Below are 54,005 nucleotides of genomic sequence, written 5' to 3'. Positions count from 1 at the left end.
GGGGAGACCCACTCGACGCCGGACAGGGCGGTCAGCGCGAACCGCTGGTCGCCCGCCCGCCACTTGGTGCTGGAGGCGCCGGTGCGCGACCACTGGAAGGTGACGGCCGAACCGTCGAAGCCCACCCGGGCGTCGTACGCCTTCAGGTGCAGCGGTGGCGGCGGGACGTGCACCAGGAAGTGCTCGCAGGGTTCGGCGGCCCCGGAGCCGATCCGCTCGCGCAGCGCCCCGGCGAATTCCTCCGCCTGCGCCGCCCGGTCCGCGGGCAGCGTCAGCCGGTACGGGTCGCAGACCTCCTTCAGCTGCCCGGCGGCAGCCTCCACCAGCGGATCCGCGCCCGCACGCGGCACGGCGCGCAGCACCACCGCGTCGCGCCTGCCCCCGGTCGCCTCCACGCTCACCCCGGACAACGCTTCCAGGGGGATCCGCCGCTCGCCCAGCGCGTGCCAGAGCCGTGGCGTCCGTATCCCCCGTACGAAGCGGATGAGCACCGAGTCCGAGTCGAACTCCCAGACGGCATGATTTCCGGCCAGTACGTCACCCATGCGGCACATCGTAGAGGGACGCACCCCCGCGCGTCCCCCTCGTCGGGCATGCCGTTTTTCCCGTGTGCGACGCCCACGGGCCCGGGGCGACGGCCCTCAGTGGCCGCCGGTGCCGGAAATTCCGCGTCGGCAGTCGTCGGCGCCGCTCGCACACGCGACGGAACCGAAGGCGCCGGTTCCGATCTTGGCGAAGTTGTCCAAGGAGGCCGTCCCTGGCTCGAAATAACCCGTATGGGTCCTGGCCCCGGCCGAGGACAGCACCCGGGCCCCGAACGCCGCGGAGACCGGGTCCGCGCCGTGGCCCAGCCCGCCGACCTCCAGGTGCGGTACGTCGGCGATCCAGTCGCCCTCGTCGCGCATGGCCCAGACCCGCGCGGAGGTGTGCAGCTCGGCGGCGTTCCCGGCGCGCATGCCCGGGCTGCCGGCCACCACCACGTCGGTCACCCGGCCCGGCAGCTTGTGCGCGGCCACCCCGCACACCACCGAGCCGTAGCTGTGGCAGAACAGGGCCACGCTCGCGTCCCCGGGCAGGGCCGCGGCCAGGGATTCCAGCCGCGCGGCGCCCAGGACGGCGAGCCGGCCGGTCGCGGCGTCCACGCCGAGCCCGGTGGGCGCGGTGTAGCCCGCCCAGGCGATGACGGCGCTGCGGGCGTCGGGCGCGGCCGCGCGCTCGGCCTCGTACAGGGACTGCGCCATGCCGACGGGGGCGGTGAGGCGGCGCTGGCTGCGCTCGAAGGTGACGGCGTCGGTGTCGACGCCGGGCACGATCACCGAGACCCGGCGGGCGGCGGCGAGGTTGCCGAACACCTCGGCGGCGAGGCCCGAGCCGGTGGGGTCGAAGACGAGGATCTGCCGGCCGGGCTCGGCCAGCGACTCGAAGCGGTGGGCGCGGCGTATCGCGCCCGAGCGGTCGGAGGGGGTCAGCGCGACGTCCTTGCCGCGGGCCTCCTCCACCCGGGCGGCCTGGGTCAGGGCGGCCCGGTTGGCCCGGTAGCGGGTCTCGGCCGGGGCCCCGTCGAGGTTGCCGACCACGAGCGGGTAACCGTCGGCGAGCCGGGCCCGCTGGGCGCCGTCGAGCCCGGCGAAGAAGCGGGAGACCGTCCGGACGGGGGCGTCGGCGGCCGGTACGGGCCGTCCGTCGATCCGGGCCACGGCCCACGCCGCGAGCGCGAGGGCGCGGGGGGCGGCCGGCGTCTCGGGGCGGTGCACGGCGGTCCAGCCGGTCGTCGCCAGCATCAGGAAGACCACGGCGAGCGCGAGCATCATGCGCAGGGCGGCCGGACGTACGGACACGTCGTCGTCGGCGGAGTGGGCGGGGTGGCCGGGCAGGTTCACTGGAGCCAGCGTAGGAGACCGCTCGAGCCCGTGGCGCTCCGGGTGACCGGTCTCACGGCCGGGCGGGCCGGCACCGCCCCCTCGGTCACGGTCAGTTGCGGCCCGACCCCCGTCGGAGTGGTTTCCGCCCCGCCCCGGCCGCGTCGGACGTGTCGTTCAGCTCGCGGCGGCGGCCGCGCCCGCGCCCGCGGGCCGGGGCCCGCGCCAGTCGGCCGCGAGGGCCGGGCCGATCTGGTCGAGGTAGGTCTGCGTCATCCGGCGGATCGCGGCGACGCTCGCGTCCTCGCCCTGCCCCCACAGCCGCCCGGTGACGCGCATCACCCCGCAGAACGCGGCCACGGCGACCCGGGGGCGCGGGTCCGCGTCGAGGTCCAGGCCCTCGCGGGCGGCGATCAGCCGGGCGATCCGCTCCTCCAGCTCCGTGGAGCGCCGCAGGTGCACGGCGAGCAGGGCCGGGGTGGACTCGATCAGCTGGTATCCCCGCATGTACAGGTCCACGGGGACCACCTCGGAGATGGCCTCCTCGACGGTGTCCCAGGCGGCGAGCACCGCGGCGCGCATGGCGGCGAAGGGCCCCTCGGCGGCGGGCCGGGCCCGCAGGGCGGCGACGAAGTGCGACTCGACGAGGTCCTGGACGGCGAAGGCGACTTCCTCCTTGTTCGCGAAGTAGCGGAAGAAGGTGCGCTGGGAGACGTCCACGGCATCGGTGATCTCGTCGACGGTGGTCCGTTCGTACCCCTGCGAGATGAACAGGAGCAGGGCGGAGCGCAGCAGGGCGTCCCGGGTGCGCCGCTTCTTGCGCTCGCGCAGTCCGGCTGCCGGGGCGGCCGGTGCCGGCCGCAGGTCGGTCATCACCGTGGGTCCTTTCTGACGCTGAGTGAGCGGTCAGGGTACCTGTGACGGACCTGACAGCGACTGTCTCGTTGGGCCGTCTGTGAAGTGTCAGTCACTGTCACTAACCTGGCGGCATGACGAGTCAGATCGCCTTCACCAAGGAATCGGACCTCGCGCACGGCCGCACAGGACGGCGCGGCCATCCATGGCTCACGCTCTTCGCCGTGGCGATCGGGGTCATGATGGTCACCCTCGACGGCACCATCGTCGCCGTCGCCAACCCCGCGATCCAGAAGGACCTCGGAGCCAGCCTCGCCGAGGTGCAGTGGATCACCAACGGCTACCTGCTGGCCCTCGCGGTCTCCCTGATCACGGCCGGGAAGCTCGGCGACCGCTTCGGGCACCGCCAGACCTTCCTCATCGGCATCGCCGGCTTCGCGCTCTCCTCCGCCGCGATCGGCCTGTCCTCCGGCGTCGGCCTGGTCATCGGCTTCCGCGTCGCCCAGGGCGTCTTCGGCGCCCTGCTGATGCCCGCGGCCCTCGGCCTGCTGCGCGCCACCTTCCCCGCCGAGAAGCTCAACATGGCGATCGGCATCTGGGGCATGGTCATCGGCGCCTCGACCGCCGCCGGGCCGATCGTCGGCGGTCTGCTCGTCGAGCACGCCAACTGGCAGTCCGTCTTCTTCATCAACGTGCCCGTCGGCGTCGTCGCCCTGCTCTTCGGGCTGTTCGTCCTGCTCGACCACCGCGCCGAGAACGCTCCGCGCTCCTTCGACCTCATCGGCGTCGTGCTGTTGTCGGGCGGGATGTTCTCGCTGATCTGGGCCCTGATCAAGGCCGCCGAATGGGGCTGGGCGGACACCAGGACCCTGCTCTTCCTGGGCGCCTCGGCCGTCTGCTTCGTGGTGTTCGCCGTCTGGGAGACCAAGGTCTCCGAGCCGCTGATCCCGCTGTGGATGTTCCGCTCGGTCCCGCTGTCCGCGGGCACCGTCCTGATGGTCCTGATGGCCTTCGCCTTCATGGGCGGGCTCTTCTTCGTCACCTTCTACCTGCAGAACGTGCACGGGATGCGCCCGGTCGACAGCGGCCTGCACCTGCTCCCGCTCACCGGCATGATGATCGTCGCGTCGCCGCTGGCCGGCGCCGCCATCACCAAGGCGGGCCCGCGTCTGCCGCTCGTCGCCGGCATGGCCGCCACCGCCGTCGCCTGCTTCGGGATGGCCCGGCTCACCCCGGACACCGGCACCCTCACCATGTCGCTCTGGTTCGCCCTCCTCGGCCTCGGGCTGGCGCCCGTCATGGTCGGCGCCACCGAGGTGATCGTCGGGAACGCCCCGCTGGAGCTCTCGGGCGTGGCCGGCGGCCTCCAGCAGGCGGCCATGCAGGTCGGCGGGAGCCTGGGCACCGCCGTCCTCGGCGCGGTCATGGCGGCCAAGGTCGGTAACACGTTCGGGGACAACTGGGAGCGGGCGCAGCTGCCGCCGCTCACCCCGGAGCAGCTCGACCTGGCGCAGAAGGGGGTCCAGGTCGGCATCGCCCCGGTGCCGCCCGGCGCGCCCGAGCCGGTGGCCCGGGCCGTCGCCGCCGTGGCCCACGACACCTTCGTCTCCGGGATGAGCACGGCGTTCACCGTCGCGGGCGCGGTCGCCGTGCTCGCCGCGGTCGTGGCCTGCTTCACCAAGCGCGGGGAGAACGCCGCCGCCGGTGCGGGCGCGGCCCACATCTGAGGCGCCCGCCCGGCCGTTACCGCCGGGTCAACCGCATGCCCCGCGCAGCCCCGCCGGACGGTTCCGGCGGGGCTGTCGCCTATCAGGGTGGACCCGCCCCCAGCCCCTTCCGCTCGGCCGTCGCCGCAGGTCAGCGTGGTGCCACGGAGCCTTCGGAAACCGTCCGGGGCCCGTCTCGTCAACGAGGAGCCGAACCGTCATGCGTACGTGGACCACCGCTCGTGCCACCACCCTCGCCGCCGCCCTGCTGGCGGCCACCGCCCTGATCCCGGCCACCGCAACGGGGGCCCACGCCTCCGGAGCCCGTGCCGCAGCCGCGCCGGCCTGCGCCACGGGCGAGCTGTGCCTGTGGACGAAACCGGACTTCAAGGGGACCAAGCAGATCTTCGACCTCAGCACGCTCACCATCAACAGCTGCACCGCGCTCCCCGCCGGCACCTACCAGTCGCTCATCAACCGGACCGGGCGCCCCGTGACCACCTACCAGTCGGACGTGTGCGCGGAGACCGGGGAGTTCCAGACCTACCCCGGTGACGGCGTCCTGCTGCCCCAGTCCCCCTACCAGGTCAGGGCGTTCAAGGTGTGGGAGACGTAAGGCCGGACCGGTCGGCGGGGGCGGCGGCCGGGGCGGGCACTGCCTCCGGCTCCCGTTCCGGGCCGCTGTCGGCGCCCCCGCCGCCGAGGCCCCCGCCGCCGCCGAGGTCCCCGCCGCCGAGCCGGGCCACCTCGATCCGCAGCGCCCGTACCTCCTGCTGGAGCTCCCGGACGGCCGCCAGCTGGAGCCGCTCCACCTGGTCGTCCCGCTCGAAGCGCGCGATGAACCAGGCGGCGATGTTGGCCGTCACCACACCCAGCAGGGCGATCCCCGACAGCATCAGCCCGACCGCCACGAGACGCCCGAGTCCCGTGGTGGGGGAGTGGTCCCCGTACCCGACCGTCGTCATGGTGGTGAAGGACCACCACACCGCGTCGCCCAGGTTCTTGATGTTGCCGCGGGGGGCGTCGCGCTCCACGCTCAGCACCGCCAGCGAACCGAACATCAGCAGCCCCACCACGGCCCCGGCCACGTACGTGGTCAGCCGCACCTGCGGAGCCATCCGGGCCCGCCGGCCCACCAGCATCAGCGTGGCCACCAGCCGCAGCAGCCGCAGCGGCTGGACCAGCGGCAGCACCACCGCCGCCAGGTCCAGCCAGTGCGTCCGCACGAACACCCGGCGGTCCGCCGCAAGCGCGAGGCGGACCAGGTAGTCGACGGCGAACGCCGCCCACACCACCCACTCGGCGTGGGTGCACGCGCGGTGCACGCTCCCGTCCGCGTCGGGCGCGACGATGGGCACCGCGTAGGCGACGGCGAAGGCCACGGCGAGCACCAGCAGCGGGACCTGCGTACGGCGCTCCCACCGCGCCTGACGGGAGGGTTGCTTCATGCCCCGCATCGTAAAGAACGAGTAAGGGGCGCCGGGACAGGTGTCCCGGCGCCCCCCCTCACGGATGACCGTTACGCGTCGCCGCCCGCGGCGCCCGGGTCGGCCGCCGCCACGTCCAGCAGCTGGTAGCGGTCGATCGCCTGCTTCAGCAGCGAGCGGTCGATCTTGCCCTCACGGGCCAGCTCGGTCAGCGTCGCCAGGACCACCGACTGCGCGTCGATGTGGAAGAAGCGCCGGGCCGCGCCGCGCGTGTCGGCGAAGCCGAAGCCGTCCGCGCCCAGCGAGGTGTACGTCCCCGGGATCCAGCGCGCGATCTGGTCCGGCACCGAGCGCATCCAGTCCGAGACCGCCACGAACGGCCCCTCCGCGCCCGACAGCTTGCGGGTCACGTACGGAACGCGCTGCTCCTCCTCCGGGTGGAGCAGGTTGTGCCGGTCCGCCTCGACGGCCTCGCGGCGCAGCTCGTTCCAGGAGGTCGCCGACCAGACGTCCGCCCGGACGTTCCAGTCGGCCGCCAGGATCCGCTGCGCCTCCAGCGCCCAGGGCACCGCCACGCCCGAGGCCAGGATCTGCGCCCCGATGGCCCCCTCGGTGCCCTGTGCGACGCGGTGGATGCCCCGGAGGATGCCGTCCACGTCCACGTCGGCCGGCTCGGCCGGGTGCTGGATCGGCTCGTTGTAGACCGTCAGGTAGTAGAAGACGTCCTCGGCGTCGGGGCCGTACATCCGCCGCAGACCGTCCTTGACGATGTGCGCGATCTCGTAGCCGTAGGCCGGGTCGTACGCCACGCAGCCCGGGTTGGTCGACGCCAGCAGCTGGGAGTGACCGTCGGCGTGCTGGAGGCCCTCACCCGTCAGGGTGGTCCGGCCCGCGGTCGCGCCGAGGACGAAACCGCGCGCGAGCTGGTCGGCCATCTGCCAGAACTGGTCACCGGTGCGCTGGAAACCGAACATCGAGTAGAAGACGTAGACCGGGATCAGCGGCTCGCCGTGCGTCGCGTACGCCGAACCCGCGGCGATCAGCGAGGCCGTGCAGCCCGCCTCCGAGATGCCGTCGTGCAGCATCTGCCCGGTCGGGGACTCCTTGTACGCGAGCAGCAGTTCGCGGTCGACCGCCTCGTACTGCTGGCCGAGCGGGTTGTAGATCTTGGCGCTCGGGAAGAAGGCGTCCATGCCGAAGGTGCGGTACTCGTCGGGCGCGATCAGCACGAACCGCTTGCCGATCTCCTTGTCCCGCATCAGGTCCTTCAGGATGCGGACGAAGGCCATCGTCGTGGCGATCGACTGCTGGCCCGAGCCCTTCTTGGCGGCCGCGTACGTCTTGTCGTCCGGCAGCTGGAGCGGCTTCGCGCGCACCACGCGCGTCGGCACGTAGCCGCCCAGCGCGCTGCGGCGGTCGTGCATGTACTGGATCTCGGGCGAGTTGCGGCCCGGGTGGTAGTACGGCGGGGCGCCGCCCTCCAGCTGCGCGTCGGTGACCGGGATGTGCAGCCGGTCGCGGAAGCGCTTGAGGTCGTCGACCGTCAGCTTCTTCATCTGGTGCGTGGCGTTGCGGCCCTCGAAGTTCGGACCGAGCGTCCAGCCCTTGACCGTCTGCGCCAGGATCACCGTCGGCTGGCCCTTGTGCGCCTTGGCCGCCGCGTAGGCCGCGTAGACCTTCTTGTGGTCGTGACCGCCGCGGCCCAGGTGCTGGATCTGCTGGTCGCTCATGTTCTCGACCATCGCGCGCAGCCGCTGGTCGCCGCCGAAGAAGTGGTCGCGGACGTAGGCGCCGGACTCGGTGGCGTACGTCTGGAACTGGCCGTCCGGGGTCGAGTTCATCTTGTTGACCAGGATGCCGTCGCGGTCCTGCGCCAGCAGCGGGTCCCAGGAGCGGTCCCAGATCAGCTTGATGACGTTCCAGCCGGCGCCGCGGAACTGCGACTCCAGTTCCTGGATGATCTTGCCGTTGCCGCGCACCGGGCCGTCGAGGCGCTGGAGGTTGCAGTTGACGACGAAGGTCAGGTTGTCCAGGCCCTCGCGGGCGGCGATGGACAGCTGGCCGAGCGACTCCGGCTCGTCCATCTCGCCGTCGCCGAGGTACGCCCACACGTGTGACTTCGAGGTGTCGGCGATCCCGCGCGCCTCCATGTACCGGTTCATCCGGGCCTGGTAGATCGCGCCGAGCGGGCCGAGGCCCATCGAGACGGTCGGGAACTCCCAGAAGTCCGGCATCAGCCGCGGGTGCGGGTAGCTGGAAAGGCCGTACGGCGCCTTCGACTTCTCCTGCCGGAACGCGTCGAGCTGCTGCTCGGAGAGCCGGTCCAGGAGGTAGGCGCGGGCGTAGATGCCGGGGGAGGCGTGCCCCTGGAAGAAGATCTGGTCGCCGCCGTCGCCCTCGTCCTTGCCCCGGAAGAAGTGGTTGAAGCCCACGTCGTAGAGGGAGGCCGAGGACGCGAAGGTGGCGATGTGGCCGCCGACGCCGATGCCGGGACGCTGCGCGCGCGAGACCATGACGGCCGCGTTCCACCGGGTGGCGTTCAGGACCTTGCGCTCGATCTCCTCGTTGCCGGGGAAGAACGGCTCGTCCTTGGTGGCGATCGTGTTGACGTAGTCCGAGCTGCGCATCTCGGGCACGGCCACGCGCTTCTCGCGGGCCCGCTCGATCAGGCGCAGCATCAGGTAGCGGGCCCGTTCGCGGCCCCGCTCGTCGATCGCGGCGTCCAGGGAGTCGAGCCACTCCTGCGTCTCCTCCGGATCGAAGTCCGGGACCTGGCTGGGGAGGCCGCCAATGATGATCGGATTGCGATCGGATGCGGAAGCCACGCTGTTCCTTCGCTGTCGGGGGAGTCGTGCCTTGGGTCGCCGCCTCCCATGGTCTTACGCTCGGCCGAAATCTTCACCTCTACCACTGGGTAACACCTGGAGCGGAGAAGGAGCGGCCGCCCGGCACTGCCGGGGACCGGGCCAAATCGCAACCTTACGCCCAAGACGATCAGGGGGTTCGTAAGGCCGTTCGTCCCTCAAACAGGTAGGAAAGTCCTCATGCGATGCCGAATCAGCTGGAATGGTGTGGGATGAATCACGAGTGGTACACCGGGGAAGCCTGAAAGTTGCGGCGAGACGGCCGCAATCGTCACCGTTTCGACGGTCTCGGCGGCCGGGTACTTGCGCGATCCGCCGCGCCCGTGTGGACTACGCCCAATGCTGCGCGTACGCGCGCCGCCGAAAGACATTCACCGAACATGAGCAGGAGGCACCCCGTGAGCGCGACCGCGGACCACGCGGAGAGCCTGGCCGCCCGGCTGGGTTTCCAGTCCGAACAGGTGGTCCAGGAGATCGGCTACGACGACGACGTCGATCAGGAATTCCGTGACGCCGTCGAGAAGCTCGTCAGCGAGCTCGCCGACGAGGACTACGACGACGTCGCCGACGCGGTGCTGTTGTGGTTCCGCGACGAGGACGGCGATCTGACGGACGCCCTGGTCGATGCGACCGAGCTGGTCGAGGACGGCGCACTGATCCTGCTGCTGACCCCCAAGACGGGCCGTGACGGCTACGTCGAGGCCAGCGACATCAGCGAGGCGGCCGAGACGGCCGGCCTCTCCCTCGCCAAGGGCCTGCCCGTCGGCAAGGAGTGGACCTCCACCAAGCTGGTGACGCCGAAGGCCGCCAAGGCCAAGCGACCGTAGACCCGCACCGAAGCGGACGCACGCCCCGTCGACCCGGATCTTCCGCGGTCGGCGGGGTGTGCGCGTTCGGCGGCCCGGCCGCGCCTAGGCTGGGGATCACCCGAACAGCCCCGTGCGGCGACGCAGGAACGAAGGGATGCGAAAAATGGCGATCGAGGTCGGAACCAAGGCCCCGGACTTCCAGCTCAAGGACAACCACGGCGCGACCGTGCGGCTCTCCGACTTCCGGGGGGAGAAGGCCGTGGTGCTCCTCTTCTACCCGTTCGCCTTCACCGGGGTGTGCACCGGCGAGCTGTGCGAGCTGCGCGACCAGCTGCCCCGCTTCCAGAACGACGACGTGCAGCTGCTGGCCGTCTCCAACGACTCGGTGCCGACCCTGCGGGTCTTCGCCGAGCAGGAGGGCCTGGAGTACCCGCTGCTGTCCGACTTCTGGCCGCACGGCGAGACCTCCCGCGCCTACGGCGTCTTCGACGAGGACAAGGGCTGCGCGGTCCGCGGCACCTTCGTCATCGACAAGGAGGGCGTCGTGCGCTGGAGCGTCGTCAACGGGCTGCCCGACGCGCGTGACCTGAACGAGTACATCAAGGCCCTCGACGGCATCTGAGGGCCCGGGGCGGATCCGTCGCGGGAAAAGCGCCTGCGGCCGGGAACCCGTCACTAGGATCGGAACGTTGATCCGGGTAGCAACGCACGACGGGGCACCGCCCCACACACATACCAAATGGAGGACCTGTGGGAGTCAGCCTCAGCAAGGGCGGCAACGTCTCGCTGACCAAGGCCGCGCCTAACCTGACGGCGGTCATCGTCGGTCTGGGCTGGGACGCTCGCACCACCACCGGCGTCGACTTCGACCTCGACGCCAGCGCGATCCTGACCAACGACCAGGGCAAGGTCGCCAGCGACTCGAACTTCGTGTTCTTCAACAACCTGAAGAGCCCGGACGGCTCGGTCGAGCACACCGGTGACAACACCACCGGTGAGGGCGAGGGCGACGACGAGGCCATCAAGGTCAACCTGGCCGGCGTCCCCGCCGATGTCGCCAAGATCGTCTTCCCCGTCTCGATCTACGAGGCCGAGAGCCGCCAGCAGAGCTTCGGCCAGGTCCGCAACGCCTACATCCGCGTCGTGAACCAGGCCGACAACAGCGAGCTCGCCCGCTACGACCTCTCCGAGGACGCCTCGACCGAGACCGCCATGGTCTTCGGCGAGCTGTACCGCAACGGCGCGGAGTGGAAGTTCCGTGCCATCGGCCAGGGCTACGCCTCCGGCCTGCGCGGCATCGCGCAGGACTTCGGCGTCAACGTCTGAGTCCGAGAGCAGTCCGTCCGACCGGCGCCGTGCACCTGTGTGTACGGCGCCGGTCCGGCTTTGCCACCATGACCGTTGGTGGCCGTGTCACCATCACCACGTCGTCCGGGGAGGACCAACATCATGGGCGTCACACTCGCCAAGGGGGGCAACGTCTCCCTGTCCAAGGCCGCACCCAACCTCACCCGGGTCCTGGTCGGCCTCGGATGGGACGCGCGCTCGACCACGGGGGCGGACTTCGACCTCGATGCCAGCGCGCTGCTGTGCAACAGTGGCCGTGTACTGGGGGACGAGTACTTCGTCTTCTACAACAACCTGAAGAGCCCCGAGGGCTCCGTCGAACACACCGGGGACAACCTCACCGGCGAGGGTGAAGGCGACGACGAGTCGATCATCATCGACCTCACCAAGGTGCCGGCCCAGGTCGACAAGATCGTCTTTCCGGTCTCGATCCACGACGCCGACAGCCGGCGCCAGAGCTTCGGCCAGGTGAGCAATGCCTTCATCCGCGTGGTGAACATGGCGGACGACCAGGAACTCGCCCGCTACGACCTGACCGAGGACGCCTCCAGCGAGACGGCGATGATCTTCGGTGAGGTCTACCGGTACGGCGGGGAATGGAAGTTCCGTGCGGTAGGGCAGGGGTACGCGTCGGGGCTGCGGGGCATCGCTCTAGACTTCGGGGTCAACGTTTCGTAAAGCCGTACAAGACGATGGGGTGCCAGTGGTTCTCAAAACCTTCGGCTGGTCGTTCGCAATCACTGCGCTCGGTCTGGCCGCTGCGGTGTTGTACGGGGGATGGCCCGCTTTCGGGATCGTGGCGATCCTGTCGATCCTGGAGATCTCGCTCTCCTTCGACAATGCGGTGGTCAACGCCGGAATCCTGAAGAAGATGAACGCCTTCTGGCAGAAGATCTTCCTCACCGTCGGCGTCCTCATCGCCGTGTTCGGCATGCGCCTGGTCTTCCCCGTGGTCATCGTGGCGATCAGCGCGAAGATCGGGCCGATCGACGCGGTCGATCTCGCCATGAACGACAAGGACATGTACAAGCAGCTGGTCACGGACGCTCATCCGTCCATCGCCGCCTTCGGCGGCATGTTCCTGCTGATGATCTTCCTCGACTTCATTTTCGAGGACCGTGACATCAAGTGGCTCGCCTGGCTCGAGCGTCCGCTCGCGAAGCTCGGCAAGATCGACATGCTCTCGGCGTGCATCGCCCTGATCGTCCTCGTCATCACCTCGATGACCTTCGCGGCCAACGCCCACCAGCACGGCGGCGCCCATGTGGACAAGGCGCAGACCGTCCTGGTCTCCGGCATCCTCGGCCTGATCACGTACATGATCGTCGGCGGTCTCTCGGGCTTCTTCGAGAACAAGCTGGAGGAAGAGGAGGAAGCCGAGCACGAGGCGGAGGAAGAGGCCAAGCGGAGCGGCAAGCCCGTCTCGGCCGTGGCCATGGCCGGCAAGGCCGCGTTCTTCATGTTCCTCTACCTCGAAGTCCTCGACGCCTCCTTCTCCTTCGACGGGGTCATCGGCGCCTTCGCCATCACCAACGACATCGTGCTCATGGCGCTCGGCCTCGGCATCGGTGCCATGTACGTCCGGTCGCTCACGGTCTACCTGGTCCGCCAGGGCACCCTCGACGACTACGTCTACCTGGAGCACGGCGCCCACTACGCCATCGGCGCCCTCGCCGTGATCCTGCTCGTCACCATCCAGTACGAGATCAACGAGATCATCACCGGTCTCGTCGGCGTCGTGCTGATCGCCTGGTCCTTCTGGTCCTCGGTGCGCCGCAACAACCGCCTCGCGGCGGAGGGCGGAGACGGCGACGGAGCACAGGCGGAGGTCGGGGCGGGGGTGTGACCCGGCCCTGAATGCGGAACCCTTTCCACAGAACCGTTTCGGTTTTGACGGGGCGGCCGCGCGGATCCATCGGACCGCGCGGCCGCCCCGCCGCACATCCGGTGCACGTCCGCCGCACGTCCGGTGCGCGGACGGGCCGACCTGGGGGGTTGGGACATGGGGTTCTTCGACGGGATCAGGGGCGCGCGCGCCATGGGGTTCGACTCGGGGCAGGCGTCCTCGAACGCGATCGAGCTGACCAGGCGGCAGTCGACGGTGTCGCTCACCCGCCAGCAAGCGGTGCACGGCAATCTGCGCGTGAACCTCTCGTGGCGCATGCGCACCTCGGACATCGGCGGCCGGCCGGCCGGCCAGAGCGGACAGCTGCTGCGGCATCCGTTCAAACTCTTCAAACCCGACATGGTGCAGGCGCACACCCAGGGCATGGTCAACGTCGACCTGGACATGGGCTGCCTGTACGAGCTGACCGACGGCACCCGGGGCGCCGTACAGCCGCTGGGCAACCTGCTGGGCGACCTCAACGACCCGCCGTACGTCAAGCTCAGCGGTGACGACCGCTTCGGTTCGGGCTCCGGGGAGACGCTTTACATCAATCTGGACCACGCCGACGAGATCAAGCGGATGCTCGTCTTCGTCTACATCTACGACCAGACCCCGGCCTTCGACCGGACCCACGCCATGGTCACCCTCTACCCGACCGCCGGGCCGCGGATCGAGATCCCGCTCGACGAGCGGCACCCGCAGGCCCGCTCCTGCGCCGTCGTCTCCCTGGCGAACGTCAAGGGCGAGCTGATCGTCCGCCGCGAGGTGAAGTTCGTCTACGGATTCCAGGCCGAGCTTGACCGGCTCTACGGATGGGGGCTCCAGTGGGGCCGGGGCTACAAGAGCAGCAAGGCCTGACCGGAGCCCCCGCGCCTCAGCGCCGGAGGAACTGCGGGCCCTGCACCGGCAGCCGGAACGACGGGTCCCCGGCCGGAGCCGGCACCACGGCGGGCGCCGGCGCCGGGGACACCGGCTGCGGATACCCGTAGGCGGGCTGGACGGCCGGCGGGGCCTGGGTGGGCGGGGCCGGCGGCAGCGGCGGCACCGACTCCGAGGGGCGCATGGCGGCGGTCCGCTCGTCGGCGGGCCCGCCCCCCGCGCCGGAGCCGGGTGCCGCGTTCTCGGCGGCGTTCTCGGCGGCGTTCTCGTCGACGGAGATCCCGTGGTCGGTGGCCAGCCCCACGAGCCCGTCGGAGTAGCCCTCGCCCAGTGCGCGGAACTTCCACCCCTCGCCCCGGCGGTACAGCTCCCCGCAGATCAGGGCCGTCTCGGCGCCGGTCTCGGGGCGCACGTCGAAGTAGGCCAGCGGCTCGGGGCCGCCGCCCGGGGTGGCGTCGTAGAGCAGGATCCGCAGGTCCCGGACCCGCCGGAAGGGGACGTCCTCGGCGGAGGCCACCACGAGGATCCGGTCCACCGCCGGGGTGACGGCCCGCAGGTCGGCCTGGACCGCGTCGGTGACCCCGTCGCCCAGCTGCTTCTTGCCCAGCCGCCAGACCGCGCCCGAGGGGTGCCGGGGCTGGTTGTAGAACACGAAGTCCTCGTCCGAGCGCACGCGCCCGTCCGCGCCCACGAGCAGCGCGGAGGCGTCCACGTCCGGCACCTCGGTACCGGTGGTCCAGCGCAGCACCGCCCGGACCGCCACGGGGGCCACCGGGATGTTCGAGCCCTTCTGCATCGCGTGCGTCATGCCGGTCATCCTGCCCTCCCGGACGGGACCGGGACAATGCGGCCCCCCGTAGGGCCTTGTCCAGAACGCACGGAGCTGGGCATGGTGCATGAGGGTTACCGGAACTTCATGTGCTTGAGGAACTCTTGACTCCTGTTCGTACGTACTATTACCGGCCACGCCAGTTGGGCCGCCGAGGCAGTACGGGGGAAGCACATGCGTCACTTCGGGCACATATCGCCCATCGTCCGCAAGGACCTCTTCCACCAGGAGCCGGTGGAATTCACCCTGTCCTCGCCCGCCCGGACGCTGGCCGCCGCGCTCGGCGCGACCCTCTACAGCCCGGCCACCCGGCCGCAGCTGGCCGCCGACATCCGCAAGCAAGCGGACCGCGGAGTCGTCTCCATGGTCCTCTGCCTGGAGGATTCCATCAGCGACTCCGACGTCCTGGGCGGCGAGGAGAACCTCGTACGGCAGTTCGCCGCCCTCGACGCCGACCCGGCGGGCACCGAGGACCTCCCGCTCCTCTTCATCCGCGTCCGCACGCCCGAGCAGATACCCGACCTCGTGCGCCGGCTCGGCGGACAGGCCCGGCTCCTGGCCGGATTCGTACTGCCGAAGTTCACCGAAAGCCGCGGAACGGCCTTCCTCGACGCCGTCGCCGAAGCCGAGGCCACCGCCGGACTGCCCCGGCTGTACGCCATGCCCGTCCTGGAGAGCCCCGAACTCCTCCACCTGGAGACCCGGGCCCCGGCCCTCGCCGGCATCTCGCGCACCGTGAACCGCTACCGCGACCGGGTGCTGGCCCTGCGCCTCGGCGTCACCGACTTCTGCTCCGTGTACGGACTGCGCCGCACCCCCGACATGACCGCCTACGACGTCCAGATCGTCGCCGGGGTCATCGCCGACGTGGTCAACGTCCTCAGCCGCGCCGACGGCACCGGCTTCACCGTGACCGGCCCCGTGTGGGAGTACTTCCGCAGCCAGCAGCGCCTCTTCAAGCCCCAGCTGCGCCGCAGCCCCTTCCTGGAGGAGGGCGTGGAGGAGCTGCGCACCGCCCTGATCGAGCACGACCTGGACGGGCTGCTCCGCGAGATCGAGCTCGACCGGGCCAACGGGCTGCTGGGCAAGACCTGCATCCACCCGGCGCACGTCACGCCCGTCCACGCCCTGTCGGTGGTTTCGCACGAGGAGTTCAGCGACGCCCAGGACATCCTGCGCCCCGAGCGCGGCGGCGGCGGGGTCATGCGTTCGGCCTACACGAACAAGATGAACGAGGTGAAGCCCCACCGGGCCTGGGCCGAGCGCACCATGCTGCGCGCCGAGGTCTTCGGGGTGGCCAGGGAAGAGGTCGGCTTCGTCGACCTGCTCACGGCCGGGCTCCAGGTGTGAGCCGCCCGGGGCGGACGGATCCTGACGGGAGGAACCCGGTTCGGCCGGACCCGGCAGGGCCGGACCCGGCAGGGCCGGACCCGGCAGGGCCGGACCCGGCAGGGCCGGACCCGGCAGGGCGGGGACCCGACCGGTCGGGTCCGAGGGAACGGGGCCCGATGGACGGGGACCCCGCACAGACGGAGAAGGGGAAGACGATCGACGAGGTGTGGTCGGGAGACTGGGTCGCGGACCGGCTGGGCGTCGCCCTGGAGGACGGCGGTGACCCGGCGGCGCCACGGCTGGACTCGCTGCTCGGGCTCGCCCTGCGGCGCAACCCCAAGCGGGCCCACCTGCTGGTCTCCCAGGTGCTGGGCAAGCACGTCCCGCAGTCCCCGGCGGTGGTCCACGCCGCCGGTCACGGACTCGGGCGACGGGTGCGGGCGCTGCTCGGCGAGGAGGCGGCCGCCTCGGCGGTGGTCCTCGGGTACGCCGAGACCGCGACCGGCCTCGGCCACTGCGTCGCCGACGGCCTGGGCACCGCGCCCTACCTGCACTCCACGCGCCGGCCCGTGCCGGGAGTGGCGACCGCGGGCGGCTTCGAGGAGGCGCACTCGCACGCCACCTCGCACCTGCTGCTGCCCGAGGACCCGCGCCTGCTGGCAGGCGACGGGCCGCTGGTCCTGGTCGACGACGAGTTCTCCACCGGCAACACGGTCCTGAACACCATCCGCGACCTGCACGCCCGCCACCCGCGCGGCCACTACGTGGTCGTCGCCCTCGTCGACATGCGCTCGCCCGCCGACCGCGACCGGCTGACCGCCTTCGCCGACGGGCTGGGCGCCCGCGTCGACCTCATCGCACTCGCCTCCGGGACGGTCTCCCTCCCCGAGGGCGTCCTGGCCAAGGGGCGGGCGCTGGTCGAGGAGTACGAGTCCGCGCCGCCGCCGCGCGCCCCCTTCAGGCCCTGCGGGGGCGTACGACGCCGCGCGGGGTCGGCCGGGTCGGCCGGGTCGGGCGGGCCCTCCGCCGGGTCGGGCGGGCCCTCCGCCGGGTCGGGCGGGCCCTCCGCCGGGTCGGGCGGGCCCTCCGCCGGGTCGGGCGGGTCCGCGGGCGCCGGCCGGTCCGGCCGGGGGAGCTCGGCCCCGGCGGGCCGCCCCCTCCCGGTCACCCGGGTCGCGCTCGACTGGCCCGCCGGGGTCCCCGACGGCGGCCGGCACGGCTTCACCCCCGCGCACCGCGAGGCCCTGGAGGCGGCGCTCCCCTCCCTCGCCGGGCAGCTCGCGGCCGCGCTGGGCGGGGCGCCCGGGCGGGTCCTCGTACTCGGCAACGAGGAGCTGATGTACGCGCCGCTGCGGCTCGCGCTGGCCCTGGAGGAGTCCGGCGCCGCGTCCGAGGTGCGCTTCTCCACCACGACCCGCTCGCCCGTGCTGGCCCTCGACGACCCCGGCTACGCCATCCGCAGCCGGCTGGTCTTCCCCGCCCACGACGCCCCGGCCGACGGCCCCGGCGACCGGTACGCCTACAACGTCAAGGGCGCGGGCTTCGACACCGTCGTCGCCGTCGTGGACTCCGCGGGGGACACCCCCGAGCTGCGCACGGGGCTGCTCGCGGAGCTCGCCCCGCACACGGGCCGGGTCCTGCTGGCCGTCGTCCCCGCGTACGTCCCGGCGTACGCCGCCCCCAGGACCGCCCCGCGCACCGCCCCCTCGTACGTTTCCCCGTACGGCCCCGACCGGCAGGAGCCGATCATGTCCGAGCCCGCCCTGGCCGAACCGCTGCGCGGGCCGGCCTTCTCCTCGTACGCCCCCGAGGACGTCGGCTGGCTGCTCCAGGACCTCTCCGGCGTCGAGCTGGAGGCCCCGACCGAGGAGCGCGAGGAGGCCATCCAGGCGGGCGGCGCCCACTACGCCGAGTCCCTGCCGGTGGAGTACCAGCCCTCCGAGGGCTACCAGGAGCTCTACCGCAGCGCCCTCGCCGCCTCCGCGGCCCGCATGGCCCGGGCCGTCGGCACCGTCACCGAGACCGTGCTCGCCGAGCGCTCCCCGTCCCCGGTCCTGGTCTCCCTGGCCCGCGCCGGGACGCCCGTCGGTGTCCTGATGCGCCGCTGGGCCCGCGCCCGGCACGGCCTGGACCTGCCGCACTACGCCGTCTCCATCGTGCGCGGCCGGGGCATCGACGCCAACGCGCTGCGCTGGCTGGCCGCCCACCACGATCCGGCCGACGTCGTCTTCGTCGACGGCTGGACCGGCAAGGGCGCCATCACGCGCGAGCTGCGCGAGGCCCTCTCCGCCTTCGACGGCTTCGACCCGGAGATCGTCGTCCTCGCCGACCCGGGCTCGTGCGTGCGCACCTACGGCACCCGCGAGGACTTCCTGATCCCCTCCGCCTGCCTGAACTCCACGGTCTCCGGACTGGTCTCGCGTACGGTCCTGCGGTCGGACCTGGTCGGTCCCGACGACTTCCACGGCGCGAAGTTCTACCGGGAGCTCGCCGGGGCCGACGTCTCCAACGCCTTCGTCGACGCCGTCGCCGCGCACTTCGACGCCGTCGCCGACGCCGTGGACGAAGAGGTCAAGGAGCTGCTCGCCGCCGACCGCACCCCCACCTGGGTGGGCTGGGCGGCGGTCGAGCGGATCAGCGAGGAGTACGGGATCCACGACGTGAACCTGGTCAAGCCCGGCGTCGGCGAGACCACCCGGGTCCTGCTGCGCCGCGTCCCCTGGAAGATCCTGGCCCAGCGCGGGGCCGGCGCCGACCTGGACCACGTACGCCTGCTCGCGGAGCAGCGGGGGGTGCCGGTCGAGGAGGTCGACGGGCTGCCCTACACGTGCGTGGGACTCATCCACCCCCGATACACGCGCGGCGCCACCGGCGCCGACGGAAAGGCAGTGGCCGCCAAGTGACCGTCCTCGTAGCCAGTGATCTCGATCGCACCCTCATCTACTCGGCGGCCGCCCTCGCCCTGACCATGCCCGATGCCCAGGCCCCGCGGCTGCTGTGCGTCGAGGTGCACGAGAGCAAGCCGCTGTCGTACATGACGGAGACGGCCGCGGGACTGCTCGCCGAGCTGACCGCCGACCCGTCGGCGGTCTTCGTCCCGACCACCACCCGTACCCGCAAGCAGTACCAGCGGATCCGCTTCCCCGGCCGCCCCGCCCCGTACGCGATCTGCGCCAACGGCGGTCAGCTGCTGGTGGACGGGGTCCCGGACCGGGACTGGCGGCGCGCGGTCGCCACCCGCCTCGCGCGGGAGTGCGCCCCCCTGGAGGAGGTGCACGCCCACCTGCTGTCCGTGTCCGACCCGGCGTGGCTGCGCAAGGCGCGGGTGGCGGAGGACCTCTTCGCGTACCTCGTGGTCGAGCGCGCGCTGGTCCCCGACGAGTGGCTGAAGGCGCTGGAGGAGTGGGCGGCGGAACGCGGCTGGGGGGTCTCCCTCCAGGGCCGCAAGATCTACGCCGTCCCGCGTCCGCTGACCAAGAGCGCGGCCATGCGGGAGGTGGCCCGGCGCACCGGAGCCACCAGCACCCTGGCCGCGGGCGACTCCCTGCTCGACGCCGACCTGCTGCTCGCGGCCGACCGGGCCTGGCGGCCGGGACACGGAGAGCTGGCCGACGCGGGCTGGACGGCGCCCTCGGTGACGGCCCTGGCCACCGGGGGCGTACTCGCCGGTGAGGAGATCATCCGCGAACTGGGCAGGGCGGTTGCGACACTGAGCGCATGACCAAGGGCAACAGCACCAAGATCACCGACGAGCTCTACGCCTACGTGCTCGCGCACAACCCCCCGCTGGACGCGGTCCAGCGGGGGCTGGTCGCGACGACGTGGGAGAAGTTCCCGGACGCGGCCGGCATGCAGTCCGCCGAGGAGCAGGGGCCGCTGCTCGCCTTCCTGGTCCGGCTGACCGGCGCCCGTCACGTGGTGGAGATCGGTACCTTCACCGGCTTCTCCGCCCTGTCGATGGCCCAGGCCCTGCCGGCCGACGGCCGCCTGATCGCCTGCGACGTGTCGCAGGAGTGGACCCGGTACGGCCGCGAGGCGTGGGAGGCGGCGGGCGTCGCCGACCGCATCGACCTGCGCATCGCCCCCGCCCTCGACACGCTCCGCGCGATGCCGGCGGAGCCGCACATCGACCTGGCGTACGTGGACGCCGACAAGGGCAGCCAGATCCTCTACTGGGAGGAGCTCGTGCCGAGGCTGCGCCCGGGCGGTCTGATCGTCACGGACAACACGCTGTACCACGGGACGGTCCTGGACGAGTCGCCGGAGAGCCGGGGGGCGGCCGTCCGCGCGTTCAACGACCACGTCGCGGCGGACCCCCGTACGGAATCCGTCCTGCTGGCCATCTCGGACGGAATCACCCTCTCGCGCAAGCGCTGACGCGCCGGCGGCGCCGGCGCGTCAGCGCTTGCGCCGCCGGCGTCCCGGTCAGCCGCAGCCGCCACCACCGCAGCAGCCGCCACCGCCACCGCCGCCGCCCATGGCGCGCGCGGGGGCGGGAGCGCCGGAGCCGCCGCCGACGGCGACGGCGGAGAGGAGCTTGACGGTGTCGGCGTGGCCGGCCGGGCAGTCGGCGGGCTCGGCCGACTCGGCCATCGGCCGGCTGATCTCGAAGGTGTCGTCGCAGGTCCGGCAGCGGTATTCATAACGAGGCATGCCCCCAGGCTACGCAGCCCCCCGCCCCCCGTGAAGCGCCGCGGCGAGACGCTCCGGCGCGTCGGCGCCCGCCCCGGCCCTACTGGCGGCTGCGGATCTGCCGGTAGCGGGGCGAAGAGGGGTCTTCCAGCGCCGTTGCCGTTTTCGAGCCGCTGTCCTTCACCCCTCCGGCCAGGGAGAGGGTGGCCTCCCCGGTGCGCGCATTGGTCGTCGCCTTGCCGACGCTGCCGTCCCACACCAACGGGTCCTTCGACCAGTTGACATCGGACAGCAGCGTGAGCAGCTGCTCACCCGTCCGCCGGGGTTCGGCGGCCCAGGGCATGGCCCGGTGGGAGACCGCGCCCAGCGCCGCGAGCATGGCGGGAGCCGCAATCACGTGGTCCGCACGGTTGTCGAACTGTTTGGCGAAGGCGCCGAAGATGAGGGTGGCGGCATCACCGATGGCCTCTTCTGCCAGTTCCACGGAACACCCTCGCGGCAGCTCGGTGATGGAGCCGCTCGTCTTGTCGAATCCCGCACGGCCGAAGAGGGCGGTGACCACGAAGGCGCGCAGGGAGGACAGGGTCATCCACTCGGGATCCGTGGCCTTGAGCTGGCGAGGACGCGTCGACACCAGGCGCTCCAGAGGGGCTTCGGAACCGGCGTTCGAACTCGGGATCACCACGCGCTCCAGCAGCGAGAACGTGATGTTGGTCGCCATGTTGCTGGAGTCCGAGGCGAGCGCGACGTTCTTGTTCGGGATGACGCCGAGCAGGTTGCGGTCGTGGAAGATCTGCCGGGCGTCCCGCAGTCCGATCTGGTGGTAGATCTCGACGCTCACCAGGCGGTTCGTGACCTGCCCCTTGGAGATCTGGTAGGTGGACGGATCCTCCTGGAGCAGAATGTGGGCGAGGTGCTGCGTCTCGGCGTCGACGAGCACCCCGGTCGCATCGAAGGGCATGTAGGCGAGGAGGTCGTCGCCGAAGGGGCTCCTGAACCGGACGACGTCCATGTCGCCGGGCAGCCACAGGGCGAACGGCGGAGTGGCCCAGCGCTCACCGCGGTCGCCGCGCAGGCCCGCTGCGATGTAGCTCGCGTAGTCCTTGGCATTGGCCTTCTTCTTGGTGCCCTGGATCGTCCGCTGGATCTCGTTGCGCAGCTCGGCCTGCTCCCGCTGTGCGGCCGAGAGGTACTGGAGCGCTCGCGGGATCTCCGCCTGCCGGGGGTCGGGCACGATGCTCTGGAGCTGCCCCCACGGCATGATCGCCAAGTAGCGCTGGGGGGTGACCTGCTGGATGCGGACCGGGCGTCCGCGGGAGAGGTCGACCTGGTCCACGTATTCCGGTTCCGTCGCGTTGTTCATCGGGTTCCTCTCGGGTGTGGGCGATGCGGAGGGCACCACTGCTGTCCTGATGCGCACACGGGCGAAGGACCGCCGGACCAGGGAAATGCGAATGGGGAGCTCAGCGTGGACGCGTGAACGGCCGTCCCGGGGGAGCAGGAATCGACCCGGGCTGGGCGTGGACAGAACTGTAGGTCCCCGTCGGCTCGTGGACCGGCCATACCGGCCAAACTCGTTGGCTTATATGAATGTTGCTCTCCTCATGGCCCATGAGGAGAGCAACATTCATATAAGCGTTGTCAACGCCGTCGCATTCCAGAACAGTTGGCTGAGTTCGGCGTCGTACCGAGAGAAGGAGGCAGCCGTGCCGGCGAAGTGGGTCAGTGGGAGCGGGGGGCGGGTCGGGGCTTTGCCGGGCCCGACCGGAGGGGTCGGATGAGCGTCGGCGGTGCAGGTATCCCGAGGCTCCAGGACCTTGCCTACGTGGAGGTCGCGGCCCTGGGCGTGGCGAACGGGCTCACCTTCGAGGAGATCCGCTGTGCCCTGGTGACGCAGGCGGCGACCGTGTCCCGGGAGAGCGATACGGACGGATCGTTCGACGAGCGGAAGTGGGAGCAGGCGCGGGGGGACGGCAGGCGGCACGTGTACAACACGGTCGACGTGCTGAAGGAGTTGATGCGGCTCGGCTGGGTCGAGCGGCACATCCTGCCCTCGACGCCGCGCTCGGCCTACGCTCACGCGGACGTGTCCTTCACCCTCACCAAGGAGGGCGAGGAGTGGGCCGAACTGGTGGGCAGGGAACGGCGCGCGGGGTACAACGCCCTCACCGGTGCACTACTGGAAGCGCACCCCCAGTTCGCGGGCTACCTCAAGGCCGTCGGTGCCCGGCCCGGTGCCGATGCGCCGCACCTGACCGTGCCGCTCCTCAAGTTCGGCAACGCCTCGGACCCCTCGCAGGAAGCCTTCCTGGGCGACTTCGTCGACTACGCGGCGGCGGCGGCGCGTCAGGGGAGCCTCGGGTGGACGGCTCCGCGCGAGACGATCGACGCGAGCGTCCGGGGGTACGTGGAGAAGGCCGGCCGGCGCTGGCGGGCCCGCCAGCGGGTGATGAGCCGCAAGCAGTTCGCGCTCACCTGCGAGGAAGCGATCGTCCGCTTCGCCTTCGAGGCGGCCGGCTGCCGGCTCGACTACATCAGTCACGAACTGCTGCGCCGGTGGACCCGGTTCCTCGGCCTCGCCAATTTCAGTTACTACGCCCCCGGGCCGCCGGCCCTGCGGTTCTGGGCGACCGCCGAAGTGGCGGGGCAGGGCGCAGACGTCGCCATCCGGCGCACGGTCGGGCCCCTTGCGCGGCGCGCGGCCCTGGACGCCCTTCTGCACGTCTGGCGGGAGCAGCAGGTGGATGCGTCCGGGGACATGTACCTGCCCATCTGGAGGGTCCGGGCCGCAGTCTGCTGGCGCCAGCGCATCAGCGACGACGAGTTCGACGCCGCCCTGGTCGAAGCCCTGGCGGGCAAGCACGCCGGGCTGGGCTTGCGCCTGCACCTGGACCAGGCCTCCAACGGGGCCACACCGGCCTCCACGAGGCCGCTCGTGATTTCCACGCAAGGCGGCATGCCTCGTGTGTTCAACGTCATTCGCGTCGTCCCGGCGCACCTGGACGAGGGGAAAGAGCAACGATGACCGAGGAATGCACCCCGGTGGCCGGACCGGTCTGGCTCAAGAAACGGTGGAGCCTCAAGAACAATCCGTTTCCGAGTACGGGAATCGCGAGGCTGGGCGGTACCGACCTGCGAGAAAACGGACTTTTGTACGAACCCAACGTCAATGGCGAACAATTGCGCGAGGCGATCGACAAATTCGTTCTCGGGGCGGCCTTTTCCGGCCTCAAGTTCGGCTACATCTGGTCGACGGGTACGGCCCCCGGCGACTCCGACGCCCGCGGGTTCGGAAAATCGGTCCTCATGCAGCACCTGACCGGAATCCTCAACAAGGACTTCGGGAAGGGGGCCTACCTCACCAGCGGCCTGGACGAGGACGATGCCGCGGAGGTCCCCATGTGCGGGCTCCTGACCAGCTTCGACACCGCCCACGTCCGTTCACTGGGCGCGGCGCTCTTCACCGCGGTGGAGTACGCGACGGACTTCCGGGCGGGCGACGGGGACGCCACGCTGTCGCAGTTGCTGCGTCAGGAGCTCGTGACCCGGACCGGAAGCGACGATCCGCGCACGCTGCTCAAGGTGGTCGCCGACGAGTACCGCTCGCTGCGCGGCCGTACGCTCGGTCCGCCGGACGACAAGCTCATCGTGGCGCTCTGCGACGAGGATCCGAAGGTCGCCGTGGACTACCTCGACCAGGTCAAGCCCACCTCACGCAACCGCAACGGGGCGGTCTACCTGGCCACCTTCCTGCTGTTCGCCGCCGCCGCGGGCATGAAACACGTCCTGCTCTGCTGCGACCAACTGGAGGACCTGGCCAGTACCACGACGGCCCGCGCCAAGCGGGACCTGGAGACGGAGCGCTTCCGCGACGTGATCGTGGAGACCCTGCCGATGGCCGACATGCTCAGCGTCGTCGTCACCATGCACCCCCGTGCTGCGCTCACGATCGGTACGGCATGGGAGCTCGCGGACCTCCCCCCGTTCGAGACGACGGAGGCGAACAGACACCGGACGGTGATCCTGTCGGGGCTGCGGAACGTATCGGAAGCCACCAAGCTGCTGACGAGGTACCTCGACGCGGCGGTGAAACCCGGTTCCTCCCGGGCGCCGGGCGACCTGTACCCCTTCACGACGGCAGCCATCTCCGCCCTGTTCGGCCGGTCCAACCGCAAGCCCCGCGACGTGCTGCGCAAGGCGCATTCGGTCATGGACTCCGCAGCCGGTGAGAACCTCGACGTCATCGACGTGGCCGATGTGAGCCGCTACCTCGATGCCCTGGGCAGCGCGTTCGACGACGAGGCTTCCCCGGGCTTCGCCGCTCCGGCCGGCACGCTGGACTGGAGCCGCGGATGACTCTGGGGGACGCCGCCGACGGGCAGGCCGGCGCAGGGGTGCGTCGGCCGGAGCCGCCCGCGCCGGAGGCACGCCGATGACGGACGGGCCGGCCGGTGTGCTCGCCGCCGGGCGCTGTCGGCGGTGCAGCGCGGAACTGACCGCCTGGGAGCGCAGCCGCTGCGGCTGCGGCGGCCCACTGGGCGCCAGCCAGGCCGAGACCCTCTACGCGGTCGCCTGCTCCCTCGCAGGTCCCGTCCACGTACGGGACCTGGTGCGCCTCGCCCTGCACGATCACCAGCACGCCATAGCGGAGGCCTCGGCGAAGGTGGCCGTCGCCTCCGACCGAAGGTTCTGCTGGTCGGGAGCCGGGGTGTACGCCCTGTACCGGCACGGTCCGCTGCCCGGTCCGCGGAACCTGGAGCACGTCAGCCGCGTCGTGCTCACCACGGCGGGCGGCCCGCTCACGGTGAACGCCCTCGACTACTGCCTGAAGGCGCTGGGCTACCGGTACAACCCGGCCTCGCTGCGGAACGCGGTCAGACAGTCCAGACGCATCGCCCCCCTCCCGGACGGACGCTGGTGGCACCCGGTGGGGGAGGAAGCCGAACGGACGCTGATCCGCGAGGTCCCGGTGGTTCCGCGCCAGGGGCACCGGGAATGGGCGGGGGTACGTGACGCACTGGCGGTGAGGGTGGCGACGGCACTGTCGGAGAGGGAGGCGAGGCTGCGCCCCGTGGCCGAGCCGGAGCGGTTCGGTCTCGACTGGGGCGGTCAGGTCTCGCTCTGGTAGGGGCCCCGTAGGCCGCGTCACCGCTCGGGGGTGCGGATCCCTCCTGCGCCCCGCTGTTCCCGGGCCGCCTGTTCGGGGTGGCGGGCGCGCCAGTACGGGTTGTCGTGGGGCAGGGCACTGCCGACCCGCCCGTACATCCCGAACCACATCAGCATCACGCCGACGACGAAGCTGAACAGCACGTTCGGCATGTGGAAGGCGAGGAAGTTCATGCTGGTGTCGAGCAGGGCCAGATTCACGAACCCGCTCGCGATGAACAGCAGCCCGAGCACGATGTTCAGGGTGGAGGCGAAGGTTCCGCCGATCACCATCCCCGCGAACAGCAGCGCCCCGATGCAGATCGACAGCACGCTCAGCGCGCCGTTGGTGTTCAGCGCGAGCACCGTGTCACCGCCGGTGCTGAAGAAACCGATGCGGTGGACGAGGCCGAGGATCCCGAAGACGACCAGCAGCAGACCCATCAGACCGGCGCCGACCTGGTAGATCTTGTTGAGCCGGTGGTCCGCGGGCAGGTGCTCGTCGAGCTTGGCGTTGACGGGGTGCAGCAGGCGGCGCACGAGGTGCGAACTCTCGGGCGGGGTCGCCGTCCCGTACGGCTCGTGGGCAACGTACGGCGCGTAGTGCTCGTGCTCCTCATGACACCCGTACGCCGCATGGGGCGCGAACGACTGCGGTGGCGCCGGGGGCGGCCTGTGGGACGTGCGGGCAGCAGCCATGGTGCGCTCCTCTGCTCCGGCCCCCCCGCCCCTCCCAGCATCCGCCGTCGAGGGCACCGGGACAACCTCTGGCGGCGCCCGGGCCGGCGGGGCCGGTTCCGTGGGCCCGGGCGGCCGGGGCCGTCAGCCGTGCCCGCGCTCCGTACGGATCCCGTTCACCACCCGGGCCACGGCACCCCGTACGTCCTCCATCTCCAGCAGGAACGCCCAGTAATCCGGGTGCCGCTCCTCCAGCCCCGCCAGCGCCCGTTCCACCCGCGCCACCGACTCGTCCAGCGGGCGCGCGTGCCGGGCATCGGGCACGCTCCGGCCCGCCATGGCCAGCCGCTGCGCGTCCCGGATCGCGAACCGGGTCCGCTCCACCTCGGCCTTCGGATCCCGCGCCACCGCCTCCAGCCGCGTGAGCCGGTCCTGCGCGGCCGACACCGCCTCGTCGGTCGCGTCCAGCGAGGCCCGGACCTCCTCCAGGAGCGCTCCTACGTCGGCCCAGCGCTGTTCCTCCCGCGCCCGGCCGGCCTCCCCGAGCCGGTCCTCGGCCCGCGCGACGTCCCGGACCGCCTGCTCGGGGACCTGCTGGAGGTCCTGCCAGCAGGCCGCACTGAACCGGCGCCTCAGCTCGCTGAGCACCGGATCCACCCGGTCCGCCCGGTTGCGCAGCGCCTGCGCCCGGGTCCGCAGGCTCACCAGCCGCCGGTCGATCTCCGCCGCCCGCTCCGGCAGCCGCGCCGCCTCTGCCCGCACCGCCTCCGCGTCCCGTGAGATCCGGTCCGCCCGCTGGACGGTCGCCTGGACCCCGTGCTGCGCCGCGCCCTGGTTCAGCAGGGTCAGCTCCGGACCCAGCGCGGCCAGGCGCGCGGCCAGGTCGTCGGCCCGCATCCCCCCGGCCCGCGCGCCGTCCAGCGCGTCGCTCGCCGCCAGCAGCGCCGCCTTGGCCCGCTCCCGCGCCGGCGCGACCCGCGCCAGCTGCGTCTCCGCTTTGTCCAGCAGCGGCTGCAGCCCCTGCTCGAAGCGCTCCAGCTCCCCCTTGACCCGTACCAGCTCGTCCCGCGCCCGCGTCAGCTGCTCCCGCGCCTGCGCGGCGACCGAGCCCTCCAGATCGACCCGGTCCAGGTCGTGCGCGTCGACCGCCTCGATGTAGACGTGGCTCACCTGGTCGATCCGCCGCCCGAGCGCGGCGAACCCCTCGGTGGCCTGCCGCGCGGCGGGAGACCCGTCCGCGGCGGCGATGGTCTCGATGGAGATCCTGAGGTCCCGCTGCGCGGTGTCCAGCTCGTAAAACGCGGCCGCGGCGGCGTCCTTGGCCGCCTGCGCGTCCGCCCGCCGACTCTCGTCCCGCCCACCGAACCACCGCCGGGATGCCGTCGTCACAATCCCTCTCCCGTGCCCCGTCCGCCTTGCCCCGCTCCATTCTCCCCCACGCTCACGGGTTTGCGTGGGGGGTGCGCCCGCCATGTAGGCTGTCCACTCGTCCACGGGTGCGTAGCTCAGGGGTAGAGCGCTGCTCTTACAAAGCAGATGTCGGCGGTTCGAAACCGTCCGCGCCCACCAGCGGAAACATGGATGGGGCCCAGGCCAGGCGGTGATTGCCAGGCCTGGGCCCTTCGTGTTCGCGGGGGTTCGATGGGTGTTCGCGTGGGCTCGTTCAAAGACCCCATCCCCTAAAAATCACCCAATCGATCATGGTCGTTTTCGCAGGTCTGAGGCACAATACGTAACGAGGGCTCCCCGGCCGCTTCATGGCCGGGGAGCCCTCGTCTTTGTGCCGGCCCCACCCGGGGGGTCACCTGGTGCAGATACCGGCACGCTCGTGAGGCAACGTCCGACGATGGGCCGGACGTTGCGCAATCTTCAGCCCGCCAGGGAGGCTACCCCCACCCGATGTCCGAGGGGGCCGCCGACGCGGACGGCGCGGGGGTCGGGCCGGTGGTGGGGGACCCCCATCCGATGTCGCCCTGTACCGGGGTGGTGGACGGTTCGGCGGATGCTGCTGCGGTCGCGGTCAGCATCGCGGTCGCGGCCATCGCGCACGCTGTGACGATCTTGGCGATCTTCGTCACGTGACTCTCCCTTCGCTTGGCCGATCGAAATCGAACACACCTTCGGCTGTTTGTTTCCAGGTGAACGATATTCCCACGCCCCCTTGACCCCGTCCAGAGGTGACGTGGTACCAGATTCGGTAGTGCCGAACACGGCACTCGTGCAGTTGGGGGGAACGCAAATGAACGGCCAGCAGGCGAGCTTGATATCGGACGATCATGAGACCTACAGGGCTGTCACCGAAGGGCGGGAGGTGCCCCCCGAAAGCATCGGGAGGCTGGTCGCCCTCGGCCTCGTGGCTGAGCATCCGTACGAGACCGGCCGCTGGGTCGCCATCGACCCCAAGGACGCCGCACAGCGGCTCCTCGATGCCCAGAGGGCCATCCTCAGGGCCAGCGCCGAGGCCGCCGCCACGATCGGGGCCCTGGCGGCCCTACAGCCCGCCTTCGACGCGCAGCGGATGTACAGCCCGGACGTCTCCGAGTTCCTGCCCGCGATGCAGCAGGTGAACGACAGGCTCGGCCAGGTATCGGCGCAAGCCCGCGAGGAGATCTACGCCGCGCAGCCGGCCGTCCCGGAAGCACGTTCCCCCGAAGCGCGGTCGATCGGCACGAGACGCAGTCTGGCGTTGGTTCGGCGGGGAGTGCAGCACCGGGTGCTGTACAGCGTCGGTGCGGTGCGGGACAGCCTCACGGCGGACTACGTGCGCGAATTCACCGACGCGGGAGGCGAGGTGCGGGTGTTGGACCGCCCCTTCCCCCGCATGGTCCTGATCGACCGGCGGCACCTCTTCATCGACGATCACGTGCGCGAAGGGAAGCGGCCCCACTCCGGTTGGCACGTACGCGACCGCGCGTCCGTGATGTGGGCCCGGTCCGAGTACGAGCGGTACTGGCAGGCGGCAGCGCCGTGGTCGCAGGCCGCGATCCGGCCGGACGACGTCTCGCTGACGGATCGCCAGGCCCTCATCCTGGACCGGATGGCTGCCGGGCTCGACGCTCCCGCCGTCGCGCGGGCCGCTCGACTCAGCCCGCGGATGCTCACCAACGAACTTGCCGCGATACGGGCAAAATTGGGCGTCGAAACGACGAATCAGGCGCTGGTCTGGTATGGCCGACGGACGGCCCAGCGCGAGAGGCTGTGACGGCAGCACAGCACGAACCCCCTCTGCGGCTTCATCGCGGAGGGGGCCCGTGGTCGATGTGTAGGGTGCACCCTACATACTTTTGCCCTTGATCACGTCAGCTTGTACGGGTGTCACGCGCGAACCCTGTACCCGATCACGTGCTCGTTCGACGACGGCAGGTTGGGCAGAACATTCGCGCAGCCCGGACGGCGCGACGCTTGTCGCAGCAGTTTGTGGCCGAGAGGGCTGGTGGCATGGATCGCGCCACCTATGTGCGCATCGAGCAAGGGCAAGCCAGCCCGCTTCTGGACACGCTCATCCTCGTCGCGGACGCGATCGGCGTGCCGCTCGCGCACCTCGTGCGTGACTAGGTCTGGACTAAGCGGAGCGTGCCCCTACGGTTTGGCATGGCCACACCGTACTGCCTAACCGGCATATCCGCGCCAGCTGTTTCAGGCCAGCCGAGCCGGACTCCAGCCACACTCAAGGAGAGCCCCGGCCGGCGGGGCATCGCCGGCCGGGGCGACTCTCACATCATGTGCCCGCAGCTGTTGCACACGAACGGGCCCGCCCCGATGGGGTTGCCGTTCTCGTCGGTCTCGATCGTCTTGTACATGGTGCCGCCGCACTTCGGGCAACCGGTCGTCTGGATCCTCGGGCTCATCGTGATCTCCATCTGGTCGGTGATCTCGCGGTCACGGATGCGCTGTTCCTCGCCGCCCGACCGTCGCCCGGCGATAGCCGCATCGAGCAGAGCCAGCACGGAGGCGGTCTCAGCCTCGCGCGCGGCCACCCGGTCGGCCGACTCGCCAACGTCCCGCCATGCCCCGCATCGGCACCACCATCGGTCGGCAGTGGCCTCGTGCTGGTACATCGGCTGGCCGCAGCGGTGGCACGTCATGCATCCTCCACGTGGCCGCAGTTAGCGCAGACCCACAGGTCGCGCTGCCGCCATGACGTACGGCGGCATCGGCCGCAGCCGCGGGTGTGGATTCCGGCGGGGCCGTACGGCGGCGGGTCCGGGGTGGATGCGGCGTACTCGATGATCTGGGCGCGGACGCGGTCGTCTGCGGTGGCTGCCATTCGGAGCAGGGTTGCCACCCGCGAGCGGGCCTCAAGGGCGAAATCGGTCGTGGTCATCTCGCGCGCAGGCTACGCGGTGGACGGGCGCGCGGGGGTCCGCGTTGCCTCGAATGACACGCACGAGGGATCATGATCACCACCTCAGTGGGTACCGAGGACGATGACGGCCAGCGCGCCGAGCACGATCACGACGTACAGGGCCTGCCGCTGCCACTCGCTCACCGGACGCTGCTGGGCCGCGGCTCGATGGCCGCCCTGAGGTTCCGCAGGATCCGGGCCAGGGCGCGCGCGTGGTTCCAGTTCGCGTGGTCGTCCCGCCCCATGGGGCCGGCGTCGACGAAGTACGCCCACTCGACCAGGGCCGCGCCGGCACGCTCCGTCCGCTGCTCCTGCGGGAGTGCTGCGACCCGGGCGTGCAGGATCTGGCCGTGGGTGATGAGGTCGTCGATGAGGTGGGCGACGGCCTCGGTGTCCGGCCGGTCCGAGTAGGGCACGATCGCCCGCCGGATGAGGTCGTCGATCGCCTGCGTCTCGCCGGGCTCCATAGCGGTGCTCCCTACCGTCGTCAGCGGGTGATGAACATCAGCGTCCCGGTGGCGCCGGATGGCCGCGAGGCAGCTGAGCGGCAGTTGAGCGGCAGTTCGGAGGCACCAGCACCGGAGATTGGACGGAAAGAGCCGCACGACGTGCATTGGCAGGGCAGTTCCTTCTACGGTTTGAGTCAGCCCCACGACAGGAGCGACGCGATGCGAACCCCCGCCAACGAGCGGCTGTTTGCGGCCCGGACCGCGCAGGGATGGTTCTCCCAGGAGAAAGCCGCTGAGGAGATTTCGCGAGCCGGGGCCGCGGCACTCGGCCGCCCCGGGTACGCGATCAGCGTACGAACGTACCGCGCGTGGGAGTCGCGGAACCCCCCGTGGCCGCGCCCCGACCAGGCGACTGCGCTCCGGGCCGCGTTCGGCCGCGGACCTGAAGCGCTCGGATTCCCGGGACTCACCGAGGCCACGTTTGACAGCCTGCCGGGGCCCCGGGAGATGATCCCGGACGTGGATCGACGAAAAGCCCTGGGCGTCGGTGCAGCCGTGATCGGCCTGCCCTGGCTCAATCCCTCATCCGCCCGCGCGCCCGCCGAGCTCCGCATCGGCCGGGACGAGATCGACCTGCTGACCGCGACTGCCGCCGACCTCGACGCCATCGATCAGCGCTTCGGTGGCGACCGGCTCTGGCGCACGGCCAAGATGCACCTGTCATGGGTGCACCACGTGATAGATCACGGTGTGTACACCGAGGACATCGGCCAGGAGCTGCACGGCATCGCCGGCCAGCTCACAACGTCCCTAGGCTGGTTCTGCTACGACGCCGAGCAGCAGACTGAGGCGCGGGTGTACTTCTCCGAGGCCCTTAACACCGCAATGATCTCCGGCGACGACCAGCTGGCGACCAGGACCCTGTCGAACATGGCCCGCCAGTCCGTCGATCTGGGCAAGCCGCGAGAGGCGATCCGTTTTGCCCGCACCGCCGAGCGGCATGCCACCCGGTGGAACGCCCCCGGGCGGGTGAGCGCACTCCTCGCAATCCGGCTGGCCCAGGGCTACGCGCGGCTCGGCGACGAGATGAACGCCTCGCACTCGATCAAGCGGGCGTGGCTGGCCTTCGACCAGGGCGTCACCAACCGCGACCCCGAATGGACCCGGTTCCTCAACGAGGCCGAACTTGTGTGCCTGGAGGGCATGTGCCGAGCCGACCTCGGCCAGCACCGACGGGCCGTACGGCTACTCGACCGGTCCTCCGCCCTCCAGAACATCGAGCACTCCCGCAACCGCGGCATGTGCCTCGCGCGTCTGGCGGACGCGGCTGTACAGGCTCACGAACTCGACCGCACCGCCGAGGCCGCCCGGGAGTCCCTGCGCCTCATCCAGGGCGGCCAGGCCTCCATGCGTAACCGACGGCAGCTCACCCTCGTCCGGGAGCGGCTGCACGGCAACCCGAGCCCGTCAGCGCGGGAGACAGCTGACCTGATCGCCGCGCAGATCGCGTAGCCCGAGCACGGGAGGAATCCCCGCATGACCCACCGCACCGCGCCCCACCGCACCACGCCCCAGCTCACCTTCACCCGTCACGCGCCTGAGGCGGCGCGCGCCCGCATCGACGAACTCCTCGCCCTGTACGCCGACGTCTACAACGTGCCCCCCTACATCGGTGACCCCTTTTTCTCCGTGGCGACGTACGGCGACCGGCTCATGGCCGCGTTCGACATGCTCGGCTTCGAGGTCGTGACCGCCCGCCTCGATGACGGCACCCTCGCGGGCTACGTCCACGGGGTCACCCTGACGCCGGACCGGCCGTGGTGGGCGTCCCTCGCTGGCCAAATTCCGGCAGAGTCTGCCGACGCGGCCGAGGCCGGCGAGGTGTTCTGGCTGCGCGAGTTGATGGTCCTGCCGACGCTCACGGGGCAGGGCATCGGCCGGGCTCTGCATGACGAGATGGTTGTCGGGCGCCGCGAGCCGTGGACGACGCTGACGTGCATCGTCGACAACGAGCCCGCCCGGTCGGCCTACCCCCGATGGGGCTACGACGTCGTCGGACAGATCAAGCACGCCCCCGAGTCCCCGGTCTACGACGCCATGCTCTTGCCGCCGTCGTAACGCACGAAAGCGCCCCCTCCCGCCCGTAGGCGAGAGGGGGCATTCTGCTGCTCAGGAGACGCCGTACCACTGGCTGGCCCAGCCGGTGTTGATGATGCTCGTCGACTGCTGCGTCAGGTCCAGTGTGGCCGGCAGGGAGGTCTGGCCGGTCAGCAGATTCGAGTACCTCAGCCGCGGCGCCGACAGCCCGCAGTTCACGGTGATGCCGGCGCCCGTGGCCTTGAAAGTGAGGACGTTGGTGCCCCACGTGCCGTTGAGGAGCAACGCCACGAAGTGCTCGCCGGGGCTGGCGGTGAACGGGGTTACCAGGTCGACGGACTTGCCGGTCGCGCCGGACATCAGGTTCGAGGAGATGTCGGCGGTGACGCCCTTCAGGGTGCCGGTCGAGTCGTACACGCCGAGGTAGCAGTTCGCGAGCGTCGCGCCGGTGTCGACTCCGGCCAGCCCGAACCAGATCCGCGACCACGTGATGCTCTTGCGGATCTGCATCTTCACCAGCGTGATCCGGCCCGCGACACCTGCATTCGACTGCGCCGTCACGTGCCCCGCGTCGTTCGGGTCCCCCGTCCACGCGAGGAGCCCCTGATCCGAGGGCAGCGGGTACGCCTGCGCCAGGTCGATCCCGGACGCCGACGGCCCCGACCCGGACGTCTTCACCACCCGCAGGAGCGAGCCGGCCTTGAGGGTGACTGGCGTCGCGTTGCTGGTCTGCTGCGCCCAGCGGAGCCGGAGCAGGCCCGCCGTGGACCCGGTGGAGACGATGCCCGTGGGCATGGCCATGATCCCGGCGAGCGTCGCCGAGGAGGCCATCACGCCGATATCCGAGTTCGAGCCGAACTGGCGGGCCGCCATCTTCAGCTGCGCGCTGCCGTCCGGGACCGTCGTGCCCAGCGTGCCCGCCAACGGCGTCCACCCGCCAGTGGCCCCCGACGGCACGGTGAACGTGATGCTCGCGTCGGCCGCCTCGGGTCCGTCGAAGAGGAGGTGCGCGGAGAACTGATAGACCGAGTTGGCCTCCAGCGAGGCGTACAGGTGCCCGTCGTCGGACACCGTCGTCACGGACGTGCGGGTCTCGTCCGCGGACTTGGGGATGGTCTGGGTGAGCGCTGAGAGGGCGGCGACCGCGCTGGCTGCCGCTCCGGCCGCGTCCGCGCCGATCGACGCCGCAGTGAGCTGGTCGGAGCCGCCGGTCGCGTGCGTGCCCGCATGGACGGTCGGCTGCCGGGCGTTCGTGGTCGTCGGGTCGTCGCTCTTGAGGGCGGTCGTCGGCCCGGCCCCGGCCGCGCCGAGCGGCGGCTGAGGACCCGTCGGGCCCGTCGCGCCGGTGGCGCCCGTCGCCCCGGTCGGCCCGGTAGCGCCGGTTGCGCCAGTGGTTCCCTGCGGGCCCTGGGCGCCGGTCGACCCGGTGTCGCCCTTCGCGCCGGTGGCGCCGGCCGGGCCCTGGGGTCCGGCCGGTCCGGTCGCTCCCGTCGGGCCGGTGGGCCCGGTCGATCCGGTGGGGCCGACCGGGCCGGTCGCGCCGGTGGCTCCGCGCACGTAGCCGGGAAGGCCCGGATCCTCGATGACGAGAGCGTTGATGTTGATGGTCGAGCCGTCGCCCGTCGGCAGCTCGAACACCCGGACCCGGACCGGGACCCCGGCCACGGACTCCGTCAGCCGGTAGTACCGGCCGGTGACCGGCTCGATGCCCGGCTCGTCCGTCGGCAGCAGCGACGCCGACCACGTTCCGGAGGTGACGACCACCGGGTGGTCGGGGGCCGCGAGGATCCGCCCGCCCGCCGTGTCGGTCCAGCGCCTGGGGAGCGCGGCCAGGGCGACGGCAACGCCGTCCGCCGCGGCGTCGGTGAACAGGTCGTCGACCGACCCGGTGACGGTACGTCTGGCCACGACGGCCTCCTACTGCGTGTCGGCGCGCTGGGCGCGGATGACCATCCGGGTGCGCTGCACCATCAGGACAGCGATGGCCAGGACCATGACGGTGCGCAGCCCCCGCAGGGCGAGCGCCGGGCAGCCGGTAGGCCACATGATGATCAGGACGGTGTACAGGCACAGCCCGCCGAGCGCCCCCGCGAGCAGCATCAGGTTCCGGCCCACCGCGCTGCGCCACCACGGGGCTCGCAGGTGGTAAACGAGGGCGAAGCTGGCGCAGGCGGCCGCCGCGACGCCGGAGGCGGCCATGTTCACCCACTGGTCCGGGCTCAGCTGCATCATCAGGTGCCCCCTCTCAGGGCCATCGCGATTCGCTCCGCGAAGTGGTTCTCGATCCGGGCCGTCCGCAGCACCCGGGCTGCGTCCTCGACCTCCGGCCGGCGGGCCTCAGCCAGGATCCGGGCCCGCTGCGCCCGGGCGAGCGCGCCGCCCGCGTCGCGCTGCCCGGCCGACGGCCTACCCCTGCCGATCAGACGTCTCAGCCAGGCGAGCACCCGCGTCCACCTCCCCCGGCTTCGGAAGGGCAGTCAGCACGTGGTTGGCGGTCCGGGACAGCTCCAGCAGTTCCGTGACCTGCTCGCGCTCTGCCTGCCGGGCGGCCTCGGACTCGCCGTGCGCGGCCCGCCAGGTGTCCCGCTCCTCCCGCATGTCGAGCAGGGTGGAGCGGGGCACGAGGCGGCCGGTGAGGATGAGGAGCACGACGAGGACGAGGAGCCCGGACACGCCGAGGTCGGCCGGGGTGAATCCGAAGAGCTCGCCCACGGCGCCCCCTTGTTGTATTGGGTCCGGCAAGGTCAGGCGTCCCGGTACTCCACCGCGACCGGCCTGGAGGCGAGCACCTCACCGCGTATGACGCTCTTGCCCTCCAGCGGCAGGCCGGGCACCGGGGCGGTCACCTGGCCGTGCTCGACGAACGCCAGCACGGTGGCGACGAGGGACATCCATCCGGCCTGCTCGGTTGCGGACAGGTCGAGGCCGAATCCGGCGAACAGCGCGAGGCCGGCCTGAGCCAGCTGGAGAATCGCGGCCCCTGCGGCGCCGGTCTTGAGGACGAACGCGGAGACGACCGCGACCGCGAGGGCGAGGAAGGTGTTGATGAGGGCCTGCTGGGTCTCGGTGACGTTCAGGCCGTAGGCGGCACCCAGCTTCATGGAGATGGCGATGAAGGCGAGGATGTAGACGGGTTCGCGTCCGAAGATGCGCATGGGGAGTCCTTCTGCTGGAGGGGGGTCAGACGTTGGGGACCTGGAGCTTTGCCCAGGAGGTCGGGCCGGGGATGCCGTCGGCGTCCGTACCCGAGTAGCCGAGCTTGCGCTGCCACGCCTGGTAGGACGCCTTGTCTCCGGAGCCCCACACGTCCGCGTTGAGGCTGCTCTGGTACCGGCTGCAGCCGACGGCCGTCAGGCGGGCGTGCATGGCCGCGATGATCGGGGAGCGACGGCCGGAGGCGAAGAACGCGGCCCCGGGGAAGGGCTCGTAGGCGGGCTTCGGCTGCTGGGTGCCGGACCCACCGGCGGCGAGCAGGGCGACCGTGTCGATGGCCCCCGGATCCCAGTGATCATTGCCCGGGATCTGGCAGTGTCCGTAGTGGCCGCCCTTCGACGTCCAGGTCGAGGTACTGCGGGACACGTCGTCATTCCCGGCCCGTGCGAGCCGTCCGGACGGCCAGACATCGGGAACGCCCCACGAGCGGATGGCCCGGAGCAGGGCGGCGAAGTTCGGGCCGGGCTTCCAGTAGCCGGTGAACGGGGTGCCCGCGCGGGCGAGCACCTCGATCTGGATGCACACCCTCCCGGTGCGGTTGGTGCGCAGGGAGCCCGCGTTGCGGAGCGCCCGGGCGGACTGGTTGAGGGGCCCGAACTGGCCGAGGGCATCGGTGGTCGGGTCGTAGAGGATGTGCGGCTCGTCGGAGTCATCGATGAGCCCGCTCGCGACCGCGCGGAACGCGGCCGGCCCGGCACCGGATTCGGTGCTGTGCCAGACGGAGCGGGGTTCAGCGTCCGGGGTGTCCATGGCGCCGCCGATGACGCCGTCGCCGAGTCGTGTCGCTTCGGAAATCCAGATCTCGCCCATGGGGCGATCACCTCCAGGGCATGAAGAACGCCCCAGCCAGCTGGACGGGGCGTGAAGTTCGGGGCTGGGCTACCAGCCGGGCGGCAGCGGCCGGGCCTGCTGCTCCTCGGCGGGTTCGAAGGGGAACTCGGGCTCGGCCGGCGGGGGGCAGCCGCAGGTGCCGCCCTTCCGCGGGCCCGTGCAAGCCGCCTCGTGCACGTACGCGGCTGCATCCGGCGACAGGGCGTGGTCGACGCACGCGTACACCGCGACCGTCGCGTCCGTCCCAGGAGCCGGAGTGTCCTCGTCGAGGACTGTCCCGCGGGCCTGCGCGGCCGCGCGCCGTGCCTCCTCGGCCCGCACGATCCGCTCCAGCTCGGCGGTGTCCGGCCGGCGCCGCCACTGCACCACGGCCGACGCGCCGCACGCGCAGGCGCTCATGCCCGGATCCAGTCGACGTACATCATGGACGCGGCCTCCCCAGAGAACGACGTGGACAAGGCACCGCCCGAGTTCTGGCCGCCAGCGACTTCCACGTAGTCGGACACATTCAGGAACAGGACGTGGCTGACCTCGGAGATGCCGTTCAGGGTGCCCGCGCCCGCGAGGTTCGCGGCGCCCTGGATGAAGCTGCCGTTTTTGTGGATGCGGCAGCCGCGGCTGCCCGTGCCGTTGGTGGCGAACGCCGCGCGGCCGGTGATCCGGTACCAGCCCGCGTACTGGCAGGTGTACCGCGAGGTGTTGGAGCTGGTGGAGTGCCCGTTGTTCGGGTCGGTGATCTCCGTGTCGAACGTGATCACCCCCCACGCGCCGTTCGCGACGGACTGGGTGATCGTCTGCTGGAGAATCGCGATCGGTTTCGCGTCGATCAGCTGGAGGGTGGCGGCGTAGATCGTGCCCCCGGCCGGGATCGGCATCGGGCCTCCTCTCTACAGGGCGGCGACGGCGGGCTGGGCGAGCGTCACCGCGTCGCCCGCGGTGTGCGCGCCCGCGAAACCGTTCACGCCGCGGGTGACGGTCATGGTCTGGGGGCTGCTGGAGCCCGTGACGGCGGTGACGTTCATGACCTCGCCGCCGATCGTGATGGGGATCGGCCAGTCCCCGGAGCTGGTGGACCACAGGGGCCCGAACGGGGTGGCGACGGACAGGCTCGTCGCCGAGGCCGAGACGGAGGAGACCAGCGACGAGCCGTTCGGCGCGGCCCGCGCGAGGTCGGCGATGGCCACCACCCACGGGCTCGCCGGGCTGCACACGAGCGACAGCTCCCAGCTCTCCGAGCCGACGTGCTCGGAGATCCCCTCGACGAGGAGGTCCAGCGGGCCAGGCGGCAGGTGGGCGGGCAGGCCTGTGACGCGGATGACGGAGCCGACGTCGAGGCGGGTCACCGCGTCGATGTACTGCGGGTATTTGTGCAGGTAGATCCGTACCTCGGGGTAGCGGGCCTCGTCGACGGTGCCCAGGTGCACGAGCCACTGTGCGAACGGCTGGCACTGCGAGTCGTCGGCCAGGTTGAGCGTGGCCTCGTCGTCGTAGATACCGATGCCGGTGGGCCAGTCGAAGACGGACAGGGAGCCGCTGAACTGCTGCCAGCGGGCGTAGCCGCCGTTCTGCCGGCGGACGGTGCGGTCGTTGCGGATCCGGGCGTCGTCGTCTCGCGGCGGCCCGAACTCGGCGAGGTGTCCGTACGGGATCGTGAGGATGGGGTTCTGGGAGTACAGGGTGGTGCGGGCCCGGTAGATGAGACCGAGCCGGTCGCGGTCCTCCAGGAGGATCCCGCCGTCGGCGGCCTCGCTCTCGGCGAGGACATCCAAGAGTTTCCCTGAGCCCTGCCAGCCCATGGCCTGCTGCGCGGTAGTGACGCCCCACACGTCGACGGGTATGGATTCCTCGTCGGCGAGGCGGGCAACACGCGCGCCGGCGAGTTCGCCGCGCCAGGCTCTGTCGTACGGCTCGTAGTCGGCGGCAGAGGATGGGAAAACAGTCAAGTGGCCGAAGGCGACCTTGCCGTCGAGGGCGGCCGTGTAGTCGGTGGCGATGCCGGTGACCCGGCCCATGGTGGTGTTCGTGAGGAGGTTGCCGCCGAGGTTGCCGACAACGTAGAGGTCGGGCCCGGTGGGGACTACCTGAATGGTCATGCGGCGCCAGGTGCCGTCGAACACGCCGGCCATGCTTGTGCTCACGACGAGGGTGGTCGCGCCCACACCGTCCTCGACGGACAGGTAGGCGGTGTTGTTGCCGAAGTAGATCGTCCAGATTGTCCACGGGCTGCCGGTCGTCGTCCACCGCAGGATCGGGCCCGACGAACTCGGCACCGTCGTGACCCGGTACACGAATGCCACGGTCCACGACACCGGGGAGTGCGTCGGCACAAGCCCGGTCATCGATGCGCCCGCCGCGACCGTCGGAAGGGGGCCCGAGCCCGGGTTCGTCGCGTCAGCGCCCATCCTCATGCTGGTCAGCGCCAGCGGCGACACCCCAGGGACCGGGCTGTAGGCGAGCGTTGCGTCCGCGCCGTCCTCCAACGGCCAGTACGCCACCGGGTTCAGGCTCGGCATGCCGCGCGTCAGCGTCGACCGCAGCGGTTTGCGGCCCTGGTTGAGCCGGTGCATGATCCCGGACGCCGTCAGCGGTGCCCGGACGTCGTTGCCGGAGATGTGCCAGCGGGGCGCCCACTCGGACACCTCGGCCACGGTCCGGGTGCGGCGCGAGGTGATGGCCGCCGCATCCTGCACGACCCACGTCCGCCCCGCGGAGTCCACGAAGTTCCCGGTGCCGCTGGCCAGGCCGTTGAAATTCGGGTTCGCGACGATCGTTCCGTTGATGCCGTTGCGGACCTGCACCGCGTGGATGAGCCGGCCGACGGCCTGCGTGGCGAGGTCGGGCATATCACCCACCCGGAGCGACGAAGACCCGGCCCAGATGGAGGTGGTGGAGGCCTGTACGACGGGGCTGCCGAGCGGCGTCCACGTGCCGGAGACGGACGAGGACGTGTAGAAGGCGATCGTGCGGCCGCCCGCGCCGTTGTCGACGTCGAGGGTCACGCGGATCGCTGCCCGCTCCCCGGGGGCCAGCGTCAGTGCGACGGTGCTGGTGGCCGAGCGGGCGGCGGTGCCGTCGGGTGACCAGGCCAGCGTGATCGTCCCGTCCGCGTTGATGGCCACGTGCCAGCTGGCGTCTCCGTAGTTGTAGCGCCCACACACCTCGAATGGTCCGTTGGGACGGATGCCGGTCCAGGCGACGGGGGTGAGATCGGCGCGGACGTCCAGGTCGGTCACCGCGAACGCCGCGTTGTAGCCGGAGTAGGCATAGCCGGCGTCCCCGGGGGCGATGGACAGCGCGACGGCCGCGCCGTCCACCGAGTACCGCAGGGGGACGTTGCGGCCGAGCAGCCCGTAGTACGGCGACCTGGGGTTCCGGGAGTTGTAGCGGCCGGTCGGGTCGTTGAGCGTGAGGGTGGTCTGGGAGGCATCGACGCGGGCGCCCTCCGAGCCGCGCCCGCGCCGGTGCCGGATCCCGTCCTCCATGCGGACGGGGGCGGTGACGTCCGTCCACACGCCCCCGATCTGTAGCTCCGCCCTCGGGCTGTGCACTCCCACAGGGGCCTCCTCTCTGGTCTACACGAGCTGGCCCAGGACGGTTTGGACGTTGCCGCCGTCCGAGGCGACGATCCGCCTGATCAGCTGTTTCATGTCCTGCGGGCCCGCCAGCTCGACGACGACCCGGGTTTGCGGGCCGCCCGCGGTCCCGCCCTGCGCGGCCATCGCGCCGGTGGGCGCGAGGGTCATGCCGGGCAGGCTGCCGGTCAGGCCGTTCAGCTGGTCCTCAAGGCCGGGCGTGGCGAGGCTGATGCCGCGTCGGAAGCCGTCGATCACGGACCGGCCGGCGGGGGTGAGCAGGCGGGCGTCCAGGCTCTCCGGGCCCTTCCAAGACGGGATCATGGAGGTGATCCAGCCGAGGTGATCTTTCAGGCTCGGGACCATCGCCCTCAATCCGTTGATGAAGCCGGCCATGGCCTGGGCCCCGGCGTCCCAGAGCGCGGAGCCGATGTCGCCGAGCGCCCTGCGTGCCAGCTCGGGCAGCTCGGTGAAACGCTTGATCGCGTCCTGCATGAACCCGCGCAGGGCCGTCTTTGCGTACTCTGCGGCGCCGGAGAAATCGCCCTTGAGGAGGGCCCCCAGGCTCCTGACCAGGGGGATTGCTGTGTCCTGGATGGATCGTGCCAGGTCGCCGATCAGGTAGGAGGCGATCTTGACGAACAGTTCCAGGACGGGCTTCAGGACCGGCATCAGGTCACGGAGCAGCGTGGTGGACAGCTCCGCCCACATCTCGATCAGCGGTGCCAGAGCCACCATCAGCTGGCCCAGCGACTGCCCCAGCATGATCAGGCTCGGTGCGAGCTCGACGAGGAGATCACCAAGTACACCCAGCCACATAGCCAGTTGGTCGCCGATCATCTTCGCCAGCGGCCCGATGATGCCCGGCAGCGCAGCCAGGATCGGCTGGAGCGTCGCGGCGAGCGTGTCGGCCACCTGCTTGATGACCGGCGCCAGAGCATCGAAGACGACCACCAGGGCGTCAAGGAACGGCGTCAGCGCCGGCAGCAGTGCCGCGATGAGGTTCCCGAACACGGGAAGCAGCGGCGCCACAGCCGTGATCAGCGACCCGAAAGCCGTCGCTGCCGACTTCAGCACTGGCCCCAGGGCCCTAATGACCGGCTGGAGTGCAGCACCAAGCGCCCGGATCAGGATCTGTACGGGCGGGCCGAGCGCGGTGAAAACGGGAGCGATGGCCTGGAGCGCGTCCGCGAGGAGCGGGCCGACCGTTTTGCCGAGAACGGACATCGTCTCGTAGATCGACCTCAGTCCGGCCTGTACCGCAGGGGTCGCGAAGGCGTCCGCCATCGACTGGGTGATGTCTTTCAGGAGCCCGATGAAGCCCCCGCCGGACGTCTCCATCGGCCCGAGGATGTTCGCGAAGATGCTGCCGACGTTCGCGAAGACGTCGAACAGTTGGCCGATCAGGCCGATGGCCTGGTCGATGGCCGTCTGCATCCGACCGGACTCGAACGCTGACGCCATCCGTGCGGACAGGCCATCCAGGCCCTTGGCCGCAGCGGCGGTGAGCCGCTCGAACGCGGGCCCCGCCGCCGCAGCGACCTGCCCCAGCCCGGTCACGACCTGCCCCGGCGCCCGCGACAGATTCCGCAGCCCGGCCGACGCCGAGGCCATCGCGCGGCCCAGCGTCCCCGAGTCGGCCAGCTCCCGCGCGGCATCCAGCACACCGCGACCCATGAGGTTCAGGGCGCCGGCCGAGTCGACCAGCCCCCGGCGCAGGACCGGCAGGACACTGCCCGCGGTGCGGGTCATCTCCCCGGCCAGGCCCCGCATCAGGGTCTGCTGCACGTCGAGGCGCAGCGCTTCCCACGCCGGTTTCAGCGCCACCAGGGCGTTGACGAACTCGCGGGCCGCGGGCGCCAGTTTGGCCATGGCCTCCGCGAACGGATCCGCCCCGCCGCCGGACGCGCCCGCGTCGGCGAGGGCCTGCTGTGCGCGGCGGACCTGCTCGATCCCGTCAGCCGCGGTGCGGGCGGCATCTTGGCGGGCCTCGGCCAGGTCGCGTTCCCGGTCTGCGACGGTCCGCTGGGTGTCCGCGATCCGCTCCTGGGCCTGCCGGACCGCGTTGGAGCCCTCCACCCCAGCCGCGTTGGCCTTCGCCGTCTCGGTGCGGAGCCGAGCGGTCTCGGTCGTCTGCTCTTTCAGGCGCTGCACCGCGCGGTCGTAGGCCAGCTCCGCGCGGGCGATCTCGCGCGGGTCCCCCTGCCCACGAGCCTTGGACAGCTCCAGCTCGGCATCCGCGACGTCCATCACCGCGTCCCGCTGCGACAGTTCGGCGTCCGCGAGCCGGTTGTTGATGTCCTCCAGGTCCCGGGCGCCCTGCTCCCGGGCATCGTTCAGGGCCAGCTGCGCCGCGCGGGACTCGCGCTGAGCGTCGGCCAGCCCACGTTCAGCGCTCGCGACCTGCTTGGCGGCCTGCTCGTTGGCGCGGGCCGCCGACTTCACCGCATCCGACAGGGACTGCTGCGCCGAAGCGGCCGCCCGCGCGCTGGACGCCGCGGCGCCGGCCGACTTCCCGGCCGCGCCGACCGCCTCGGCAATCCCCGACGTACCGATCTTGAACGCGCCCACGGCCTGCGCCACCGCGAAGATCGCGGACGCTCCAACCCCGGCCGCCGGAGCGATGTTCTGCAACGTCGCCACGAGCCCGGCGGCCACCGGCACGGCGGAGCCCAGGGCGCCGGCGATGAGGCCCCCCTTTGCGGCCACGCTGCCCAGGACCCCAGCTATCGAGCCCAGCCGCCCGAGCGTGGCGGTGAACCGGCGGCCCTCGCGGTCGCCGCCGCTGAGCCCGAGCGCCGCCCGCTCGCCGGAGGACAGGAACCGGCCGTCGAGCCCGCGCAGGCGCCCGGACGCGTCCGTCGTGTACCGGGCGACGGAGTCCTGGGCGTCGCGTACCGCGCGCTGTACCCGGCTGGTGTCCCCGTCGATGTCGAGGCGGATCGGCCGCCCCAGCGACGCGAAGCGGCCGTCGAGGGTGCGCAGCGACCCGTCCGTGGACTGCACAAAGCCATGCACCCGCAGCTCAGCGGCCCGCAGGTCACCCAGGGCGCTGAACTGGCCGTTGAGCGCCCGAAGGCGCCCGTCTGTGCTCCGTTGGAAGCCGCGCATCTCCAGCTCGGCGGCCGACAGCCCACGCGCGAACCCGCTGTCGTCGGCGTCGATCCGGGCGACGAGTTCGCCGATGGTCAGCGCCATGCGCGGCCTCCCCTGTCAGGTTGCGAGAGAGGCCAGCGCGGCCCTGATCTGGTCGGGATCGTCGACGATCGTGATTTCGTCACCGGCCACGCGCCGCCACATGGCGTCCGCGGACAGGCCGGCGAGCAGGACGTAGAAGCGGCGCCGGGTCAGCTGCGCGATGTCCTGCGGGCCGAGCCGGTACTCCCGCTGGAAATCTGCTTCGAGCGCCCACCAGTAGCGGCGGATCGCGCGCGTCGTGCGGTCCGGTTCGGCGGGGCTTTTCCCTCCGCGACGGCTTCCTGGGTGATCTTGTAGGCCTCTTCGAAGGAGGTCTCGGCGCCGCGGGCGTTGGCCATGCCCCAGGTGAGGACGACCCGGAACTCGACGAGGCCCATTCCGTTCGAGCGCCACTGATCGAGGCAGTCCTGACCGAAGATCATGCCGACCAGTTCGGCGATGTCGTCGAGGTTGGTCGAGTCGTGCAGCTCCTCGATGCGCTGCTCGACGAGCATCGGCATGTCGGTCGGGATGGCCACCTCGACGCCTCGGATCGTGGTCGTCTGCGGGCGGGACACGGACGCCCAGAAGTCGTCCCAGGACTGCGTGTCGCTGGTCTTGCGGGCGGTCACGGCTTGGCCGCCGTGGTGGACGGGCCGGACCGGGTGAACGTGGCCGACCAGCTGACCTCGTCGTTGTTGCCGCCGCCCTGGTCGCCGAGCGACACCCGCGTCTGAGCCCACACGGTCCAGGTCGTGTCCGTGGTGTGCGCGTACCGGAACCCGGTCAGGGAGTTCGGGCCGAGGCGGTCGTTCATCGCCTCGACGATGGCTTGGCCCGGGTCGAGCGCGCCCGTTGCGGAATCCCGCAGGCGGAACCCCTCCAGCTGGAGGGACTTGCCGATCTGCATTTTCATCGACTCGGCCTGACCGGCGGACCCGAACGTGGTCGTGTCCGTGGTCTCCTCGTCCTCGCTCTTCGTGAACGTGTTGATCGCGAGCGTCGAGATCGCGACCCAGGTGCCGGGCGAGGCGTAGTTCTCGATCTGGAACACGACGTCGCGCGCGTTGTACTTCGTGGCGGGCATGGTGATCTCCTCAGGGCATGGCGAGAAGCCCGTCGGCAACGCCGTGCGGGCTGAGGGGGAGGGGGTGGATCAGACGCGGTGCGCGGTCACCGACCGGACCTGCATCAGCGCGTTGAAAAGATGCTCGTGGCGGCGGTTGTCGTCCACGCCGATCCCGGCCACGTTCCGGGCAACCGACAACAGCAGCTCGGTGCCGTCCGGCAGAACGACCGGCCCCAGACCATGCAGCTCGGAACGGATGGCGTGCGCCCGCGCGCGGGAGACCCGCGGGTCGGTGGTGCCGCGGACGCGGACCTGCACGGCCACGGTGTCGTAGCCGATCCGGGAGTCCTGCACGCTGCCGTCGTCGTAGACGCCGAGGACGACGCACACGTCCGGGGTGCTGGGCAGGGACTCGATGAAGACGTTCCCGCTGCGGCCGGCTGGGTCGTACGAGACGAGGCCGCGGGCGGCGAGGTGGCGGGCGAGGCCGTCGAGGAGGTCAGCCACGCAGCCACCTCCGCAGTGACACCTGCATCAGTCGGAGCAGCACCTCGCGGTCCCGGTTGAGCGGGAGTTCCAGGTACTTCGGAGACCGGCCGGGCAGGTGTTTCCAGGTCAGCTCTTCGTGCTGGCGTTTCGCGTACACGGTGTCGTAGGTGACGGCCCCGTCGAGGCCGTCGCGGACGACGCGCCCGGACCGCTCCAGCGTGCCCTCCCGCAGCGGCACGAGTTTCCGGGACTCGGTGAGGAGGTGTTCCAGGGCCCGCTGGAGCCCCTCTTCCGCGCCGCGACGGCCGCGCCGGGTGGCGCCGAGCCGACCGCCCTCCCACCGGAGTTCGGTGTGCTGCCTGCTCACGTGAGGGTTACCTCTCGATGATCTGGTGTGGGAAGTCCGCCGCCGTCGTGCAGCGTGGAGGTGATGACGGAGGCCGCACGGCCGGACGGGGTGGTCACGCGGGACTCGGGCGGGCAAGCCTGAGTGGGGAGGAGGTAGACGGTGGTGGATGCGACGACCTCCTCGCCGCGCTGGTCCCGAACCGTGCGGATCTTCTCCTCCACGAAAGCCCTCGCGACGACGCTGGCCCCGTACTGGGGGCCATAGGCCGAGTCCCCCAGGTACGGCTCGATCGTCACCCAGTGCCGCAGCAGGAACTCGGGGATCACACCCATGCGCTCACCGCCCCCAGCCGGAAGCCGGCCGCAGCCAGGTCGGGTGAGCGCATGGCGTCCCACACGGCGGGAGCGACCTGCCGGGCCGGGGAAGCGTCGCCGGACACGGAAGTCACCGACCGGCCGAGCTGGACCGAGCCGATCGACACGTTGCCCCAGCCGGCGGCAGCCGCGCCCGTGGTGTCGCCGATCTGCACACCCCACTGAGCCTGCGCGCATGTGGCCCGCGCGAAGGCGGCCGCGACGGTCGCGTTCGTGGGGAGCCCAGTGCCGGTGGCCGCGACGTCGTACGAGCAGTAGGCGAAGACCTGCGCGTCGAGGAACTCCGAGGCCCGCGTGAGCCGGTGGTCGATGTCCGGTGGCGGCGCGGCTCCGGTGTAGTTCTCGTACTGCTCCGCGGTGGCGTAGATGCGGGCCATGGCCGCTACCTCCTACGCGGAGCAGCCGACGATGACCACGTCGTACGTCACCGACGTGGACCCCGCCGAGTTGGCGATTTTGAGGATGTCTCCGGTCGCGGCGGTGACCGGCCAGCCCACCGCGTCACCACTCCCGGCGAAGAACCCGCAGGCCGCGCCCGGCTTGAGGGTCACGGTGCCGGTCGCGGTGAACAGCGTCGCCCACGGGTTGGTGCCCGCGCCGACGATCACGTTGTTGGTGTTCGCCGCGGCCGCGACCACGAACAGGCCCTTGATCCGGGCGAAGGTGATCGTGGCCCCGTAGACGTCGACGAGGGATCCGGCAAGGTCGAGATCCTCGGTGGCGGAGGCGGCCAGGGTTCGCTGGTCGTGGAACGCCTTGTCCGCCTGGCCGGCGCCGGTGCCGGATTCCAGGTGCGTGGCCCAGATTCGGGCGAGGGGGTCGGTGGTGACCGTGAAGTCCTGGGCCCTGGTCTGGGCCACGCTGGCGGTCATGGAGAAGTCGCTGATCACGGGCATGGCGCCCCTACTTTCGTCGTCGGGCCGGTGTGGCCGGAGGGGTGTCCTCGGCGGGCTCGCCCTCGACCGGCTCCTCGGCCGCAGGCGGGTTGTCCGCGGGCTCGGGGGCCGGTTCGGGTTCGGGGTCGGGCAGGTCGAGGACCTCGACGTGGTAGCCGGGCTCGGCCCGGAACCAGGCCAGGGCGGGCCCGTACCGGGTCGCGTCCTCGACGAGGCCCTGTCCGTTGGCGAACGCGACGCCCATCACGCCGCCGGTCACCGGCCCGGGCGCGCTGACGCGGTACCGGACCGGCGGCGCCGGCGGCGGGGCGGCTTCCTGCTCCTCGGCGGGAGACATGCCGCTGTCCATCAGGTCGCCAGGACGAGCGGCACCTGACGCTTGAACGCCGGGGTCGCGATCGTCGCCGGGGCCGTGGTGGTCAGCGACGAGCCGGACGTCTGCGACAGGTTGCCCTCGCCGGTCAGGACCGGCTTCGCGCCGGCGGTCCCGACGAGGGTAGGCGGGGTGGACGCGGTCACCATGATCGCGGCGTAGTACATGCCGGACTTGGTGATCTTCTGGGCGCTGCCCAGCGCCAGCGTCTTCGCCGTGTCGGCGGCCCACGCGGTGGACGTCTGGTCGGCGGTCTGCGCGAGCAGCGCGCCGGCGCCGGAGTACAGCGCGAACCAGTACGCGGTCGGGCTGCTGGCCGCGGTGCCGCCGGAGATGAACGTGAGCGAGGTGATCAGGTCGCCCTCGTTGAGGTAGACCGGCACCGAAGTCATGACGCCTGTGGCGAGCGCGGTGACGTCGTCGAGGCCGACGCGGGGCAGGTTGGCCCGGTGGAACACCGCGCCGGGGTCGGGTCGGCCGGCGACGTTGAGCCAGCTGAGGTCGTCGCGGACGTTGCCGCGGTATGCGCCGAGTACGGTGCTCACTTCCCGGCCTCCTTCGTGTCGTCGGCCGGGGCCGGGGTGTTGTCGTCGGCGGGCGTGGGCTGCTTGGCCGCGAGGACGGCCTCACGGTGCCTGGTGATGCTCGCGCGGTTCTTGCCGGCGGCCTCCGCATCGAGGGTCCGCTCCGCGACCTCGGCGGACGCGCCGTCGAGGAAGGAGAGCACCTCAGCTGTGGTGTGCTCGCTGGGGTCGAACGGGCCCTCGGCGAGGGCGCCGGTCTGCGCGATCTGGCCGCCCGCGACCGGCTGAGGAGCCGAGTCGGCCGGAGGGGCGACGACGACCGGGGCGTCGCCGTTCTCGACCTCGCGGATGCCATAGGCGCTGCGCTGGAAGTAGGCCAGCGCAGCGCGGCCGTCGTCCGAGCCGTCGCTGACGTAGCCGGTGCCGTTGCGGAAGGGCACGCCCGCCACGTCGCCGGTGAACGTGCGGACCGGGGAGCTGATCTCGTACTGCTTCATGATCAGGCCACCTTCACGTTGCGCAGCACGCCGCAGCTCTTGGTGTTGCGGAGAACCGCGCCGACCGGACCCATCTCGACTTCACCGGACTTGACGGCGCCGGCCTGGGAGAAGTCCGGCAGCCACGTCTGCACCAGGGGCTTCCCGGCGACCGACGCGCCGTGGAAGGCGTCGAGCCCCAGGGAGACGGCGTAGATGTCGGTGAGGCCGGTGATCGTGCCGCCCGCGCCGCCGCCGTCGGTGTCCGCCGACCGGATCGGGATGATCGGCGCGGAGCCGTCCGCCCGGTCGCCGAGGTCGACGAGGACCCAGTCGCCGTACCGCTCGACGTTGCGGCCGAGGTCGTCGCGGGTCGCGGTGAACTGCGACGCCCGGCGAGCCAGGGACTTGATCCTGGCGATGCTCTTCGTGTTGCCGAGGATCGCCTTGACGCCCGCGGGTACAGAGCCGGTGGCGTTGGTGTCGCCGGAGCCAGTCTGGGAGCCGATGATCCGGGCGAGGAAGTCGTCGAACGCGTCGAACGCACTCATCGCGAGATCCTCGCTCGTGACGCCCGCCGGCGACCAGTTCAGGTAGCCCGTTCCGATGCCCTCGTTCAGGGGCAGGTACTCCGTGGACTGGCCGGTGAGGCTCTTGTCGAGCCCGTCGAACCCCGCGTCGTCGACGGCGACGTCGCCGAGGATCAGCTCCTGCTGGAAGCGGGTGCGCACAGAGGTGAGCTTCTGCGACATCTGGAACATGATCTCGTTCGTCGCGGCCTGACCGAGGTTGGCGAGCGTCCGGTCGACCGAGAACGCGCCGCCGAGCGGGTGCAGCGCAACCGTCTTCTGCTCGCGGGTCGCCTGCTGGGCGGGGTACTCCTCGTTCACCCGGCGGAACTGGGCCGAGCTGGGCGCGAGGAGCCGGGTGTAGCCGTAGACGAGGGAGCCCCCGCCCGTGCCCGGGGTCACGGTGTCGTCCCAGACCATGTGGTCCATCAGCCAGCTGTTGCGGCGGAGGTTGTCGATGACGGCGTAGTCGACGAGCGGCGCGCTGTTGAGCTGCGCCTGGGCGAGGGTCACGGGCATGGGTTACTCCTGGTCAGGTCTGGTAGTTGAGGCGGATCGCCTCGGACAGGGAGCCGGAGCGTTTCCGGGCGGCGCCCTCGCGGGTGCCGCCGGAGAGGTCGCCGCCGGACGCGGTGGCTGCCGGGGCCGCGGCGAAGGCGGGGTTGGCCTTGATGGCGGCCTTGATGGCGTCGTCGAGGGCGGTGGTGAACCCCTTCTCTGCGGGGTCCAGGTCGCTGATCACGCGCACGAAAGCGCGGGAGTCGAGAAGCGCGGCGGCCTTCGCGGACTGCCTGTCCGCCCGCGCCCATACGGCGAGTTCGACGTCCTTGGCCCGCAGGGAGGCCTCCCGCTCGGTGAGCGCGGCCTCCTTCTGCGCGATCGCGTCGGCCAGCGCCTTCGGGTCGGCCGGGGCATCGTCTTTGACGAGCCCGAGGGCCTTGCCGAGCTTCGCGGTGAGGTCGGCGACCGCCGCGTCCGCCGCTGCCTGCTTGGCGGCCGTACGGTCCTTGCCGGCCTCCTTGCGCGCGTCGGCGAGCTCCCTCTCCAGCCGCTTCACGGTGGCCGGCAGGTCGCTGGTGTCATCGGTTCCCTGATCGGCGCCCGGGGCGGCGGGCGCCGGAGCGCTGCCGGCGGCGGCCGGCGCGGTGGGAGCCGGGGGTTCACCGGCGGCGCCGGATCCGGAGCCGTCGCCATCCCCTCCGTCCGCGTACAGGGCGGGGGAGAAAGGGCCGTGGCCGTAGGGGTGGGCCCAGCCGGTGGCGCGGGGCCGACGGCGGGGGAGGAAGCGCTGGTTCATGGTGCCCTCCAGGGCATGGGGCGTCCGCGCCTGGCGGACGTCGGGGGACTACGGAACGGCCCGCGCCTGGCGGGCCTGTGGTTCCCGGCCCGCTCCAGGCGGGCCGAAGTCTGGGTGTGGCGGCCGCGTCCAGGCGGAGAGCACACTGGGCGCCATGGAAACGGTGACGCGGACGTACGAAGGGCCGGCCACGATCGGCGGCCTGAGCCTGCCGGAGGTGCTGATCCAGGAGGGGGTGAACGAGTCCGATCAGTCGTGGGACTTCAGCGCGCCGTCGGTTCAGACGCGCTGGTGGGCGGGTGAGGCGTGTGGAGATGACCCTGCTGTCCTTCGTGCCGTGTGGGGGCTCCCTGATGGCCCGGTCGAAGTCGTGCTGTCAGTAGGGCGAGCGGCGGCGGCATTCCTGACGATCGAGGTCACTCAGCACGCCGACCAGATTGACCCCGAGTGGCAGATCGTCTTGCAAGGAACAGGGCCGTCGCCGCTGAGTTAGCGGGCGCGGCCGATCTGCTCGCGCGCGGGCTGGCGGACGATGTGCTCGTGCGCGGCCACGTGCTCGCGCGCAGCCGCCTGCCAGGCGCGGACCTTCGCGCGGGCCTTCGCCCGGGCGGCCTCGTCCAAGCCTGCGGCCTCGGCGCGTTTCCAGCGGCGGATGTGCCGCTCGATCGCCCGCTGCCGCTGCGTATCGGCGTACGTCGTGCCGGGCGTCGCGTGGTGCGGCGGCCGGGTCGTCACCCCGGGCAGGTACAGGCTGAGGCTGTGGCGGCAGTTGGGGTGGAACAGGCCTGCCGCGCGGGCCTCGGGCAGGCTGCCCGCGAGGTGCAGCGCGACCGTGGTAGGCGGCCGGAACGCGGCCCGCAGCCCGGACGGCTGCACCGCGTGCTCCACCCGGACCGTACGCGGGCCCGACGGGCCGGTCAGGGCGAGGACTTCCCCCTCCCACGGCGCGCACAGCGGGCACTCCAGCGGGGCGTCCGACACGATCACGAGACCCTGGCCGACCTCGGCCATCGCGTCGATGTGCCCGTCGATCGCCGCCCGGGCCGTCACGGAGCGCACGGCCATCTCGGCGTAGGTCGCCAACTCCCACGCGCCCCCGCGGGAGTCGACGAACCCGGTGACCCCCCGGACGGCGAACTCGTTCAGGGCTCGCTGACTGGCCTCTCGGCGGGTCATGCCCGTCAGAAGCTGGGTGCCCGATGCGCGGGTGATGACGTTCCGGTAGGTGTCCGTGATGGTGCGGGTGATCCGCTGGTACAGCGGCCGGGTGTCGGCGGCGTATGAGGCGGCGAGCCGGTCGACGGCCGGCGCCCCGGGCAGGACCCTGCGCGCGTTCAGCTCCCGGCCGATGTCCAGCGCCCCCAGCTCGGCCACGGCCGCCTGCCTGCCGCGGCCGTACGCGGTGGCCAGGGCCTCAGCGACCGCGCCGTTGGCGTCGTTCTGGAGGGCGGTGGTGACGGTCTCGACGGCCTCGCGGAGATCGCCGAGCGCGCGAAGTTTCAGTTCGGCCCAGCGGGGGCTGTCGATGCCCTCGGCGAGGGCGTCGCGGAGGAGGCCGATCAGGGCCAGCTCGGCGTCCTCGTACAGCATGGTGACGGCCGCGGCGAGATCCTCGGCCAGGGCGGGGGAGACGGGCATCGGACCGCCTCCCCACGGCTACGGAGCGGGCGGCCCGCCGAAGCCGGGCGCGCCGGGGCCTTCAGCGCCGACGGCCGTCGGGTCGGCGACATCCCGGCCTGACTCGCGCATGATCCGGCGGGTCTCTTCGGCCTGCCAGTCCGCATCCCTGTCCGGGTTGACCAGCGCGACGAGGGTCTCCGTGGACATGGCCTCGGCCTGCCGGTACAGGGCCGCCGACTCGGCCAGCACCTTCACATCGTCCTGGATGGAGTCCTGGAACAGCACCTGCGGCCGCTCGACGGGCGCGGAGTCCAGCCCCGGGAACAGGTCGGACGCCTCCATGATGAGGAGCGTCTCCACGATCTCGGAGGTGCCGACCGAGTCGAGGTCGCACTTGCGGCCGCGGGTGGACATGGATCGGGAGCTGCGGGCCTTGATCTCCGTGGCCGTGACTGCGGGCCCTCCGCTGTCGTCGCCAAAGGTCCCGCCCGAGTAGCCGGCCGTGTGGACGACGCGCCCCATCAGTTCGGCGATGGTCTCGCGGTGCTCGACATGCCGGATCGCGAACTGGTTCAGGGTGATCTGGTGATCGCTGGTCGGCGGAATGTTCATCTCGGCGAAGACCTCGCGGTCCTCCCACGCCACGCCACGGCCGGGCCCCATGGACTGGAGGTAGCCGGACGGGACGAGGATCCGCGAGCGCGCGAGGCGGACGTCCCGCATCCAGCTGGTGTAGGTTTCGTCGATCGCGCTGAGGAAGGTCTCGCTGCCCTGAAAGTCGGACGTTCCGAGCGAGGCCGCGCCCGGGAGGTCCGCCCAGTCCGGGGCGGTGAGCGTGTTCGGGATGTAGACGCTGGCCAGGCGCTTGCCGATCGGCAGGTTCTGGACGGGCAGGTAGCTGCGGGTCTCGGGGAATGCAGCCAGGTCGATGGGTTTACCGAGGTTGTCGTCCGTGCCCTGGTAGACGCCGTGGAGGATGGCGCCGGATTCGTGGCGCTCCAGGTGCCGGATGACGGTCTGTCCGTCGACGCCGAGGACGGTCCAGTAGGTGACTGCGCGCAGGAGGCCGTGAACGAATTCGGGTGCGGCGCAGTCGCCGCGAACGTGGGAGATCCACGGCCGGTCGCTGATCTCGCGGTCCCACACGATGCGCAGGTAGGCGCCCCCCAGGGCTGCGGATGCTTCGCTGCGGGCGTGGAGGGTGCGGCGGAGCCCGGTCTCCATGAGGTCTTCGAGGCGGTCGCGCGTCGCGGGATTGTCGGCGAGGAGCTTCGGAGGCTCGGAATACAGCAGGTCGGCGCTGGTCCGGGCGATGTCCTTGGCGAGCGGCATGTGGAGGTTGGCGCGCTTCTCGCCGAGGGGTGTGGGTTCGCCCCAGAACCAGCGGGCGACGGTTCCAACGAGGCCACCGCGGTACTGGCTGGGCCGGTTGGCAGGCTGTCCGTAGGCCCGGCCGTCGCGGTGCCGGTTGGTGTACCGGTAGGCGAGCCGGTCGGGGTTCGCGGCGTACCAGGCAGCCCAGTCGGCCATGTCGGAGCGCACGGACGGGTCGATCGGCGGCCAGGGGGCGCCCTTCTCAGGCAGGGGCATCTGGGGCGTCCCTTCGGTCCGGATCCATCTGGTCGGCGAGGCGCAGCAGCCGTGCGGCGCTGGCGGGCTCTGCGCCGGCGGCCAAGGCGCGGACGCTGCGCGCGAGGTTGCGTGCGTGCGGCTCGCATATGGCACGCGCCTCGGTGGGACCGTGCTGCTCGGTGACCCGGGCCAGGAACGCCCCGTAGGTCGTCTCGAACGCCATCAGGCCGCTACCTCCAACTCGGGACGGGGCATCAGGTGCCGCCACTCGTGCGCCGTGCTGTGGAGGGCGTACCGGAGGGCGTCGACGGAGTGGTCCGCGGTCTTCAGCGGCTTGTCCTCACCGCGCTCGGCGGCCCGCTCGTCCCAGGCGTAGCCCGGGAGTTCACCGAGGAGGCCTTCGCAGGAGCGGTGAACGCGGAGCAGGCCGGAACTGAGCGCGACGCCCACGGAACGGATCCCG

59 protein-coding genes and 1 tRNA gene (2 of these 60 only partly in view) are annotated in these 54,005 nt (G+C 71.4%); 21 read left to right on the top strand and 39 right to left on the bottom strand.

Features of this window, described 5'->3' with window-relative positions; all coding sequences use genetic code 11:
- The 3 genes from ACGFXC_RS09515 to ACGFXC_RS09505 all read right to left on the bottom strand — a co-directional run.
- A protein-coding gene (locus tag ACGFXC_RS09515; protein WP_393712179.1) for a DUF4429 domain-containing protein crosses the window boundary here: on the bottom strand, window positions 1-554 show its 5' portion. It extends 310 nt beyond the left edge of the window; only the first 554 of its 864 coding nucleotides appear in the window; the start codon lies at window positions 552-554; the stop codon falls past the left edge of the window.
- A gap of 87 nt (window positions 555-641) precedes the next feature.
- The gene (locus ACGFXC_RS09510) at window positions 642-1,811 is read right to left on the bottom strand and encodes an alpha/beta hydrolase (protein WP_393712177.1); all 1,170 of its coding nucleotides are present in this window, start codon (window positions 1,809-1,811) and stop codon (window positions 642-644) included.
- A gap of 225 nt (window positions 1,812-2,036) precedes the next feature.
- Window positions 2,037-2,732 carry a TetR/AcrR family transcriptional regulator gene (locus ACGFXC_RS09505; RefSeq protein WP_393711164.1) on the bottom strand — a complete coding sequence of 232 codons (696 nt, stop codon included), beginning with the start codon at window positions 2,730-2,732 and terminating at the stop codon, window positions 2,037-2,039.
- Window positions 2,733-2,848: 116 nt separating this feature from the next.
- On the opposite strand from ACGFXC_RS09505, the gene ACGFXC_RS09500 reads away from it, so the two are divergent.
- Both ACGFXC_RS09500 and ACGFXC_RS09495 read left to right on the top strand, forming a co-directional pair.
- Entirely contained in the window at window positions 2,849-4,441 is a 1,593-nt protein-coding gene (locus tag ACGFXC_RS09500; RefSeq protein WP_393711163.1) for an MFS transporter, read from the top strand.
- A 199-nt stretch (window positions 4,442-4,640) separates the two neighbouring features.
- Window positions 4,641-5,036: a peptidase inhibitor family I36 protein gene (locus tag ACGFXC_RS09495; protein WP_393711161.1), complete on the top strand. Its 396-nt coding sequence runs from the start codon at window positions 4,641-4,643 to the stop codon at window positions 5,034-5,036.
- Here the strand turns inward: ACGFXC_RS09495 and ACGFXC_RS09490 are convergent.
- Both ACGFXC_RS09490 and aceE read right to left on the bottom strand, forming a co-directional pair.
- A complete protein-coding gene (locus ACGFXC_RS09490; RefSeq protein ID WP_393711159.1) occupies window positions 5,017-5,868 on the bottom strand; it encodes a potassium channel family protein in 852 nt (283 codons plus the stop codon). The genes ACGFXC_RS09495 and ACGFXC_RS09490 overlap by 20 nt on opposite strands.
- Window positions 5,869-5,939: 71 nt before the next feature.
- Window positions 5,940-8,672 (bottom strand): pyruvate dehydrogenase (acetyl-transferring), homodimeric type, encoded by a 2,733-nt coding sequence (gene aceE, locus ACGFXC_RS09485; protein WP_393711157.1) that lies wholly within the window; start codon window positions 8,670-8,672, stop codon window positions 5,940-5,942.
- A gap of 437 nt (window positions 8,673-9,109) precedes the next feature.
- On the opposite strand from aceE, the gene ACGFXC_RS09480 reads away from it, so the two are divergent.
- The 6 genes from ACGFXC_RS09480 to ACGFXC_RS09455 all read left to right on the top strand — a co-directional run bounded on the left by ACGFXC_RS09480 (window position 9,110) and on the right by ACGFXC_RS09455 (window position 13,613).
- Window positions 9,110-9,538, top strand: coding sequence for a DUF3052 domain-containing protein (locus ACGFXC_RS09480; RefSeq protein ID WP_393711155.1), 429 nt, complete (start codon window positions 9,110-9,112; stop codon window positions 9,536-9,538).
- A gap of 145 nt (window positions 9,539-9,683) precedes the next feature.
- On the top strand, window positions 9,684-10,142 hold the full coding sequence (locus ACGFXC_RS09475; protein WP_393711153.1) for a peroxiredoxin: 459 nt from the start codon (window positions 9,684-9,686) through the stop codon (window positions 10,140-10,142).
- A gap of 128 nt (window positions 10,143-10,270) precedes the next feature.
- Complete coding sequence (locus tag ACGFXC_RS09470; protein WP_266667357.1) at window positions 10,271-10,846, top strand: TerD family protein; 576 nt, start codon at window positions 10,271-10,273, stop codon at window positions 10,844-10,846.
- 123 nt (window positions 10,847-10,969) lie between these two features.
- The gene (locus ACGFXC_RS09465; RefSeq protein WP_365614276.1) at window positions 10,970-11,545 is read left to right on the top strand and encodes a TerD family protein; all 576 of its coding nucleotides are present in this window, start codon (window positions 10,970-10,972) and stop codon (window positions 11,543-11,545) included.
- A gap of 25 nt (window positions 11,546-11,570) precedes the next feature.
- A complete protein-coding gene (locus ACGFXC_RS09460; protein ID WP_393711151.1) occupies window positions 11,571-12,713 on the top strand; it encodes a DUF475 domain-containing protein in 1,143 nt (380 codons plus the stop codon).
- 156 nt (window positions 12,714-12,869) lie between these two features.
- Window positions 12,870-13,613 carry a Tellurium resistance gene (locus ACGFXC_RS09455; RefSeq protein WP_393711149.1) on the top strand — a complete coding sequence of 248 codons (744 nt, stop codon included), beginning with the start codon at window positions 12,870-12,872 and terminating at the stop codon, window positions 13,611-13,613.
- Window positions 13,614-13,629: 16 nt separating this feature from the next.
- On the opposite strand, the gene ACGFXC_RS09450 is transcribed toward ACGFXC_RS09455, so the two are convergent.
- Entirely contained in the window at window positions 13,630-14,442 is an 813-nt protein-coding gene (locus tag ACGFXC_RS09450; protein ID WP_393712175.1) for a TerD family protein, read from the bottom strand.
- Between the two features lie 195 nt (window positions 14,443-14,637).
- On the opposite strand from ACGFXC_RS09450, the gene ACGFXC_RS09445 reads away from it, so the two are divergent.
- The 4 genes from ACGFXC_RS09445 (at window position 14,638) to ACGFXC_RS09430 (ending at window position 20,172) form a co-directional block, all read left to right on the top strand.
- Window positions 14,638-15,813 carry an HpcH/HpaI aldolase/citrate lyase family protein gene (locus ACGFXC_RS09445; protein WP_393711147.1) on the top strand — a complete coding sequence of 392 codons (1,176 nt, stop codon included), beginning with the start codon at window positions 14,638-14,640 and terminating at the stop codon, window positions 15,811-15,813.
- Window positions 15,814-15,971: 158 nt separating this feature from the next.
- Complete coding sequence (locus ACGFXC_RS09440) at window positions 15,972-18,698, top strand: phosphoribosyltransferase (protein WP_393711145.1); 2,727 nt, start codon at window positions 15,972-15,974, stop codon at window positions 18,696-18,698.
- The gene (locus ACGFXC_RS09435) at window positions 18,695-19,516 is read left to right on the top strand and encodes an HAD family hydrolase (protein WP_393711143.1); all 822 of its coding nucleotides are present in this window, start codon (window positions 18,695-18,697) and stop codon (window positions 19,514-19,516) included. Before ACGFXC_RS09440 ends, ACGFXC_RS09435 begins: the two co-directional genes overlap by 4 nt.
- Window positions 19,513-20,172, top strand: coding sequence for an O-methyltransferase (locus tag ACGFXC_RS09430; RefSeq protein WP_393711141.1), 660 nt, complete (start codon window positions 19,513-19,515; stop codon window positions 20,170-20,172). The genes ACGFXC_RS09435 and ACGFXC_RS09430 overlap by 4 nt, the downstream gene beginning before the upstream one ends.
- A 48-nt stretch (window positions 20,173-20,220) precedes the next feature.
- On the opposite strand, the gene ACGFXC_RS09425 is transcribed toward ACGFXC_RS09430, so the two are convergent.
- Window positions 20,221-20,448 carry a zinc ribbon domain-containing protein gene (locus ACGFXC_RS09425; RefSeq protein ID WP_393711139.1) on the bottom strand — a complete coding sequence of 76 codons (228 nt, stop codon included), beginning with the start codon at window positions 20,446-20,448 and terminating at the stop codon, window positions 20,221-20,223.
- 79 nt (window positions 20,449-20,527) lie between these two features.
- Window positions 20,528-21,790 (bottom strand): DNA sulfur modification protein DndB, encoded by a 1,263-nt coding sequence (locus tag ACGFXC_RS09420; RefSeq protein ID WP_393711137.1) that lies wholly within the window; start codon window positions 21,788-21,790, stop codon window positions 20,528-20,530.
- A 414-nt stretch (window positions 21,791-22,204) separates the two neighbouring features.
- Here ACGFXC_RS09420 and ACGFXC_RS09415 point away from each other — a divergent pair, with 414 nt between their 5' ends.
- The 3 genes from ACGFXC_RS09415 to ACGFXC_RS09405 all read left to right on the top strand — a co-directional run bounded on the left by ACGFXC_RS09415 (window position 22,205) and on the right by ACGFXC_RS09405 (window position 25,555).
- Window positions 22,205-23,452: a hypothetical protein gene (locus tag ACGFXC_RS09415; protein ID WP_393711135.1), complete on the top strand. Its 1,248-nt coding sequence runs from the start codon at window positions 22,205-22,207 to the stop codon at window positions 23,450-23,452.
- Entirely contained in the window at window positions 23,449-24,783 is a 1,335-nt protein-coding gene (locus ACGFXC_RS09410; RefSeq protein ID WP_393711133.1) for a hypothetical protein, read from the top strand. The genes ACGFXC_RS09415 and ACGFXC_RS09410 overlap by 4 nt, the downstream gene beginning before the upstream one ends.
- Window positions 24,784-24,859: 76 nt before the next feature.
- The gene (locus tag ACGFXC_RS09405) at window positions 24,860-25,555 is read left to right on the top strand and encodes a hypothetical protein (RefSeq protein WP_393711131.1); all 696 of its coding nucleotides are present in this window, start codon (window positions 24,860-24,862) and stop codon (window positions 25,553-25,555) included.
- 17 nt (window positions 25,556-25,572) lie between these two features.
- Here the strand turns inward: ACGFXC_RS09405 and ACGFXC_RS09400 are convergent, their stop codons facing one another.
- A complete protein-coding gene (locus ACGFXC_RS09400; RefSeq protein WP_393711129.1) occupies window positions 25,573-26,271 on the bottom strand; it encodes a DUF4383 domain-containing protein in 699 nt (232 codons plus the stop codon).
- A gap of 123 nt (window positions 26,272-26,394) precedes the next feature.
- On the bottom strand, window positions 26,395-27,723 hold the full coding sequence (locus tag ACGFXC_RS09395; protein WP_393712174.1) for a hypothetical protein: 1,329 nt from the start codon (window positions 27,721-27,723) through the stop codon (window positions 26,395-26,397).
- A gap of 21 nt (window positions 27,724-27,744) precedes the next feature.
- Between ACGFXC_RS09395 and ACGFXC_RS09390 the strand changes: the two genes are divergently transcribed.
- Window positions 27,745-27,819, top strand: a tRNA-Val gene (locus ACGFXC_RS09390).
- Window positions 27,820-28,136: 317 nt separating this feature from the next.
- Here ACGFXC_RS09390 and ACGFXC_RS09385 read toward each other — a convergent pair.
- Complete coding sequence (locus ACGFXC_RS09385) at window positions 28,137-28,328, bottom strand: hypothetical protein (RefSeq protein ID WP_393711127.1); 192 nt, start codon at window positions 28,326-28,328, stop codon at window positions 28,137-28,139.
- Between the two features lie 161 nt (window positions 28,329-28,489).
- Here ACGFXC_RS09385 and ACGFXC_RS09380 point away from each other — a divergent pair, with 161 nt between their 5' ends.
- Entirely contained in the window at window positions 28,490-29,452 is a 963-nt protein-coding gene (locus tag ACGFXC_RS09380; RefSeq protein ID WP_393711125.1) for a hypothetical protein, read from the top strand.
- A 110-nt stretch (window positions 29,453-29,562) separates the two neighbouring features.
- The gene (locus ACGFXC_RS09375; protein WP_393711124.1) at window positions 29,563-29,805 is read left to right on the top strand and encodes a helix-turn-helix domain-containing protein; all 243 of its coding nucleotides are present in this window, start codon (window positions 29,563-29,565) and stop codon (window positions 29,803-29,805) included.
- 158 nt (window positions 29,806-29,963) lie between these two features.
- Here ACGFXC_RS09375 and ACGFXC_RS09370 read toward each other — a convergent pair whose 3' ends face one another.
- The 3 genes from ACGFXC_RS09370 to ACGFXC_RS09360 form a co-directional block, all read right to left on the bottom strand.
- Window positions 29,964-30,335: a hypothetical protein gene (locus ACGFXC_RS09370; RefSeq protein WP_393711122.1), complete on the bottom strand. Its 372-nt coding sequence runs from the start codon at window positions 30,333-30,335 to the stop codon at window positions 29,964-29,966.
- Window positions 30,332-30,517, bottom strand: a complete 186-nt coding sequence (locus tag ACGFXC_RS09365) for a hypothetical protein (protein ID WP_393711120.1) — start codon at window positions 30,515-30,517, stop codon at window positions 30,332-30,334. The genes ACGFXC_RS09370 and ACGFXC_RS09365 overlap by 4 nt, the downstream gene beginning before the upstream one ends.
- Before the next feature lie 218 nt (window positions 30,518-30,735).
- The gene (locus tag ACGFXC_RS09360) at window positions 30,736-31,062 is read right to left on the bottom strand and encodes a DUF6415 family natural product biosynthesis protein (protein WP_393711118.1); all 327 of its coding nucleotides are present in this window, start codon (window positions 31,060-31,062) and stop codon (window positions 30,736-30,738) included.
- 501 nt (window positions 31,063-31,563) lie between these two features.
- Between ACGFXC_RS09360 and ACGFXC_RS09355 the strand changes: the two genes are divergently transcribed.
- The gene (locus tag ACGFXC_RS09355; protein ID WP_393711116.1) at window positions 31,564-32,556 is read left to right on the top strand and encodes a hypothetical protein; all 993 of its coding nucleotides are present in this window, start codon (window positions 31,564-31,566) and stop codon (window positions 32,554-32,556) included.
- A 24-nt stretch (window positions 32,557-32,580) separates the two neighbouring features.
- Complete coding sequence (locus ACGFXC_RS09350; RefSeq protein ID WP_393711114.1) at window positions 32,581-33,162, top strand: GNAT family N-acetyltransferase; 582 nt, start codon at window positions 32,581-32,583, stop codon at window positions 33,160-33,162.
- A 51-nt stretch (window positions 33,163-33,213) separates the two neighbouring features.
- Here ACGFXC_RS09350 and ACGFXC_RS09345 read toward each other — a convergent pair whose 3' ends face one another.
- The 21 genes from ACGFXC_RS09345 to ACGFXC_RS09245 form a co-directional block, all read right to left on the bottom strand.
- Window positions 33,214-35,049 carry a collagen-like protein gene (locus ACGFXC_RS09345; RefSeq protein ID WP_393711112.1) on the bottom strand — a complete coding sequence of 612 codons (1,836 nt, stop codon included), beginning with the start codon at window positions 35,047-35,049 and terminating at the stop codon, window positions 33,214-33,216.
- A 9-nt stretch (window positions 35,050-35,058) separates the two neighbouring features.
- Entirely contained in the window at window positions 35,059-35,373 is a 315-nt protein-coding gene (locus ACGFXC_RS09340) for a hypothetical protein (protein WP_393711111.1), read from the bottom strand.
- A 174-nt stretch (window positions 35,374-35,547) separates the two neighbouring features.
- Window positions 35,548-35,853: a hypothetical protein gene (locus ACGFXC_RS09335; protein WP_393711109.1), complete on the bottom strand. Its 306-nt coding sequence runs from the start codon at window positions 35,851-35,853 to the stop codon at window positions 35,548-35,550.
- 32 nt (window positions 35,854-35,885) lie between these two features.
- Window positions 35,886-36,296, bottom strand: coding sequence for a hypothetical protein (locus tag ACGFXC_RS09330; protein WP_393711107.1), 411 nt, complete (start codon window positions 36,294-36,296; stop codon window positions 35,886-35,888).
- Window positions 36,297-36,321: 25 nt separating this feature from the next.
- Window positions 36,322-37,164 (bottom strand): peptidoglycan-binding protein, encoded by an 843-nt coding sequence (locus ACGFXC_RS09325; RefSeq protein ID WP_393711105.1) that lies wholly within the window; start codon window positions 37,162-37,164, stop codon window positions 36,322-36,324.
- A gap of 69 nt (window positions 37,165-37,233) precedes the next feature.
- Window positions 37,234-37,584: a hypothetical protein gene (locus tag ACGFXC_RS09320; RefSeq protein ID WP_393711103.1), complete on the bottom strand. Its 351-nt coding sequence runs from the start codon at window positions 37,582-37,584 to the stop codon at window positions 37,234-37,236.
- A complete protein-coding gene (locus tag ACGFXC_RS09315) occupies window positions 37,581-38,060 on the bottom strand; it encodes a hypothetical protein (protein ID WP_393711101.1) in 480 nt (159 codons plus the stop codon). The genes ACGFXC_RS09320 and ACGFXC_RS09315 overlap by 4 nt, the downstream gene beginning before the upstream one ends.
- Window positions 38,061-38,072: 12 nt before the next feature.
- Window positions 38,073-40,739: a hypothetical protein gene (locus tag ACGFXC_RS09310; RefSeq protein ID WP_393711099.1), complete on the bottom strand. Its 2,667-nt coding sequence runs from the start codon at window positions 40,737-40,739 to the stop codon at window positions 38,073-38,075.
- Between the two features lie 18 nt (window positions 40,740-40,757).
- Window positions 40,758-43,955, bottom strand: coding sequence for a hypothetical protein (locus ACGFXC_RS09305; RefSeq protein ID WP_393711098.1), 3,198 nt, complete (start codon window positions 43,953-43,955; stop codon window positions 40,758-40,760).
- 149 nt (window positions 43,956-44,104) lie between these two features.
- Complete coding sequence (locus ACGFXC_RS09300) at window positions 44,105-44,566, bottom strand: hypothetical protein (RefSeq protein ID WP_393711096.1); 462 nt, start codon at window positions 44,564-44,566, stop codon at window positions 44,105-44,107.
- Entirely contained in the window at window positions 44,563-45,021 is a 459-nt protein-coding gene (locus ACGFXC_RS09295) for a phage tail tube protein (RefSeq protein ID WP_393711094.1), read from the bottom strand. The genes ACGFXC_RS09300 and ACGFXC_RS09295 overlap by 4 nt, the downstream gene beginning before the upstream one ends.
- Window positions 45,022-45,090: 69 nt before the next feature.
- Window positions 45,091-45,510, bottom strand: coding sequence for a minor capsid protein (locus tag ACGFXC_RS09290; protein ID WP_393711092.1), 420 nt, complete (start codon window positions 45,508-45,510; stop codon window positions 45,091-45,093).
- On the bottom strand, window positions 45,503-45,859 hold the full coding sequence (locus tag ACGFXC_RS09285; RefSeq protein ID WP_393711091.1) for a minor capsid protein: 357 nt from the start codon (window positions 45,857-45,859) through the stop codon (window positions 45,503-45,505). Before ACGFXC_RS09285 ends, ACGFXC_RS09290 begins: the two co-directional genes overlap by 8 nt.
- On the bottom strand, window positions 45,856-46,173 hold the full coding sequence (locus tag ACGFXC_RS09280; RefSeq protein WP_393711090.1) for a hypothetical protein: 318 nt from the start codon (window positions 46,171-46,173) through the stop codon (window positions 45,856-45,858). Before ACGFXC_RS09280 ends, ACGFXC_RS09285 begins: the two co-directional genes overlap by 4 nt.
- Window positions 46,164-46,592 carry a hypothetical protein gene (locus ACGFXC_RS09275; protein ID WP_393711088.1) on the bottom strand — a complete coding sequence of 143 codons (429 nt, stop codon included), beginning with the start codon at window positions 46,590-46,592 and terminating at the stop codon, window positions 46,164-46,166. The genes ACGFXC_RS09280 and ACGFXC_RS09275 overlap by 10 nt, the downstream gene beginning before the upstream one ends.
- A 12-nt stretch (window positions 46,593-46,604) precedes the next feature.
- Window positions 46,605-47,111 (bottom strand): hypothetical protein, encoded by a 507-nt coding sequence (locus ACGFXC_RS09270; protein ID WP_393711087.1) that lies wholly within the window; start codon window positions 47,109-47,111, stop codon window positions 46,605-46,607.
- A 7-nt stretch (window positions 47,112-47,118) separates the two neighbouring features.
- Window positions 47,119-47,448 carry a hypothetical protein gene (locus ACGFXC_RS09265; protein ID WP_393711085.1) on the bottom strand — a complete coding sequence of 110 codons (330 nt, stop codon included), beginning with the start codon at window positions 47,446-47,448 and terminating at the stop codon, window positions 47,119-47,121.
- 11 nt (window positions 47,449-47,459) lie between these two features.
- Window positions 47,460-48,029: a hypothetical protein gene (locus ACGFXC_RS09260; RefSeq protein ID WP_393711083.1), complete on the bottom strand. Its 570-nt coding sequence runs from the start codon at window positions 48,027-48,029 to the stop codon at window positions 47,460-47,462.
- Window positions 48,026-48,505 carry a hypothetical protein gene (locus ACGFXC_RS09255; RefSeq protein ID WP_393711081.1) on the bottom strand — a complete coding sequence of 160 codons (480 nt, stop codon included), beginning with the start codon at window positions 48,503-48,505 and terminating at the stop codon, window positions 48,026-48,028. Before ACGFXC_RS09255 ends, ACGFXC_RS09260 begins: the two co-directional genes overlap by 4 nt.
- Window positions 48,506-48,507: 2 nt before the next feature.
- Window positions 48,508-49,572 carry a major capsid protein gene (locus tag ACGFXC_RS09250; RefSeq protein ID WP_393711079.1) on the bottom strand — a complete coding sequence of 355 codons (1,065 nt, stop codon included), beginning with the start codon at window positions 49,570-49,572 and terminating at the stop codon, window positions 48,508-48,510.
- A gap of 13 nt (window positions 49,573-49,585) precedes the next feature.
- Complete coding sequence (locus ACGFXC_RS09245; RefSeq protein WP_393711077.1) at window positions 49,586-50,350, bottom strand: hypothetical protein; 765 nt, start codon at window positions 50,348-50,350, stop codon at window positions 49,586-49,588.
- A 154-nt stretch (window positions 50,351-50,504) separates the two neighbouring features.
- Between ACGFXC_RS09245 and ACGFXC_RS09240 the strand changes: the two genes are divergently transcribed.
- Entirely contained in the window at window positions 50,505-50,843 is a 339-nt protein-coding gene (locus ACGFXC_RS09240) for a hypothetical protein (RefSeq protein ID WP_393711075.1), read from the top strand.
- On the opposite strand, the gene ACGFXC_RS09235 is transcribed toward ACGFXC_RS09240, so the two are convergent.
- The 4 genes in view from ACGFXC_RS09235 to ACGFXC_RS09220 are tightly spaced (at most 18 nt apart) and all read right to left on the bottom strand, a layout consistent with a single transcriptional unit that may run on beyond the window.
- The gene (locus ACGFXC_RS09235; RefSeq protein ID WP_393711073.1) at window positions 50,840-51,988 is read right to left on the bottom strand and encodes a phage minor capsid protein; all 1,149 of its coding nucleotides are present in this window, start codon (window positions 51,986-51,988) and stop codon (window positions 50,840-50,842) included. The two genes, ACGFXC_RS09240 and ACGFXC_RS09235, sit on opposite strands and share 4 nt — an antisense overlap.
- Window positions 51,989-52,006: 18 nt before the next feature.
- Window positions 52,007-53,560 carry a capsid protein gene (locus ACGFXC_RS09230; protein ID WP_393711071.1) on the bottom strand — a complete coding sequence of 518 codons (1,554 nt, stop codon included), beginning with the start codon at window positions 53,558-53,560 and terminating at the stop codon, window positions 52,007-52,009.
- On the bottom strand, window positions 53,547-53,765 hold the full coding sequence (locus tag ACGFXC_RS09225; protein ID WP_393711070.1) for a hypothetical protein: 219 nt from the start codon (window positions 53,763-53,765) through the stop codon (window positions 53,547-53,549). The genes ACGFXC_RS09230 and ACGFXC_RS09225 overlap by 14 nt, the downstream gene beginning before the upstream one ends.
- On the bottom strand, window positions 53,765-54,005 hold the 3' portion of the coding sequence (locus ACGFXC_RS09220) for a PBSX family phage terminase large subunit (RefSeq protein WP_393711068.1). It continues 1,046 nt past the right edge of the window; the window shows 241 of its 1,287 coding nt (coding positions 1,047-1,287); the start codon falls outside the window, past its right edge; its stop codon occupies window positions 53,765-53,767. The genes ACGFXC_RS09225 and ACGFXC_RS09220 overlap by 1 nt, the downstream gene beginning before the upstream one ends.

The organism is Streptomyces sp. NPDC048507 (genome assembly GCF_043199995.1).
Lineage (GTDB): Bacteria > Actinomycetota > Actinomycetes > Streptomycetales > Streptomycetaceae > Streptomyces.
Note: the sequence above shows the minus strand (reverse complement) of the source record. Positions and strands in the feature narration are given on the sequence as shown.

Coding starts and splice junctions, on each gene's coding strand:
- ACGFXC_RS09510 (WP_393712177.1), bottom strand. CDS start 1,811: ATGATGCTCGCGCTCGCCGTGGTCTTCCTGATGCTGGCGACGACCGGC.
- ACGFXC_RS09505 (WP_393711164.1), bottom strand. CDS start 2,732: ATGACCGACCTGCGGCCGGCACCGGCCGCCCCGGCAGCCGGACTGCGC.
- ACGFXC_RS09500 (WP_393711163.1), top strand. CDS start 2,849: ATGACGAGTCAGATCGCCTTCACCAAGGAATCGGACCTCGCGCACGGC.
- ACGFXC_RS09495 (WP_393711161.1), top strand. CDS start 4,641: ATGCGTACGTGGACCACCGCTCGTGCCACCACCCTCGCCGCCGCCCTG.
- ACGFXC_RS09490 (WP_393711159.1), bottom strand. CDS start 5,868: ATGAAGCAACCCTCCCGTCAGGCGCGGTGGGAGCGCCGTACGCAGGTC.
- ACGFXC_RS09475 (WP_393711153.1), top strand. CDS start 9,684: ATGGCGATCGAGGTCGGAACCAAGGCCCCGGACTTCCAGCTCAAGGAC.
- ACGFXC_RS09465 (WP_365614276.1), top strand. CDS start 10,970: ATGGGCGTCACACTCGCCAAGGGGGGCAACGTCTCCCTGTCCAAGGCC.
- ACGFXC_RS09455 (WP_393711149.1), top strand. CDS start 12,870: ATGGGGTTCTTCGACGGGATCAGGGGCGCGCGCGCCATGGGGTTCGAC.
- ACGFXC_RS09450 (WP_393712175.1), bottom strand. CDS start 14,442: ATGACGCACGCGATGCAGAAGGGCTCGAACATCCCGGTGGCCCCCGTG.
- ACGFXC_RS09445 (WP_393711147.1), top strand. CDS start 14,638: ATGCGTCACTTCGGGCACATATCGCCCATCGTCCGCAAGGACCTCTTC.
- ACGFXC_RS09440 (WP_393711145.1), top strand. CDS start 15,972: ATGGACGGGGACCCCGCACAGACGGAGAAGGGGAAGACGATCGACGAG.
- ACGFXC_RS09430 (WP_393711141.1), top strand. CDS start 19,513: ATGACCAAGGGCAACAGCACCAAGATCACCGACGAGCTCTACGCCTAC.
- ACGFXC_RS09425 (WP_393711139.1), bottom strand. CDS start 20,448: ATGCCTCGTTATGAATACCGCTGCCGGACCTGCGACGACACCTTCGAG.
- ACGFXC_RS09420 (WP_393711137.1), bottom strand. CDS start 21,790: ATGAACAACGCGACGGAACCGGAATACGTGGACCAGGTCGACCTCTCC.
- ACGFXC_RS09415 (WP_393711135.1), top strand. CDS start 22,205: ATGAGCGTCGGCGGTGCAGGTATCCCGAGGCTCCAGGACCTTGCCTAC.
- ACGFXC_RS09410 (WP_393711133.1), top strand. CDS start 23,449: ATGACCGAGGAATGCACCCCGGTGGCCGGACCGGTCTGGCTCAAGAAA.
- ACGFXC_RS09405 (WP_393711131.1), top strand. CDS start 24,860: ATGACGGACGGGCCGGCCGGTGTGCTCGCCGCCGGGCGCTGTCGGCGG.
- ACGFXC_RS09400 (WP_393711129.1), bottom strand. CDS start 26,271: ATGGCTGCTGCCCGCACGTCCCACAGGCCGCCCCCGGCGCCACCGCAG.
- ACGFXC_RS09395 (WP_393712174.1), bottom strand. CDS start 27,723: ATGGCGGGCGCACCCCCCACGCAAACCCGTGAGCGTGGGGGAGAATGG.
- ACGFXC_RS09380 (WP_393711125.1), top strand. CDS start 28,490: ATGAACGGCCAGCAGGCGAGCTTGATATCGGACGATCATGAGACCTAC.
- ACGFXC_RS09370 (WP_393711122.1), bottom strand. CDS start 30,335: ATGACGTGCCACCGCTGCGGCCAGCCGATGTACCAGCACGAGGCCACT.
- ACGFXC_RS09365 (WP_393711120.1), bottom strand. CDS start 30,517: ATGGCAGCCACCGCAGACGACCGCGTCCGCGCCCAGATCATCGAGTAC.
- ACGFXC_RS09360 (WP_393711118.1), bottom strand. CDS start 31,062: ATGGAGCCCGGCGAGACGCAGGCGATCGACGACCTCATCCGGCGGGCG.
- ACGFXC_RS09350 (WP_393711114.1), top strand. CDS start 32,581: ATGACCCACCGCACCGCGCCCCACCGCACCACGCCCCAGCTCACCTTC.
- ACGFXC_RS09340 (WP_393711111.1), bottom strand. CDS start 35,373: ATGATGCAGCTGAGCCCGGACCAGTGGGTGAACATGGCCGCCTCCGGC.
- ACGFXC_RS09330 (WP_393711107.1), bottom strand. CDS start 36,296: ATGCGCATCTTCGGACGCGAACCCGTCTACATCCTCGCCTTCATCGCC.
- ACGFXC_RS09325 (WP_393711105.1), bottom strand. CDS start 37,164: ATGGGCGAGATCTGGATTTCCGAAGCGACACGACTCGGCGACGGCGTC.
- ACGFXC_RS09320 (WP_393711103.1), bottom strand. CDS start 37,584: ATGAGCGCCTGCGCGTGCGGCGCGTCGGCCGTGGTGCAGTGGCGGCGC.
- ACGFXC_RS09315 (WP_393711101.1), bottom strand. CDS start 38,060: ATGCCGATCCCGGCCGGGGGCACGATCTACGCCGCCACCCTCCAGCTG.
- ACGFXC_RS09305 (WP_393711098.1), bottom strand. CDS start 43,955: ATGGCGCTGACCATCGGCGAACTCGTCGCCCGGATCGACGCCGACGAC.
- ACGFXC_RS09295 (WP_393711094.1), bottom strand. CDS start 45,021: ATGCCCGCCACGAAGTACAACGCGCGCGACGTCGTGTTCCAGATCGAG.
- ACGFXC_RS09280 (WP_393711090.1), bottom strand. CDS start 46,173: ATGGGTGTGATCCCCGAGTTCCTGCTGCGGCACTGGGTGACGATCGAG.
- ACGFXC_RS09275 (WP_393711088.1), bottom strand. CDS start 46,592: ATGGCCCGCATCTACGCCACCGCGGAGCAGTACGAGAACTACACCGGA.
- ACGFXC_RS09270 (WP_393711087.1), bottom strand. CDS start 47,111: ATGCCCGTGATCAGCGACTTCTCCATGACCGCCAGCGTGGCCCAGACC.
- ACGFXC_RS09265 (WP_393711085.1), bottom strand. CDS start 47,448: ATGTCTCCCGCCGAGGAGCAGGAAGCCGCCCCGCCGCCGGCGCCGCCG.
- ACGFXC_RS09255 (WP_393711081.1), bottom strand. CDS start 48,505: ATGAAGCAGTACGAGATCAGCTCCCCGGTCCGCACGTTCACCGGCGAC.
- ACGFXC_RS09250 (WP_393711079.1), bottom strand. CDS start 49,572: ATGCCCGTGACCCTCGCCCAGGCGCAGCTCAACAGCGCGCCGCTCGTC.
- ACGFXC_RS09245 (WP_393711077.1), bottom strand. CDS start 50,350: ATGAACCAGCGCTTCCTCCCCCGCCGTCGGCCCCGCGCCACCGGCTGG.
- ACGFXC_RS09240 (WP_393711075.1), top strand. CDS start 50,505: ATGGAAACGGTGACGCGGACGTACGAAGGGCCGGCCACGATCGGCGGC.
- ACGFXC_RS09235 (WP_393711073.1), bottom strand. CDS start 51,988: ATGCCCGTCTCCCCCGCCCTGGCCGAGGATCTCGCCGCGGCCGTCACC.
- ACGFXC_RS09230 (WP_393711071.1), bottom strand. CDS start 53,560: ATGCCCCTGCCTGAGAAGGGCGCCCCCTGGCCGCCGATCGACCCGTCC.
- ACGFXC_RS09225 (WP_393711070.1), bottom strand. CDS start 53,765: ATGGCGTTCGAGACGACCTACGGGGCGTTCCTGGCCCGGGTCACCGAG.